Here is a 53,865-nt window from a genome sequence, read left to right on the forward strand (position 1 = left end):
GAAGCGGACAGCCTGGCCATGGGGATTGCCCTGCAGGACGTGCCGGAAGGGCTGGTAATTGCCCTGGTGCTGGCGGGGGCGGGGATGTCGCGGGTCAAGGCGTTCCTGATCGGTGCGGCTTCAGGCTTGGTAGAGCCGGTCTTTGCCTTGCTCTGCGCCTGGCTGGTCAGTTTGGCAGAGGTGCTTTTGCCTTTGGGGCTGGCCCTGGCGGCTGGTGCCATGCTGTTGGTGGTGACTCATGAAGTGATCCCCGAGTCCCGGCGCAATGGTCACGAAAAGCTCGCCAGCCTCGGCTTGTGTATCGGCTTTTGTCTGATGATGGTGATGGACACGGCGCTCGCCTGAGTGCCGCATGCGAGTGGCCCAGCGAGGGCTACTCGCCTTCGTCGAAGTAGTTGTTGATCAGTTTCACCAGAGCATCCAGTGCCTCTTGCTCTTGCTCACCCTCGGTTTTCAGGTGGATTTTGGTGCCCTTACCGGCAGCGAGCATCATCATGGCCATGATGCTCTTGCCATCAACCATGGTTTCCGGGGTTCTGCCGGCGCGAATCTGACAGGGAAACTGCCCGGCCACACCGACAAATTTGGCAGAGGCACGGGCATGCAGGCCCAGCTTGTTGATGATCTCAATTTCCAGAGCTGGCATCGCGGGGTAGATCCTTTCAGCTAAGGTCGCGGTGGCGAACCTGGACGTTCTTCAGGGATTTTTGCAGGACCTGGCCGAGACGCTCAGTCAGGTACACGGAGCGGTGGTGCCCGCCAGTGCAGCCAATGGCAATGGTTACATAGGCGCGGTTGCTGGCGGCAAAGCGCGGCAACCACTTGAGCAGGTAGCTGGAGATGTCCTGGAACATCTCTTCGACATCAGGCTGGGCGGCCAGGTACTCGGCCACGGGAGCGTCCAATCCGGATTGGGCGCGCAGTTCAGGCTTCCAGTACGGGTTGGGCAGGCAGCGCACATCGAACACTAGATCGGCGTCTACCGGCATGCCGCGTTTGAAACCGAAGGACTCCACCAGGAATGCGGTGCCAGGCTCGGGCTGATTCAGCAACCGCAGCTTGATGGTATCCCGCAGTTGGTAGAGGTTCAGATTGGTGGTGTTGACCTTGAGGTCCGCCAGATCGACGATCGGTCCCAGTAACTGGGTTTCGTCGTGGATGGCTTCCGCCAGTGAGCGATTGGCGCTGCTCAGGGGATGCCGGCGGCGGGTTTCCGAGAAGCGCTTGAGCAAGGTTTCTTCATCGGCGTCCAGATAGAGCACATCGCACTGGATATGCCGACTGCGCACTTCTTCCAACAGCTCGGGGAAGCGCGACAGGTGGCTGGGCAGATTGCGTGCGTCAATGGATACCGCCACCAGCGGTTGGGCCAGTTCAGTGTGAATCAACGCACGTTCGGCCAGCTCGGGCAGCAAGCCGGCTGGAAGGTTGTCGATGCAGTAGTAGCCGTGATCCTCAAGAACGTCGAGGGCGGTGCTTTTACCTGAGCCGGAACGGCCGCTGACGATGATCAAGCGCATGATTACTGACCGTTTTGCTCGTCCAGAACAACCTGATACAAGGCTTCGTTGCTGGTGGCACTGCGCAGCCGGTCACGGACTTCCTTGCGATCGAGCATGCTGGCGATCTGCCGGAGCAGTTCCAGGTGTGCGTCGGTGGCGGCTTCCGGGACTAGCAGGACGAACAGCAGATCGACCGGGGCGCCGTCGATGGCGTCGAAATCGATCGGTGCGTCCAGGTGCATCAGGGCACTGATGGGGGACTCGCAGCCTTTGAGGCGGCAGTGGGGAATCGCGATGCCGTTGCCAAAACCGGTAGAACCGAGTTTTTCACGGGCGATCAGGCTCTCGTAGACATCCTGCATCTCCAGATCGGGCACTTCACGGCTGATCAGGTTGGCAATTTGTTCGAGTGCGCGTTTTTTACTGCCGCCCGGCACGTTCACCAAGGAACGGCCGGGGGTCAGGATACTTTCAAGTCGGATCATGGGGGGAGAGTGTTAGCGACCCGTGCCTTGGAGAAGGTGGAGGTGCTTTTCCTTATGCTTTTTCAGTTGACGGTCAAGCTTGTCCGTGAGCAGGTCGATTGCGGCATACATATCGTCATGTTCTGCATTGGCGACGACCTCCCCACCGTGGATGTGCAAGGTGGCTTCGATTTTCTGCTTCAACTTCTCGACAGCCATGGTGACCTGCACATTGGTTATCTTGTCGAAATGCCGCTCCAGCCGGTCGAGTTTTTCGCCGATGTAAGCGCGCAGAGGTTCAGTCACTTCGAGTTGGTGTCCACTGATGTTGACTTGCATACAGCTTCTCCTTCGTTGCCAGTGCATAAAGCGGCAGGCTGGGTTGCCTGCCCCTGAAACGCTGTGGCCAGCCCTGCGGTCAAATCAACCGCTTCCGTTCGCTGGAAGGCGCAATCCCAAGGGATTCGCGATACTTGGCTACGGTACGGCGGGCTACCTGAATGCCTTGTGCCTCCAGTAAACCAGCGATCTTGCTGTCACTCAACGGCTTTTTCTGATTTTCCGCAGCCACCAGTTTTTTGATGATCGCGCGGATCGCGGTGGACGAGCATTCACCGCCTTCCGAGGTGCTGACGTGGCTGGAGAAAAAGTATTTCAGCTCATATATGCCCCGTGGGGTATGCATGAATTTTTGCGTGGTTACCCGGGAAATCGTCGATTCGTGCATACCCACCGCTTCGGCGATGTCATGCAGCACCAACGGCTTCATTGCCTCGTCACCGTACTCGAGAAAGCCGCGCTGGTGCTCGACGATCTGGGTGGCCACTTTCATCAGGGTTTCGTTGCGGCTCTGCAGGCTCTTGATGAACCAGCGGGCTTCCTGCAGCTGGTTGCGCATGAAGGTGTTGTCGGCGCTGGTGTCGGCCCGACGCACAAAACCGGCGTACTGGGCATTGACTCGCAGGCGTGGCACGGACTCCTGATTCAGCTCCACCAACCAGCGCTCGTTGTCCTTGCGCACGATGACGTCCGGAACTACGTATTCGGCTTCGCTGGATTCGATCTGTGAGCCTGGACGCGGGTTGAGGCTCTGCACCAGCTCGATGACCTGGCGCAGCTCGTCCTCCTTGAGTTTCATGCGGCGCATCAGTTGGCTGTAGTCGCGGCTGCCCAGCAGGTCGATGTAGTCACTGACCAGGCGTTGGGCTTCGCTCAGCCAAGGAGTTTTCGTCGACAGTTGGCGCAATTGCAACAGCAGGCATTCGCCCAGGTTGCGGGCGCCGATACCGGCCGGTTCGAATTGCTGGATGCGGTGCAGGACGGCTTCGATTTCGTCCAGCTCAATGTCCAGTTCGGGATCGAAGGCCTCGAGAATTTCCTCGAGGGTTTCGTCCAGGTAGCCCTGATTGTTGATGCAATCGATCAGGGTTACGGCAATCAGGCGGTCGGTGTCCGACATCGGAGCCAGGTTCAGTTGCCAGAGCAGGTGGCTTTGCAGGCTTTCACCGGCCGACGTGCGGGTAGTGAAGTCCCACTCGTCATCATCGCTGCTAGGCAGGCTGCTGGCGCTGGTCTGGTAGACATCTTCCCAGGCGGTATCCACCGGCAGTTCGTTGGGGATGCGTTCGCTCCACTCACCGTCCTCGAGGTTATCCACCGTAGGGGCGGTTTCCTGGTAGGAGGGTTCCTGGATCTCGGTGTTGGGCTTGGACTCGGTGTTGTCGGCCAAAGGATCGCTGTTGTCGAAGTCGTCGCCTTCTTCCTGGCGTTCGAGCATCGGGTTGGACTCCAGCGCTTCCTGGATTTCCTGTTGCAGGTCCAGGGTCGACAATTGGAGCAGGCGGATGGCCTGTTGCAGCTGCGGTGTCATCGTCAGCTGCTGGCCCATTCTCAGGACTAGCGATGGTTTCATGGCAGGGGCTTAACACCTTATTTGCCGGCGCACATGCGCCATCCACTACAGGGCGCCGGAGCGCCAAACATAAGCAAATTATATGCCTGAAACTGAAGTGTTTGCCTAGAGCGCTGTAACAATAAAGTTTGTAGGGATTTATTGTTCCCGGCGCTCTGGCGTCCAGCCCAACACCTCAGCCCTTACAGGCGGAACTCATGGCCCAGGTAGACTTCCTTGACCAGTTCGTTGGCCAGGATGGTCTCGGCATCGCCTTCGGCGATCAGTTGCCCGTCGTTGACGATGTAGGCGGTCTCACAGATGTCCAGGGTCTCCCGGACGTTGTGGTCGGTGATCAGTACCCCGATGCCCTTGGCCTTCAGGTGGTGGATGATCTGCTTGATGTCGCCAACCGAGATCGGGTCTACACCGGCGAACGGTTCGTCCAGAAGGATGAACTTGGGGGCGGTGGCCAGGGCCCGGGCGATTTCCACTCGGCGGCGTTCACCGCCGGACAGGCTCATGCCGAGGTTGTCGCGGATGTGATTGATGTGGAATTCCTGCAGCAGGCTTTCCAGTTCCTGACGGCGACCGGCCTTGTCGAGTTCCTTGCGGGTCTCGAGGATGGCCATGATGTTGTCGGCCACCGACAGCTTGCGGAAGATCGAGGCTTCCTGGGGCAGATAGCCGATACCCGCGCGGGCACGGCCGTGCATCGGTTGGTGGCTGACATCCAGGTCGTCGATCAGGACGCGGCCCTGATCGGCCTGGACCAGGCCGACGATCATGTAGAAGCAGGTAGTCTTGCCGGCACCGTTGGGGCCGAGCAGGCCGACGATCTGACCGCTGTCGATGGACAGGCTGACATCACGCACGACCTGGCGGCTCTTGTAGCTCTTGGCCAAGTGCTGGGCTTTTAGAGTTGCCATTACTGGGCCTTTTGCTCGTCGGTTTTCTTTTTCGGCTGGATGACCATGTCGATCCGCGGACGCGGCGCGGTGACCGAGGTGCCATTGGCGCGACCGGCGTTAGCCACTTGCTTGACGGTGTCGTAGACGATTTTCTCGCCTTCGGTGGTGTTGCCGTCGTTGATAACCTTGGCCTTGTCGATCAGTACGATGCGGTTCTGCTGGGCATGGTACTGGATGGTCACGGCGTAGGCCTGGACCGGTTTCGGGTCGGTCTGTTTCTGCAGTTGCTCGAAATACGCCAGGTTGCCCACGGAGGTCACCACGTCGATTTCGCCGGTTTTTGACCGGGTGATGGTCACGGTGTTGCCGGTGATCTTCATCGAACCCTGGGTGATGATTACATCGCCCTTGTAGGTGGCCACGCCATTCTTGTCATCGAGCTGGGCGTCGTCGGCCTGGATGCGGATTGGCTGTTGGCTATCGTTCGGCAGAGCCCAGGCGCTCACGCTTCCCAGTGCTGCGCCCAGACTGAGCAAAATCGGGAGGGTTTTAACGAGCCTCATACTGTCCTCTTACGTTCGATAGCAGGTTCATCCTGCCGTCTTTCAAATACGCTTTCATTCCCTTCGCCGTAGTCACGCCGCCGGCGCCGTCAATTCTAACGGCTTGCTCGGTCTGCGCATATTGCTTCTGCGGGAATACTGTCATGCGGGTCGTGGTGATCAGCAGGTTGCGATTTCTTTCGTCGGTGCGGGAAACCCGTACCGAATCGATCAATTCGACTTCAGTGCCGTCCGGGTTGACTTCGCCGCGCTCGCTCTGGACATGCCAGGGGAAGGTAGTGCCGCGGTACATCTGCAGGTCCGGTTTGGTCAGCAGGGTCACTTCGCTGGCCTTGACGTGCTCGACCTTGTCCGAGGTCATTTCATACTGCAGCTTGCCGTCGGGCAAATACTGCACGCTGCGGGCGTTGATCACGTAATAGTCGATGGCGTTTTCGTCGACCTGTACCACGGGCTTGTCGAGGAAACGTTCAGGGCTGATGTTCCAGTAACCGACCGCTGCAAACAGCAGGGCGATAGTCCCGAAGATCAGTATGTTGCGAATCTTTTTACTCAGCATTGGAAGGCTCTATAGGTAAGCGGCGTTGGCTGCTTCAAGGCGATCCTGGGCGCGCAGGATCAGCTCGCAGAACTCTCGGGCAGCTCCTTCGCCGCCGCGAGCCACGGTGGTGCCGTGGGCGTGTTCACGAACAAAACCCGCTGCGTTGGCGACCGCCATGCCCAGGCCGACACGGCGGATCACCGGCAGATCGGGCAGGTCGTCGCCCAGATAGGCGACCTGTTCATAGCTTAGGTTGAGTTGGGCAAGAAGTTCGTCCAGTACCACCAGTTTGTCTTCGCGGCCCTGATACAGGTGGGGGATCCCCAGGTTCTTGGCCCGACGCTCCACCACCGGGGTCTTGCGCCCGCTGATGATCGCGGTCTGCACCCCGGCCGCCATGAGCATCTTGATGCCCTGGCCGTCTAGGGTGTTGAAGGTCTTGAACTCGCTGCCGTCTTCGAGGAAGTACAGGCGACCGTCGGTCAGTACGCCGTCGACGTCAAAAATCGCCAGCTTGATGTTTTTACCGCGTTGCAGCAGGTCGGTATTCATTACATGACTCCCGCGCGCAACAGGTCGTGCATGTTCAAGGCGCCGATCGGCCGGTCTTCCTTGTCCACCACCACCAGGGCGCTGATTTTATGGTCTTCCATGATTTTCAGGGCTTCAGCGGCCAGCATATCGGCACGTGCAGTCTTGCCATGAGGGGTCATGACCGAGTCGATGGTGGCGTGATGAATATCAATGGCGCGATCCAGGGTGCGACGCAGATCGCCGTCGGTGAAAATCCCGGCCAGGCGGCCATCGTTTTCCAGAATGACGGTCATGCCCAAGCCCTTGCGGGTCATCTCCATGAGTGCGTCCTTGAGCAGGGTGCCCCGCTGCACGTGTGGCAGGTCGGAACCTTCGTGCATGACATTCTCGACCTTGAGCAGCAGGCGGCGGCCCAGGGCTCCGCCTGGGTGGGAGAACGCGAAGTCTTCGGCGGTGAAGCCGCGGGCTTCCAGCAGGGCCACGGCCAGGGCGTCGCCCATCACCAGGGCGGCAGTGGTCGAAGAGGTTGGCGCCAGGTTCAGCGGGCAGGCTTCGTGCTCGACGTGGACGTTGAGGTTGACATCGGCGGCCTTGGCCAGCGGGGACTCTGGGTTGCCGGTAAGGCTGATCAACTGGATGCCCAGGCGCTTGATCAGCGGCAGCAGGGTGACGATTTCGTTGGTGGAGCCGGAGTTGGAGAGGGCCAGGATCACGTCGTCACGGGTGATCATGCCCATATCGCCGTGGCTGGCCTCGGCTGGATGGACAAAGAAAGCCGTGGTGCCGGTGCTCGCCAGGGTGGCGGCGATCTTGTTGCCGACATGCCCGGATTTGCCCATGCCGACCACTACTACGCGGCCTTTGCTGGCCAGAATCATCTCGCAAGCGCGTACGAAATCTGCGTCGATATGGGGCAGCAAGCCTTCTACTGCCTGAAGTTCGAGGCGGATGGTGCGTTGTGCTGATTGAATCAGGTCGCTGGATTGGCTCATGTCTGAAATCGTATAGCCCGATGAAAAGGCGGCGATTATAGCGGTAATGAGCAAATCCCTCACGCAAGTTCGTCAGCCTTTGTCTACTGCTTGCTAGGAATCCTCCTATTTTGCCTGTCGTCGACCTGAACGGTGGCGGCTTCGGCCTTGGGGGCTCCGTATCAGCAGTGATATAGTTCGCCGCCAGTTCGGCCTGCCCAGAGGCATGTACTCCCGGCAGGGAGCCAAGCGTCCGAGTGATAGGCTGCATCGCAAGGAGTTTAGATGAGTGCCGATAACGCTTACGCGGTCGAGCTGAAGGGACTGTCCTTCAAGCGCGGTACGCGCAGCATTTTCAATAACGTGGATATTCGTATTCCGCGGGGCAAGGTCACCGGGATCATGGGGCCTTCCGGCTGCGGGAAAACCACCCTGTTGCGCTTGATGGGCATGCAACTGCGGCCCAGCGGCGGTGAAGTGTGGGTCAACGGCCAGAACCTGCCGACCCTCTCGCGCAGCGATCTGTTCGACGCGCGCAAGCAAATGGGCGTGTTGTTCCAGAGTGGCGCGCTGTTTACCGACCTCGACGTCTTCGAGAACGTGGCCTTTCCATTGCGGGTGCACACCCAACTGCCGGACGAGATGATTCGTGACATCGTCCTGCTCAAGTTGCAGGCAGTCGGCCTGCGCGGCGCCATCGACCTGATGCCCGACGAGTTGTCAGGCGGCATGAAGCGCCGGGTCGCCCTGGCCCGGGCCATCGCCCTGGATCCGCAGATACTCATGTATGACGAGCCTTTCGTAGGTCAGGATCCGATCGCCATGGGCGTATTGGTGCGCCTGATCCGTCTGCTCAACGATGCCCTGGGTATTACCAGCATTGTGGTTTCCCACGATCTTGCAGAAACCGCGAGCATTGCCGACTACCTCTATGTAGTGGGTGATGGCCAGGTACTGGGCCAGGGAACTCCCGAAGAACTGCTGGACTCCGATAATCCACGTATCCGTCAGTTCATGAAGGGCGATCCCGACGGCCCGGTACCGTTTCACTTTCCAGCGTCGGATTACCGCGCAGATCTTCTGGGGAAGCGCTGATGCGCAAAATATCGCTAATCGAGAGGGTTCGCCTCTTCGGTCGCTCGGGCATCGATGTCCTGGCGGTACTGGGGCGTTCCACGCTGTTCCTGTTTCATGCGCTGCTGGGGCGTGGCGGCATCGGCGGCAGTTTCGGCCTGCTGGTCAAGCAGTTGCACTCGGTGGGGGTGATGTCCCTGGTGATCATTGTCGTGTCCGGGATCTTCATCGGCATGGTGCTGGCGCTGCAGGGCTTCAATATTCTCTCCAGCTACGGTTCGGAGCAGGCGGTTGGGCAGATGGTTGCCTTGACCTTGCTGCGGGAGTTGGGGCCGGTGGTCACTGCGCTGCTGTTCGCCGGGCGTGCCGGTTCGGCGTTGACCGCGGAAATCGGCAACATGAAGTCCACCGAGCAACTCTCCAGCCTGGAGATGATCGGTGTCGATCCGCTCAAGTACATCATTGCGCCACGTCTGTGGGCCGGTTTCATTTCCCTGCCCTTGCTGGCGATTATCTTCAGTGTCGTGGGGATCTGGGGCGGTTCCTGGGTGGCTGTCGACTGGCTGGGGGTCTATGACGGCTCCTACTGGGCGAATATGCAGAACAGCGTGACCTTCACCGGTGATGTGCTCAACGGTGTGATCAAAAGTATTGTTTTTGCCTTTGTAGTGACCTGGATCGCCGTATTCCAAGGCTACGACTGTGAGCCCACCTCAGAGGGGATCAGCCGTGCCACTACCAAGACCGTGGTGTATGCCTCGTTGGCCGTACTCGGCTTGGACTTTATTCTGACCGCCTTGATGTTTGGAGATTTCTGATGCAAAACCGCACCCTGGAAATCGGTGTCGGCCTATTCTTGCTGGCTGGCATCTTGGCTTTGCTGTTGCTTGCCCTGCGGGTCAGTGGCTTGTCTCCGACAGCGAGCACCGATACTTATAAGCTTTATGCCTACTTCGACAATATTGCCGGTTTGACGGTCAGGGCTAAAGTGACCATGGCCGGCGTGACCATCGGCAAGGTCACGGCGATCGATCTGGATCGTGACAGCTTCACTGGCCGGGTAACGATGCAGTTGGAAAAACGTGTGGATAATCTGCCGACTGACTCTACTGCATCTATCCTGACTGCTGGCCTGTTGGGTGAGAAATACATCGGTATCAGCGTGGGCGGGGAAGAAGCCTTGCTCAAGGATGGTGGAACCATCCACGACACCCAGTCGTCGCTGGTACTGGAGGACCTGATCGGTAAATTCCTGCTCAATACCGTTAGCAAAGACGCCAAATGAGGAGTTTTTCGATGATCTCTACCTTGCGACGTGGTCTGTTGGTGCTGCTGGCGGCCTTGCCGCTGTTGGCCAACGCGGCGGGGACGCCTTCCGCGCATGATCTGGTGCAGGACACGACCCACCGTCTGCTCGCCGACCTGGCAGCCAATAAAGAGAAGTACAAGCAAAGCCCTAGCGAGTTCTACAACGCCTTGAACGGCATTGTCGGTCCTGTGGTGGACGCCGATGGCATCTCCCGCAGCATCATGACCGTCAAGTATTCGCGCAAGGCCACGCCGGAGCAGATGGCGCGTTTCCAGGAGAACTTCAAGCGCAGCCTGATGCAGTTCTATGGCAACGCCTTGCTGGAGTACAACAACCAGGGCATCACGGTTTCTCCGGCCAAGGATGAAAGCGGCACCCGTACCAGCGTTGATATGCAGGTCAAGGGCAACAACGGGGCGATCTACCCGGTGTCCTACACCCTGGAAAAGCTCAACGACGAGTGGAAAGTGCGTAACGTGATCATCAACGGCATCAATATCGGCAAGCTGTTCCGTGATCAGTTCGCCGATGCCATGCAGCGCAACGGCAATAATCTGGACAAGACCATCGACGGCTGGGCTGGCGAAGTGGCCAAGGCCAAGGAAGCTACCGAAGGCACTGCACAAAAGGCTGCGCAATGAGTGACTCCGCCGTACGCCTTGGTGATGCTGGAGAGTTGCTGATCAGTGGCGTGCTGGACTACCGCAGCGGCCCGGGCCTGCGCAAGCAGGGCCAGGCGCTGATCAAGTCGAGCCCGGCGTCGGCGCTGGTACTGGATTGCTCGGCGGTGGAAAAGTCCAGCAGCGTCGGTCTTGCCCTGTTGCTGGCGTTCATCCGTGATGCCCAGGGTCTCGGCAAGGCGGTGAGTATTCGTGCTCTGCCCGAGGACATGCGCGAGATCGCCGAGGTTTCCGGGGTGACCGAGATCTTCGCCCATCCCTAGCTTCAGAACCGTGTAACCCACATCTATATAGAAGCCCCCCGTCAGAGTCCTGCTATGCGGGGTTCGCAGGCGCGGGGCTTTTTTGTATGATGTCCGACCCGCGCGCACAGGGCGCCGATTGAGGTTGAGCATGCAGGCCAACGAAGTGAAGAGCTTTCTTGAAGGAAAGCTGCCCGAAGCTCAGGTAGAAGTTGAGGGCGAAGGCTGCAACTTTCAGCTGAACGTGATTAGCGACGAACTGTCGGCCTTGAGCCCGGTGAAGCGTCAGCAAAGCATCTATGCCCATTTGAATCCATGGATTGCCGATGGCAGCATCCACGCGATCACTATGAAATTTTTCAGCCGCGCGGCCTGGGCCGAGCGCACCTGAGCCCAAGGGCGTCGAGACTGTTATGGATAAATTGATTATTACCGGCGGCGTTCGCCTTGATGGCGAGATCCGTATTTCCGGGGCCAAGAACTCCGCGCTGCCGATTCTGGCGGCAACCCTGCTGTGCGATGGCCCGGTCACTGTGGCCAACCTGCCGCACCTGCACGACATCACCACCATGATCGAGCTGTTCGGTCGCATGGGCATCGAGCCGGTGATCGACGAGAAACTCAGCGTCGAAATCGACCCGCGCACCATCAAGACCCTGGTGGCCCCGTACGAGCTGGTGAAAACCATGCGCGCCTCGATCCTGGTACTGGGACCGATGGTTGCCCGTTTCGGCGAAGCTGAAGTGGCCCTGCCTGGCGGTTGCGCCATCGGCTCGCGTCCGGTGGACCTGCACATCCGCGGCCTGGAAGCCATGGGTGCGGTAATCGACGTCGAAGGCGGCTACATCAAGGCCAAGGCGCCTGAGGGTGGCCTGCGCGGCGCGAACTTCTTCTTCGATACCGTGAGTGTGACCGGTACCGAGAACATCATGATGGCCGCTGCCTTGGCCAAGGGCCGCAGCGTGTTGCAGAACGCCGCTCGCGAACCTGAAGTCGTGGACCTGGCGAACTTCCTGATTGCCATGGGTGCGAAGATTTCTGGTGCCGGTACCGACACCATCACCATCGATGGTGTCGAGCGCCTGCATCCGGCGATCTACAAAGTCATGCCTGACCGTATCGAAACCGGCACCTACCTGGTGGCCGCAGCGGTCACCGGCGGTCGGGTCAAGGTCAAGGACACTGATCCGACCATCCTTGAAGCAGTGCTGGAAAAACTCAAGGAAGCGGGTGCTGAAGTCACCACCGGCAGCGACTGGATCGAGCTCAACATGCACGGCAAGCGCCCCAAGGCGGTCAACGTGCGTACTGCGCCATACCCGGCGTTCCCGACTGACATGCAGGCGCAGTTCATCTCCCTGAATGCGATTGCCGAAGGCACTGGCGCAGTCATCGAGACCATCTTCGAAAACCGTTTCATGCACGTGTACGAACTGCACCGCATGGGCGCCAAGATCCAGGTTGAAGGCAACACCGCGATCGTCACCGGTACCGAAATCCTCAAGGGCGCGCCAGTCATGGCCACCGACCTGCGGGCTTCGGCCAGCCTGGTGATCTCGGCCCTGATGGCCGAAGGCGATACCCTGATCGACCGCATCTACCACATCGACCGTGGTTACGAGTGCATCGAAGAGAAGCTGCAGATGCTCGGCGCGAAGATCCGCCGCGTACCGGGTTAATTGCTTCAGGGGCACAGGGAGGTGCCCACAGCCGAATCAGTTCCACGTCGAGCCTGTCTTCAGGCTCGACGCATGTCTGGCGCCGTTTGCGTCCGGGCATCAGTCGCCGCATAAGGACTTACGTTACTCATGTTGACCATCGCACTGTCCAAGGGCCGTATCCTCGACGACACGTTGCCGCTTCTGGCTGAAGCGGGCATCGTGCCAACCGAGAATCCGGACAAGAGCCGCAAACTGATCATCCCCACGACCCAGGACGATGTTCGCCTGTTGATCGTGCGCGCCACCGATGTGCCGACCTATGTCGAGCATGGCGCCGCCGACCTCGGGGTGGCCGGCAAGGACGTCCTGATGGAGTACACCGGCCAGGGCCTGTACGAGCCGTTGGACCTGCAGATTGCCCAGTGCAAGCTGATGACTGCTGGCGCCATTGGTGCAGTCGAGCCCAAGGGCCGTCTGCGGGTCGCCACCAAGTTCGTCAATGTAGCCAAGCGCTACTATGCCGAGCAGGGCCGTCAGGTGGATATCATCAAGCTCTACGGCTCGATGGAGCTGGCGCCGCTGATCGGTCTGGCAGACAAGATCATCGACGTGGTCGATACCGGCAACACCCTGCGGGCCAACGGTCTGGAGCCCCAGGAACTGATTGCCACCATCAGCTCTCGCCTGGTGGTCAACAAGGCATCGATGAAGATGCAGCACGCCCGTATCCAGGCGTTGATCGACACCCTGCGCAAGGCAGTGGAATCGCGACACCGCGGCTGACTCACATGCGCGGCCTTGAGTCGCGCCCATCTATCCGCGTCATAGCCAGAATGCTCAGGTGCCCACGCGGATGGCTTGGTAGTCTTGCGGCGCCTGAGTTTTGCAAAACCAAGCTTGCCCTTTTGTGCATTCGCCAATCAATGAGGCCTTCGCTATGACCGCTCCCACTGCAATTCGCCGACTCAACGCTGCCGACCCGGATTTCGCCCAGCATCTGGATCATTTGCTGAGCTGGGAAAGTGTCTCTGATGACTCGGTTAATCAGCGGGTGCTGGACATCATCAAGGCGGTGCGCGAGCGCGGTGACGCGGCGCTGGTGGAGTTCACCCAGCGTTTTGATGGCCTGGAGGTGGCCTCCATGGCGGACCTGATCCTGCCTCGTGAGCGCTTGGAACTGGCCCTGACGCGGATCACCGTGGTTCAGCGCGAAGCCCTGGAAAAGGCTGCCGCCCGGGTGCGCAGCTACCACGAAAAGCAGAAGCAGGATTCCTGGACCTACACCGAGGCCGACGGCACCGTGCTGGGGCAGAAGGTTACGCCGCTGGACCGTGCCGGCCTGTACGTACCGGGAGGCAAGGCCTCCTATCCGTCGTCGGTGCTGATGAACGCAATCCCGGCCAAGGTGGCAGGTGTCACCGAAGTGGTGATGGTGGTGCCGACCCCGCGCGGTGAGATCAACGAGTTGGTGCTGGCTGCGGCCTGCATCGCCGGGGTCGACCGAGTGTTCACCATCGGCGGCGCCCAGGCCGTGGCCGCGCTGGCCTACGGCACTGAAAGCGTGCCGCAAGTGGACAAGGTGGTAGGCCCGGGCAACATCTATGTGGCGACTGCCAAGCGCCACGTGTTCGGCCAGGTGGGAATCGACATGATCGCCGGTCCTTCGGAGATCCTCGTGGTCTGCGACGGCCAGACCGATCCGGACTGGATTGCCATGGACCTGTTCTCCCAGGCCGAGCACGACGAAGACGCCCAGGCGATCCTGGTCAGCCCGGATGCCGAGTTTCTCGACAAGGTGGCAGCCAGCATCGCCAAGCTACTGCCGACCATGGAACGTGCGGCAATCATCAACACCTCGATCAACGGCCGCGGCGCGCTGATCAAGGTCTGCGACATGCAGCAGGCGATTGAAGTGGCCAACCGTATTGCCCCCGAGCACCTGGAGTTGTCCGTTGCCGATCCGCAAGCCTGGCTGCCGCAGATTCGTCACGCCGGAGCGATCTTCATGGGTCGCCACACCTCCGAGGCGCTTGGGGATTACTGCGCCGGTCCGAACCACGTGCTGCCGACCTCCGGCACTGCGCGTTTCTCTTCACCGCTGGGGGTGTACGACTTCCAGAAGCGCTCGTCGATCATCTTCTGCTCCGAGCAGGGTGCGTCCGAGCTAGGCCGGACGGCTTCGGTGCTGGCCCGTGGCGAGTCGCTGACTGCCCACGCCCGCAGCGCCGAATACCGCATCGTCGACGATCAAGATCAGGGGCAATGAGCATGAGCAAATTCTGGAGTCCATTCGTCAAGAACCTGGTGCCTTACGTGCCGGGCGAACAGCCGAAGCTGACCAAGCTGGTCAAGCTCAACACCAACGAAAACCCCTACGGTCCTTCGCCCAAAGCCCTGGCGGCGATGCAGGCGGAGCTCAACGACAACCTGCGTCTCTATCCCGACCCCAACAGCGACCTGCTCAAGCAGGCGGTGGCCAGCTACTACGGAGTACAGGGCAACCAGGTGTTCCTCGGCAACGGTTCCGATGAAGTCCTGGCGCACATCTTCCATGGCTTGCTGCAACAGGATCAGCCGCTGCTGTTCCCGGATATCAGCTATAGCTTCTACCCGGTGTATTGCGGCCTGTACGGCATCGATTTCGAAGCGGTGCCGCTGGATGAGCAATTCCAGATTCGTGTAGCCGACTACGCCAAGCCCAATGGCGGGATCATCTTCCCCAACCCGAACGCGCCGACGGGCTGCCTGCTGGCCCTGGACGCCGTGGAGCAGATCCTCAAGGCCAGTCCGGATTCGGTGGTGGTGGTCGACGAGGCCTATATCGATTTCGGCGGCGAGACGGCTATCAGCCTGGTGGATCGCTATCCGAACCTGCTGGTGACCCAGACCCTGTCCAAATCCCGCTCCCTGGCCGGGCTGCGAGTAGGCCTTGCGGTGGGCCACCCGGACCTGATCGAAGCCCTGGAGCGGATCAAGAACAGCTTCAACTCCTATCCGCTGGATCGCCTGGCGATTGTCGGCGCGGCGGCAGCCTTCGAGGATCGCGAGTACTTCACCAAGACCTGCCAGCAGGTGATAGCCAGCCGTGAGTGGGTCGTGGCGCAGTTGCAAGCCAAGGGTTTCGAGGTGCTGCCATCGGCGGCCAACTTCATCTTTGCCCGGCATCCACAGCACGACGCGGCGGGTCTTGCCGCCAAGCTGCGGGAGCAGGGGGTGATCGTGCGTCACTTCAAGCAGGAGCGGATCGCCCAGTTCCTGCGGATCAGCATCGGTACGCCGGAGCAGAACCAGGCGCTGATCGACGGGCTGGGCGACCTGTAGTCCAGGTGCCTGGAGCCTGATGCGGCCGCATCACTCTTCGTGGTGCGGCTCGCCGAGGAAGGTCAGGGAACTGAACAGACCGCGTGATGCCACATCCGGGTTGTCCTTGAGCGGAACCTCCAGCTCTGTGGCAATCACGTTCAAACCTTCATTCCTCACCAGCACTTGAGCGCGTCCCTGGGCATCGGTTTCGGTGCTCAGGGTGCTTGGCGCATTACGGTAATCACCGATCAACTTCACCCCGGCCACGGGCTGTCCGTCCAGCAGCACCCGCACTGGCAGGTTCTTGCCCGGGCCTACGGTCAGTGGGTCGACTTCGGGCAGGATCACCAGCTTGAGCTGTTCCAGTTTGGGAAGCTTCGCTCCCGGTTGATAGATCGCCAGGCTGTACTTGAAGGTGTGGGTCGAGGCGATGGCCCCCGGGACTTTGCTGCGCCCCTGGTTAACCCAGCGTTTGTCCGCTGTCTGCGACCACGGACCGTTGTCCAGTGCCACCGCCAGCACCGCCGGGGGCTTGAGTGGCTGCAGGCGTGCGTGGTCGGCCAGGCGTTGCACGCTCACCGGAATCATTCTGGCGGCGCCGTCATAGGCCCAGGCACCGCTGACCTTCTTGGCCTTGAAGGCGTCGTCTTCGGCGCCGTGGCCGTAGATCACTTCGATATTGCCCCGTCGCTGTTCGGTCCACAGGCCGTGGGCCGAGGCCTGGGTGGTGCACAGTGCGGCGAGCAGGCCGAGCAGGAAGATTGATTTGCGCTGTTGCATGGTGATTCCCTTTTACAGGTTGAGTGTCAGGCTGACGGTGAAGTTGCGCGGCTCGCCGGGGTTGACCCAGTAGTTGCTGTAGGAGCGCTCGTAGTACTTCTCGTCGAAGAGGTTGTTCAGGTTCAGGCCCAGGGTGAGCTTGTCGCTGGCTTTGTAGTGGGCCAGCAGATCCAGGGTGCGATAGGCCGGCAGTTCGAAGCTGCCGCCGGACTCGCCCGAGCGATCGCCGACATAGGTCAGGGCGGCGCCGATGTCCGAGCCTTTGAGGTGGCCGTCCTGGAACTCATACACCCCCAGCAGGCTGCCGCTGTGCCTGGCCACGCCGAGCATGCGGCTGCCGGCGGGGATCGCCCGATCGCCCTTGGTGACCTTGGCATCGATCAAGGCATAGGCGCCGATGACCCTGAGCGCATCGGTCAGTTGGCCGCTGACCTGCACGTCGAAGCCTTGGCTGCGGGCCTTGCCCGCGGCGCGGCTGGAGTCGGTGCCGGGGTCCAGGGCCAGGACGTTTTCCTTGTCGATATGGAAGGCGGCGAGGGTGGCGCTCAGGCGCTCGTCGAGCAGCTCGCTCTTGATCCCCACTTCATAACCGACGCCTTCCTCAGGTTTGAAGGTCTTGCCAGCTGCATCCAGCCCGTTGTTGGGCTTGAACGAGGTGGAGGCGTTGGCGAACACCCCCACTTGCGGGGTCAGTTGGTAGAGCAGGCCGGCGCGTTGGGTCAGGGCGTCGTGGCGCTGGCGGCTGCGCTTGCTGGTGGTGTGGTCGTCGATCTTTTGCTCGAAGTGTTCGACGCGGGCGCCGACCATGCCCCGCAGACGGTCAGTGAAGATGATCTGGTCCTGCAGGTTCAGGGCCTGGCTTTCGACATGCTCGAAAAAATCAGTGCCGGAGCGTTTGCCGTTGGGCTTGGCCTGGCCGTAGATCGGGTCGTAGATATCGATGGCATAGGCGCCGCCGGCGAGGGTGGTGACCCGCTCGTTCTTGCGGTAGTTCTCGTATTCGCTGCCGATCAGCAGCTCGTGCTGCCAGCTGCCGATGTCGAACAGGCCGCGCAGTTCCAGTTGGGTGATGCTGTCGTGCCAGTTGTTGTCGCGCTCACGGTAACGCCGATTGACTGTGTGCTGGTCGGCATTCAACGGGCGGGCTTCCGAGGCGAAGCCCCACAGTTTGCCTTCCTTGTAGTGGCTGGCCAGGCGCAGCTTCCAGCGGTCGTTGAGGTGATGCTCGAGGGTCGCCTGGAGCATGTTGTTGTGGTTGTCGATGTTGCCGTCGTTGGGCTCGCCGAGAAAGGTCGAGCGCGAGACTCCGCTCCAGCGATTGTCGGGGGCGACGATGCCGCGGTCGAAGGTCGAGCTGTGGCGCACGAACTCGCTTTCCAGCAGCAGGCTGGTGTCCGGGTTCAACTGCCAACTGAAGGACGGTGCGACGAATACCCGATGACTGTCCACGTGGTCACGGAAGCTGTGATTGTCCTCCACCGCCAGGTTGACCCGAGACAACAGGTTGCCCTGGGCATCCAGCGGGGTGTTGAGGTCCAGGGCCGTGCGGTAGCGGTCCCAGCTGCCGGCGCTGGTTTGCAGGGTGGCGAACGCTTCAGGCTGGGGTTTCTTGGTGACGATGTTCACCGTGCCACCGGGGTCGCCACGGCCATAGAGGCTGGCGGCCGGCCCCTTGAGCACCTCGATGCGCTCGATGTTGGCGGCGTCCGGAGTACTGGGATAACCGCGGTTGGCGCTGAAACCGTCCTTGTAGAACTCCGAGGTGGTGAAGCCGCGCACGCTGTATTCATACAGAGTCAGGCCGCCGAAGTTGTTCTGCTTGGAGACCCCACCGGCAAACTCCAAGGCGCGCTCGACGTTGCTGCTGCCCAAGTCCTTGAGCACGCTGGCGGGGATCACGCTGATGGACTGTGGGATGTCGCGAATGGCTGTGTCGGTCTTGGTGGCACTGGCTGAGCGAGTGGCCCGATAACCTTTGACCGGGCCGGTGGCAGATTCGTATTCGGTGGTGATGCGGGTGGTTTCCAGCTCCAGCGACTGCGGTTCTTCGGCGAGCAGGGGGTCTGCCAGCAGGCCGAGGGTCAGGCCTGCCAGGGGGAGGATTTTTCGGGGCGTCATCAGGCTGTTCCAATAGCAATATTGAAACAATATAACATGACTAATGAGAATGCATGTTGTTAGCCCGGCATGGCCGGGCGCACATTCACTCTTCTTCTTTGACCGGTGCGGGCGGCGGACGCAGGCCGATTTCTGCCGTCAGCTTGAGCTCCTTGCCGTTGCGCATCACCTGGATCGAGACTTTTTCCATCGGTTTGATCCGTGCCACCTGGTTCATCGAGCGGCGACCATCACCGGCGGGCTCACCGTCGATGCTGAGGATCACATCACCCAGTTGCATGCCGGCTTTCTGCGCCGGGCCGTCGCGGAAGATACCCGCGACCACGATGCCGGGGCGCCCGGCGAGGCCAAAGGACTCCGCCAGTTCCTGGGTCAACGGCTGCACTTCGATCCCCAGCCAGCCACGGATCACCTGGCCGTGCTCGATGATTGACTTCATCACTTCCATGGCCAGTTTGATCGGGATGGCGAAACCAATGCCCTGGGAGCCGCCGGACTTGGAGAAGATCGCGGTGTTGATCCCGGTCAGGTTGCCGTTGGCATCCACCAGTGCGCCACCGGAGTTGCCCGGATTGATTGCCGCGTCGGTCTGGATGAAGTCTTCGTAGTTGTTCAGGCCCAACTGGTTGCGCCCGGTGGCGCTGATGATGCCCATGGTCACGGTCTGGCCGACCCCGAACGGGTTGCCGATGGCCAGAGCAACGTCGCCGACGCGGACGCTTTCCGAGCGGCCGACGGTGATCGAGGGCAGGTTCTTCAGGTCGATCTTGAGCACTGCCAGGTCGGTTTCCGGATCGCTGCCGATCACCCGGGCCAGGGTTTCGCGTCCGTCCTTGAGGGCCACCACGATCTGCTCGGCGCCGGACGTCACGTGGTTGTTGGTCAACAGATAACCTTCGGGACTCATGATCACCCCGGAGCCCAGGCTCGACTCCATGCGCTGCTGCTTGGGCAGGTTGTCACCGAAGAAACGTCGGAACTGTGGGTCTTCAAACAATGGATGTGCAGGTTTGTTGATGACCTTGGTGGTGTACAGATTGACCACTGCAGGCGCGGCAATGACCACCGCATCGGCATAGGACACGGGGCCCTGCTGGGTGCTGGTGGTTTGCGGAGCTTGCTGCAGATTGACGTCCAGGCTGGGCAGGCCGACCCATTGTGGGTAACGCTGAATAATCAACAACGCGATAAGTATGCCGGCCAGCAATGGCCAGCCAAAAAAACGCAGAGCCTTGAGCATTGAGCAAGTCCTGGGTGGTTACGAAGGGCTGCGCACGGCCCATAATGTCGCGCATTATACGAGGCCGTGCGCGCCTCTGAACGGGATATTTAGGAGTCTTTTATGGCCGTTGCCCTGAGTACACTGGTGGAAGAAGCGGACCGCTACCTGGGCAGTTCACGCATCGCCGACTACTGCCCCAATGGCCTGCAGGTCGAAGGGCGTCCGCAAGTCATGCGTATCGTCAGTGGCGTGACGGCCAGCCAGGCGTTACTGGACGCTGCAGTGGAAGCCAAGGCCGACCTGGTGCTGGTGCATCACGGCTACTTCTGGAAAGGCGAGAACCCCTGCATTACCGGTATGAAGCAGCGTAGGTTGAAAACCCTGCTCAAGCACGACATCAGCCTGCTGGCTTATCACCTGCCCCTGGATTTGCACCCGGAGGTGGGCAACAACGTGCAGCTGGCGCGGCAACTGGATATCACCGTGGAAGGTCCGCTGGATCCGCAGGACCCCAAGATTGTCGGACTGGTGGGTTCTCTCAGTGAGCCGATGACCCCACGTGACTTTGCTCGTCGGGTGCAGGAAGTCATGGGTCGTGAGCCACTGCTGATCGAGGGCAGCGAGATGATCCGGCGGGTCGGCTGGTGCACCGGCGGTGGCCAGGGCTACATCGACCAGGCGATCGAGGCCGGTGTCGACCTGTACCTGAGTGGCGAGGCCTCCGAGCAGACCTTCCACAGCGCTCGGGAAAACGACGTCAGTTTTATCGCCGCCGGCCATCACGCCACCGAGCGTTATGGCGTCCAGGCCCTGGGTGATTACCTGGCCCGGCGTTTCGCCCTGGAGCACCTGTTCATCGACTGCCCCAACCCAATCTGACCCCATGTAGGAGCCGGCTTGCCGGCGAAAAGATCTGTAGTCTTGAGGTGCGTCTGAAAGCACCTTCGCTGGCAAGCCAGCTCCTACACCGGCCGCCAGGTCAGGTGTTTTGATGCCTAACCGGGCGGTATATTCATATATCGTTTCGTTCTAGTTGGCGCCCTGATTAGAAGCAGGTCGCTGTGCTAGCATGCCCCGCTCGAACACGGCCCGCTGGCCGTCCATAAGAAAGCTTTCGTGAGTAGCCATGGTCGACAAACTGACGCATCTGAAACAGCTGGAGGCGGAAAGCATCCACATCATCCGCGAGGTGGCCGCCGAGTTCGACAACCCGGTGATGCTGTATTCCATCGGTAAAGACTCCGCCGTGATGTTGCATCTGGCCCGCAAGGCGTTCTTCCCCGGCAAGCTGCCGTTTCCGGTGATGCACGTCGACACCCAGTGGAAATTCCAGGAGATGTACAGCTTCCGCGACAAAATGGTCGAAGAGCTGGGCCTGGAGCTGATCACCCACGTCAACCCGGATGGCGTTGCGCAGGGGATCAACCCCTTCACCCACGGCAGTGCCAAGCACACCGACATCATGAAGACCGAAGGCCTCAAGCAGGCCTTGGACAAGTACGGTTTTGATGCCGCCTTCGGTGGCGCCCGTCGCGATGAAGAGAAGTCCCGCGCCAAGGAGCGCGTCTACTCGTTCCGCGACAGCAAGCACCGTTGGGACCCGAAGAACCAGCGCCCGGAGTTGTGGAACGTCTACAACGGTAAGGTCAACAAGGGTGAATCGATCCGCGTGTTCCCGCTGTCCAACTGGACCGAGCTGGACATCTGGCAGTACATCTACCTGGAAGGCATCCCGATCGTGCCGCTGTACTTCGCCGCCGAGCGCGAAGTGATCGAGAAGAACGGCACCCTGATCATGATCGACGACGAGCGCATCCTCGAGCATCTCTCCGATGAAGAGAAAGCCCGCATCGTCAAAAAGAAAGTGCGTTTCCGTACCCTTGGCTGCTACCCGTTGACGGGCGCGGTGGAGTCCGAGGCGGAAAGCCTGACGGACATCATCCAGGAAATGCTCCTGACGCGAACTTCCGAGCGCCAGGGCCGGGTCATCGACCACGATGGCGCAGGCTCGATGGAAGATAAAAAACGTCAGGGTTATTTCTAAGGGGTTGTCATGTCGCATCAATCTGATTTGATCAGCGAGGACATCCTCGCGTACCTGGGCCAGCACGAACGCAAAGAGCTGCTGCGCTTCCTCACCTGCGGTAACGTCGACGACGGCAAGAGCACCCTGATCGGGCGCCTGCTGCACGACTCGAAGATGATCTACGAAGACCATCTGGAAGCCATCACCCGGGATTCGAAGAAGGTCGGCACCACCGGTGACGACATCGACCTGGCGCTGCTGGTGGATGGCCTGCAGGCCGAGCGCGAGCAGGGCATCACCATCGATGTCGCCTACCGCTACTTCTCCACCGCCAAGCGCAAATTCATCATTGCCGACACCCCCGGCCATGAGCAGTACACCCGCAACATGGCCACCGGTGCGTCCACCTGTGACCTGGCGATCATCCTGGTGGACGCCCGCTACGGCGTGCAGACCCAGACCCGTCGCCACAGCTTCATCGCCTCCCTGCTGGGGATCAAGCACATCGTCGTGGCCATCAACAAGATGGACCTCAAGGACTTCGACCAGGGCGTATTCGAGTCGATCAAGGCTGATTACCTGAAGTTCGCCAAAGGCTTGAAGATGCAGCCTACGAGCATGCACTTCGTGCCGATGTCGGCCCTCAAGGGCGACAACGTGGTGAACAAGAGCGAGCGTTCGCCGTGGTACAGCGGTCAGTCGCTGATGGAGATCCTCGAGACCGTGGAAGTCGCCGGTGACCGCAACTTCACCGACCTGCGTTTCCCGGTGCAGTACGTCAACCGTCCGAACCTGAACTTCCGTGGTTTTGCCGGCACCCTGGCCAGTGGCATCGTGCACAAGGGCGACGAAGTCGTGGTATTGCCCTCGGGCAAGAGCAGCCGGGTCAAATCCATCGTCACTTTCGAAGGTGAGTTGGAGCAGGCCGGTCCGGGCCAGGCCGTGACCCTGACCATGGAAGATGAAATCGACATCTCCCGCGGTGACCTGCTGGTACATGCCGATAACGTACCGCCGGTGACCGACAGCTTTGAAGCCATGCTGGTATGGATGGCCGAAGAGCCGATGCTGCCGGGCAAGAAATACGACATCAAGCGCGCCACCAGCTACGTGCCGGGCTCGGTTGCCAGCATCGTCCACAAGATTGATGTGAATACCCTGGAAGAGGGGGCGGCCAGCGCTCTGCAACTGAACGAGATCGGCAAGGTCAAGATCAGCCTCGACGCGCCTATCGCCCTGGATGGCTATGAAAGCAACCGCACCACCGGTGCATTCATCGTTATCGATCGCCTGACCAATGGCACCGTCGGTGCGGGCATGATCATTGCCCAGCCGGTGGCCCATGGCAGCGCCACGCACCACGGCAAGCTGGCTCATGTAGCCACCGAAGAGCGTGCCCAGCGCTTCGGCCAGCAACCGGCAACCGTGCTGTTCAGCGGCCTGTCGGGCGCGGGCAAGAGCACCCTGGCCTACGCGGTGGAGCGCAAGCTGTTCGACATGGGGCGTGCGGTGTATGTGCTCGATGGCCAGAACCTGCGGCATGACCTGAACAAGGGCTTGCCACAGGACCGTGCCGGGCGTACCGAGAACTGGCGGCGTGCGGCCCACGTGGCCCGTCAGTTCAACGAAGCGGGTCTGCTGACCTTGGCGGCGTTCGTGGCCCCGAGTGCCGAAGGGCGCGAGCAGGCCAAGGACCTGATTGGCAAGGAGCGTCTGCTGACGGTTTATGTCCAGGCATCGCCTGCGGTGTGCGCCGAGCGTGATCCGCAAGGCCTGTACGCTGCTGGCGGGGATAATATCCCGGGCGAATCCTTCCCGTACGACGTGCCGCTGAATGCCGATCTGCTGATCGACACCCAGTCGCTGTCGTTGGAAGAGAGCGTCAAGCAGGTGCTGGACCTGTTGCGTAGCCGCGGCGCGATTTAAGCCGTAGCAAAAAGCCCGCAGTCGAGTGATCGGCTGCGGGCTTTTTTGTGCGTGTCAGAAGCGTTCGCTGGCAAGCCGGCTCCTACGGACCTCTGTGTAGGAGCTGGCTTGCCAGCGAAGAGGCCCTCAGGGTTTGGCCGGATACTCCCGATGCAGCACTTCCAGCAGCGCATCCTTGTCCAACCACTGCTGGTTGATCCAGCCCTGGAATTCCTGGCGGTACTCGGTGTCCTGCTCGTAGTTCTTGCCGATGAACTGCGCCGGAATCCGCACCTCTTCAAAACGCACCACCACATCCTTGACCTTGCCGCACAACAGGTCCCAGTAACCGGGCCGGCCAGCGGGGTAATGGATGGTCACATCAATGATCGATTGCAATTGCTCGCCCATGGCATCCAGGACAAAGGCAATGCCGCCGGCCTTGGGCTTGAGCAGATAGCGGAACGGCGACTGCTGCTGGGCATGCTTGGCTTCGGTGAAGCGCGTGCCCTCGACGAAGTTGAAGATGCCCACCGGATTGTCGCGAAACTTCGCGCAGGTCTTGCGGGTGGTTTCCAGGTCCTTGCCCTTCTTCTCCGGGTGCTTTTCTAGGTAGGCCTTGGAGTAGCGCTTCATGAAGGGAAAGCCCAGGGCCCACCAGGCGAGGCCGATCACTGGAACCCAGATCAGCTCCTGCTTGAGGAAGAACTTCAGCGGGCGAATGCGCCGGTTGAGCACGTACTGCAGGACCATGATGTCGACCCAGCTCTGGTGGTTACTGGTGACCAGATAGGAGTGCTGGTAGTCCAGGCCCTCCAGGCCTTTGAGGTGCCAGCGGGTGCGGCACACCAGGTTCATCCAGGCTTTGTTGTTGCTGATCCAGGCCTCGTGGGTGTGGTTCATCAGCCAGTGGGTGAAGCGCTGGGTGAGGGCGAAGGGCAGGGCCTTGAAGATCGCCACGCAGAACAGGAACGAGCACAGCAGGATGGTGTTCAGTGCCAGGAGGAGCGAGGCGATGAAGCCGCGTACGACAGCAGGTAGAAATTCCAGCATTTAGAGATCCATAGGTCGGTTGGCGGCTTGAATCGCGGTCAGCGCGATGGTGTAGACGATGTCATCCACCTGGGCGCCGCGGGGCAGGTCGTTCACGGGTTTGCGCAGGCCTTGCAGCATCGGCCCCAGGCTCACGCAATCGGCGCTGCGTTGCACCGCCTTGTGGGTGGTGTTGCCGGTGTTCAGGTCGGGGAACACGAAGACCGTGGCCTTGCCCGCTACCAGACTGTTGGGGGCCAGTTGCCGGGCCACATTCTCGTTGGCCGCGGCGTCATATTGCAGCGGGCCGTCGATCAGCAACGAATGTTGGGCTTCATGGGCCAGCAGGGTCGCTTCGCGGACCTTTTCCACTTCTTCGCCGCTGGCCGAATCGCCGCTGGAGTAGCTGATCATCGCCACCCGTGGGGTGATGCCGAAGGCCGCTGCCGAGTCGGCGCTCTGCAGGGCGATCTCTGCCAGCTCACTGGCGCTGGGGTGCGGGTTCATCACGCAGTCGCCATAGATCAGCACCTGCTCGGGGAACAGCATGAAGAACACCGAGGACACCAGGGTGCAGCCCGGTGCCGTCTTGATCAACTGCAGGGCCGGGCGGATGGTGTTGGCGGTGGAATGGATGACCCCGGAAACCAGGCCATCGACTTCATCCAGGGCCAGCATCACGGTGCCGATTACCACCGGGTCTTCCAGTTGCTGCTCGGCCATGGGCGCGTTGAGGCTTTTGCTCTTGCGCAGGGCCACCATCGGCTCCACGTAACGCTCGCGGATCAGGTCCGGGTCGAGAATCTCCAGGCCTTCGGGCAGTTCGATGCCCTGGGCCCGCGCCACGGCGTGGACGTCTTCCGGTTTGGCCAGCAGCACGCAACGGGCAATCCCGCGGGCCTGACAAATGGCGGCGGCCTGCACGGTCAAGGGTTCGCTGCCTTCGGGCAGGACGATGCGTTTGTTGGCTTCCTGGGCCCGCTGGATCAACTGGTAGCGGAATACCGCCGGCGACAGGCGCATTTCCCGTGGCGTGCCGCAACGCTGGTGCAGCCAGTTGGCGTCCAGGTGGCTGGCGACGAAGTCGGTGATGATCTCCGCGCGCTCGCGGTCGTCGATAGGGATTTCCTTGTTCAGGCCGTTGAGCTGGTTGGCGGTGTCGTAGGAGCCGCTGCTCACCGAGAGCACCGGCAGGCCGGCATTCAAGGCGCCACGGCAGAGTTCCATGATCCGTGGGTCGGGCAGGGTATCGCTGGTCAGCAGCAGGCCGGCAAGGGGCACGCCATTGATCGCCGCCAGGCTCACCGCGAGGATGATGTCGTCGCGGTCGCCCGGGGTCACCACCAGCACGCCGGGCTTGAGCAGTTCCACGGTGTTGCGCATGGTGCGGGCGCAAATGATGATCTTGGTCATGCGTCGGCTTTCGTAGTCGCCGGCGTTGAGCACCTGGGCGCCCATCAGGTCGGCTACGTCGCGAGTGCGCGGGGCGTTCAGTTCCGGCTGGAAGGGAATGCAGCCCAGCAGACGGAAGTCGCCGCTGCGCAGCAGGGGCGAGTGCTCCTTCAAACGAGCGGAAAACGCCTCCATGCTTTCATCGGTGCGCACCTTGTTGAGGATCACCCCCAGGACTTTGGGGTCCCGTGGGCCGCCGAACAGTTGGGCCTGCAACTCGACCCGCCCGGACAGCTCGGTGAGCACTTCGTTTTCCGGCGCGGAGACCAGGATCACCTCGGCGTCCAGGCTTTTCGCCAGGTGCAGGTTGACCCGGGCGGCGTAGCTGGCGCTGCGGGTCGGCACCATGCCTTCGACGATCAGCACATCCTTGCCGATGGCCGCCTGCTGATAAAGGGTGATGATTTCTTCCAGCAACTCATCCAGCTGGCCGTCGCCGAGCATCCGCTCGACATGGGCCAGGCCCAAGGGTTGTGGCGGTTTCAGACCGTGGGTGCGGGCCACCAGTTCGGTGGAGCGCTCGGGGCCGGTATCGCCTGGGTGAGGCTGGGCAATGGGCTTGAAGAAACCGACCTTGAGGCCGGCCCGTTCCAGGGTACGCACCAGCCCGAGGCTGATGGAGGTCAGACCCACACCAAAATCGGTGGGTGCGATAAAAAAAGTTTGCATGCGAATTCTCAGAAGGTGCATGGCAAAGGCGACGGTCTGCAGCCGTCTGCCTGATAGTCAGACGCTAAGGTTATCGTTTCCCGCGTCTTGAGCACACCAGCCGCAGGCAAAGGGCTGGCCTATTTTTTCCGCCCGCTGTTGCGGGTCCAGGACCCAGGCCCGGGATTGCCAGGGTGGCAGGTGGCGCAGGTGCTGAGTATGGCCACAGGACAGTTCGGCCACCCAATGACCCTCTTCATCCTGATGAAAACCGCGGATTGTCGAGTGTTTTTTCACGTTCCGTTTGTCTGGGTTCTGTTCGCTTTCGAGCGATTGCTTCGCTAAACTTGGACGTTCTTCATTCTTATGCAAAAGGTCCCACCCCATGCTGATCGCCGCCAATAAGGCTGTCTCCATCGACTATACCCTCACCAACGACGCTGGTGAGGTCATCGACAGCTCTGCCGGCGGCGCCCCGCTGGTTTACCTGCAAGGTGCAGGTAACATCATTCCTGGTCTGGAAAAGGCCCTGGAAGGCAAGCAAGTCGGTGACGAGCTGAACGTTTCCGTAGAACCTGAAGATGCCTACGGTGAATACGCTGCCGAACTGGTCAGCACCCTGAGCCGCAGCATGTTCGAAGGCGTTGACGAGCTGGAAGTGGGCATGCAGTTCCACGCCTCCGCTCCGGACGGCCAGATGCAGATCGTGACCATCCGTGATCTGGACGGCGACGACGTAACCGTCGACGGCAACCACCCACTGGCCGGCCAGCGCCTGAATTTCCAGGTCAAGATCGTTGCCATCCGTGACGCCAGCCAGGAAGAAGTCGCTCATGGTCACGTCCATGGCGAAGGTGGTCATCAGCACTGATTTCTACGCTAAGCTCAAGCTTGCAGGAGAGGCGCCCGAGGGCGCCTTTTTAGTCCGCGGCTTTTGGCTGTACTGTCGAGAGGCTGTTTTCTGTAAGAACACAGGAATTTGGAGTTCGTCATGAGTGCTTTTCACGACCTTAAATTGAAAGCCCTGGATGGTCAGGAGCTGCCGCTCGCGCCCTTCAAGGGGCACGTCGTGCTGGTGGTCAACGTCGCCTCCAAATGTGGTCTGACACCACAATATGCGGCGTTGGAAAATCTCTATCAGCAATACAAGGGCCAGGGTTTCAGCGTGCTGGGCCTGCCCTGCAACCAATTCGCCGGGCAGGAGCCGGGGAGCGAGCAGGAGATCCAGGAGTTCTGCAGCCTCAACTACGGAGTGAGCTTTCCATTGAGCAGCAAGCTCGATGTGAACGGTCCCGAGCGTCATCAGTTGTACCGCTTGCTGGCGGGCGAAGGTGCCGAGTTTCCTGGGGACATCACCTGGAATTTCGAAAAATTCCTGCTGGGCAAGGACGGTCGGGTATTGGCGCGTTTCTCGCCACGCACCGCGCCGGATGATCCTTCCGTGGTCCAGGCCATCGAAAAGGCCCTGAGCTGAGCCAGCTAGCCGGGCGCGACGGCCCGGCGTGTTTTTCCGCCTGATTCACGCCGCTCTGATGCGGCGTTTTTGCATCTAAATCACTTAAATCAATAATGCTGTGCAGTCCAATGGGGGGCGAATATTATCCCCATCATCGGCGCGCCGGGACTGATTTGCGGCGCCGTCCCGTGCCTCGATCATCGTTTCAAGCCCTTTCCCTCGGAGTGCAGCATGTCTGTTCAAGCCTTGTTCAAACCTTTTCAACTCGGCGCGCTGGAGCTGCCGAGCCGCGTAGTGATGGCGCCGATGACCCGTTCGTTCTCCCCGGGTGGCGTGCCCAACTCCAAGGTTATCGAGTACTACCGTCGCCGTGCTGCCGCAGGTGTCGGCCTGATCATCACCGAAGGCACCACCGTCGGGCACAAGGCGGCCAATGGTTACCCCAATGTGCCGCAGTTCTTTGGCGAAGCGGCCCTGGCCGGCTGGAAGAAAGTGGTGGATGCGGTACATGCCGAGGGCGGCAAGATCGTTCCGCAGTTATGGCATGTCGGCAACGTACGGCGCCTGGGCACCGAGCCAGATGCCAGCGTGCCAGGCTATGGCCCGAGCGAGAAACTCAAGGACGGGCAAGTGGTGGTGCATGGCATGACCCACCAGGACATCCAGGAGGTGATCGCGGCGTTCGCCCAGGCCGCCAAGGATGCCCAGAGCATCGGTATGGATGGCGTGGAGATTCATGGCGCCCACGGTTATCTGGTGGACCAGTTTTTCTGGGAAGGCAGCAACCAGCGCACTGACGAATATGGCGGCGACCTGGCCCAGCGTTCGCGTTTCGCCATCGAGCTGATCCAGGCCGTACGTGCCGCCGTTGGCCCGGGTTTTCCGATCATCCTGCGTTTTTCCCAGTGGAAGCAGCAGGACTACAGCGCCCGGCTGGTGCAGACCCCGGAGGCGCTGGAGGCATTCCTCAAGCCGCTGGCGGACGCTGGTGTGGACATCTTCCACTGTTCGACCCGACGTTTCTGGGAACCGGAGTTCGAAGGCTCCGACCTTAACCTGGCGGGCTGGACCCGCAAGCTTACCGGCAAGCCCACCATCACCGTGGGCAGCGTCGGCCTGGACGGCGAGTTCCTGCAGTTCATGGTCAACACCGACAAGGTGGCACAGCCGGCCAGCCTGGAAAACCTGTTGCAGCGTCTGAACAATGACGAGTTCGACCTGGTGGCGGTGGGCCGTGCATTGCTGGTTGATCCGGACTGGGCGCAGAAGGTCCGTGAAGGTCGTGAGCAGGACATCCTGCCATTCAGCCGTGAAGCGCTGATGAGCCTGGTTTAACTCCCGGCACCGGGCGGTGACGGGGGCAACCCTCGCGCCGCGCCGTGCGTCTCCACGCGGGTCCGTGGTTCGACCGTCGCTTCGATGAGTCCTTCGTAATCCACTGCGGTCGAGTGCTGGCAAGCGCTGCGTAATTGATCTTCAAACTGCTCGATCACTGCGGCCCAGCCCTGACGGCTGGCGTGTTGCCGAGCGTTGAGGCGTACCCGGCGCAAGGTTTCCGCTTCTTCCAGCAACCAGCTGGCGGCGTCGCAAAAAGCCCGTTCATCTCCAGGCATCGCCAGCACGCCGTTGTAGCCATGGCGGATATGTTGAGCCGCCGCCGCCTGGTCGTAGGCCACCACCGCCAGTCCAGAAGCCAAGGCTTCGAGCACCACGTTGCCGAAGGTTTCAGTCAGGCTGGGAAATACGAATACATCCCCCGCGGCATAGTGGGCCGCTAGGGCTTCGCCCCGCTGACTGCCGCAGAACAAGGCATCGGGCAGGCTTTTTTCCAGGGCTGCACGTTGCGGACCGTCACCCACCACGATCAGCTTCATCCGGCGCTGTGGATAAGTGGCCTGGAGCTGCTCGAAGCAGCGCTTGAGCAGGCCAAGGTTCTTCTCCGGCGCCAGGCGTCCAACATGAATCACCGCCAGGTCCTCATTGCCCAGGCCCCAGCTGGCGCGCAATTCGTTGGGCCGCTTGGCCGGGTGGAACAACTGGCTGTCGACGCCTCGGGACAATAGGGCCAGGCGCTCGAAATGGCGGCGCTCCAGCTCCAGGCGTTGGCTGGCGCTGGGCACCAGGGTCACTTTCGAGCGGTTGTGGAACCAGCGCAGGTAGTGGGTCAGCAAGCGGGTCAGCAAACCCAGGCCGTATTGGCTGGAGTACTGCTGGAAGTTGGTGTGGAAACCACTGACCACCGAGATCCCCAGACGCTTTGCCGCTCGCAGTGCGGACAGCCCCAGCGGCCCCTCGGTGGCGATGTAGAGCACGTCCGGGCGCTGGCGCTTCCAGCGCCGCAACAGTTTGTGCATCGACGACTGGCCCCATTGCAGCCCGGGGTAGCCCGGCAGCGGCCAGCCCCGGCAGAGCAGCAGAGCCTCGTCGCTGATACGGCTCTGATCACAGCCCTGGCGCGGGCGTACCAGCTCTACCTGATGCCCACGGGCGCGCAGGCCATCGCAGAGGCGGCCAAGGGTATTGGCCACGCCATTGATTTCCGGTGGGTAGGTTTCGGTGATCAGGGTGATATGCAGAGCTGTCGTCATGACCTCAGTGTCGACCGAGGCCATGTCGTCATTGTGACGGTCGGGTGATGGATTTATGACGCTCCGGCCTTACTGGCGCGGCAGGTTTTCCACTCCGCGCTCACGCACCCAGAACAGCGTCGCGCCAGCCACGGCCGCCGGCATCATCAGGATGTTGACGAACGGAACCATCAGCGCCAGGTAGACGATGCCGCCAAAGCCCAGGCTCTGCCAGCGCTTCTGCCGCAGCCAGGCGAGCATGTCCTGCCAGCTCATCTTGTGGTTGTCAGCCGGGTAGTCGATGTACTGGATGGCCATCATCCAGACCCCGAACAGCAACCACAGCGGTGCGGCCACCAGGTTGACCATCGGGATCAGCGACAGGATGAACAGGCCAATGGCCCGGGGCAGGAAGTAGCCGAGCTTGCGCATTTCCCGGGCCAGGGTGCGCGGAATCATGGCAATCAGTTCGCCCCAGCTGAAGGGCGGGAAATCATCGGTGCCACGGACCACGGTTTCGACTTTTTCCGATAGAAACCCGTTGAACGGTGCGGCGATGATATTGGCCAGCATGGTGAAGGTGAAAAACACCATCAACCCGACCAGTATCACGAACAGCGGCCAGAGGATGTAGCTGAGGAAACTCAGCCAGTCCGGCAGGGACGGCATCAGGGCGTCGACCCAGAGACTGAACTGGTGGCTGGCGAAATAGATCAATCCGACGAACAGCACCAGGTTGATGACCAGGGGCAAGAGCACGAACAGGCGCAGGCCGGGACTGAGGATCAGCTTCAGGCCTTCACGCAGGTATTGCGGGCCGGATAGGACGGGGGCGGGCATAGAGCGCTCCGAGCAGAAGGAAAACGCGCCGACCTTACCGGCTTTGCTCTGGGGGCGAAAGCACGGCGAACAGGTCGACATCAACGGTAACAAAGACCCTTTCAAATAGGCCTTCTGAGGATAGAGACCGCCTATGAGCTGGATTGTTAAACCGTATTTCCTTAATCTTCGCCCCCTCTATACGCTTCACCCATTATTTTTTGGACGGGCGAGTTCAAGCCTTCCCCAAGGTTTCGCCGTCCTTTTTTATTGCAGCCGGCAATCCGGCGTTCCGCGCCAGGTCACCCGGGCCGGTCGATAGGAGTGAGTCATGTCTGATGTACGTCATTCGCGTGTGATTATTCTCGGTTCCGGCCCTGCCGGTTACAGCGCTGCGGTGTATGCCGCTCGTGCCAACCTGAAGCCGCTGCTGATCACCGGCATGCAGGCCGGCGGCCAGCTGACCACCACCACCGAAGTCGACAACTGGCCCGGTGACGTGCACGGCCTGACCGGTCCGGCGCTGATGGAGCGGATGCGTGAACACGCCGAGCGTTTCGAAACCGAAATCGTCTTCGATCACATCAATGCCGTGGACTTCGCCGCCAAGCCTTACACCCTGACCGGCGACAGCGCGACCTACACCTGTGACGCACTGATCATCGCCACCGGCGCCAGCGCCCGTTACCTGGGCCTGCCTTCGGAAGAAGCATTCATGGGCAAGGGCGTATCGGCCTGTGCGACCTGCGACGGCTTCTTCTATCGCAACAAGCCAGTGGCGGTAGTTGGTGGCGGTAACACTGCTGTTGAAGAGGCCCTGTACCTGGCCAACATCGCCAGCACCGTGACCCTGATTCACCGTCGCGAAACCTTCCGCGCCGAGAAGATCCTGATCGACAAGCTCAATGCCCGCGTGGCCGAAGGCAAGATCATCCTCAAGCTCAATGCCAACCTGGACGAAGTCCTGGGCGACAACATGGGCGTGACCGGTGCCCGCCTGAAGAACAACGACGGCAGCTTCGACGAGCTGAAAGTCGACGGCGTGTTCATAGCCATCGGCCACACCCCGAACACTTCGCTGTTCGAAGGCCAGTTGACCCTCAAGGACGGTTACCTGGTGGTGCAGGGCGGCCGTGACGGCAACGCCACTGCCACCAGCGTCGAGGGCATCTTTGCCGCCGGTGACGTGGCCGACCACATTTACCGTCAGGCCATCACCTCGGCCGGCGCCGGCTGCATGGCGGCACTGGACACCGAGCGTTACCTGGACGGTCTGCAGAACGCTGCACACTGATTCCCAGGCAATAAAAAACCGGCGCAAGCCGGTTTTTTTATGGGTGTTGCACTGTAGGAGCCGGCTTGCCGGCGAAGAGGCCCTCAAGCCTTGCGCCGCCTATGCTGACGCCTTCGCTGGCAAGCCAGCTCCTACAACGTCCAGTCGCGATCAGCGTCGGGTCAGCGGCTGGGCGGCGAATGTCACCCCGGCGAGGCCGTGGGCGATCAGCGCGCGGATGTTGCCGTGGTCAGTGCCTTCAGGGGTGGCCAGCACCGAGCGATAGTGCTCGCCGAAGGCCAGCAGCGCCTCTTCGTCGCTCAGGCCTTCCAGCAGGGCCAGGCCCAGGGTCTGGCACGAACCTTCGTTTTGCCCGGCAGCGTTTTCCACGCCCCCGTTGTTGAACGCCTGGGGCTGGTAATCGTAACCAGCGGCGATAAAGGCCAGGGTATCGGCAAAGACGTGTTCGCCACTTTTCAGGCTGGCGCGCAGGGTGTTCAGATCAGTCATGGGTTACGGGGCCTTCTTAACAGTTACATGTGATATTCACAAAATTATTCAAGCACTTAGAGATAGTAACTTTTTTACCTTTTTTTAAGGGCATTTCGATTCACTGACCGCTCTTGCGAAGCAGGTTTGGTAGGGAGAGATTGACCGTTCTTAATTTTTCGCACGGATTTGAGATTTGATCGGGTCGTGGCTTTTTGCCTTTTATGCGCACTTTCCGCCGGTTCCTGATGAGTAAAATGGCCAAATCCTCGAAGAACAGCCCTGAAAGCCCCACCCCATACAGCTTAAGTCACTCATGGCATGGTTCCTGGGTGCGGTGAGAGCACCCGCCGGGTGATTTTGCCCATTGGCGACCCTCATTTATGTAAGCAAGGAGAGCCTCCAAGGCAACCTCAGCGGCAGCGGCAAATGGCAGTTCGACAACCGCCCGGACAACCGCATCCTGGCCTTCAAAGAGCTGCGTTTCAGTTACGACACCAGGGGCAACCTCAGCGAAAAAAACAGTGCAGCCGGGGGCATGCAACGCTTTCACTACGACAGTGGAACCGTCTGATCAGCGCGCAAACCTGGCAGGGTACAACCCTGAGCAGCGAGGCCCGTTACCACTACGATGTCCTTGGTCGGCGTATTGGCAAACACGTCACGCAAAACGACCAAGCCCAGGAGACTCGATTCCTCTGGCAAGGATTGCGCCTGCTACAGGAACAGCAGCCGCAATTACACAGCTTGTACCTCTACGAACCCGGCAGCTACGCTCCGGTGGCCCGTATTGACAGCAACCCCGAACTGCCCGAGCAGGAAGCCAGTTACTACTACTTCCACACCGACCAGATCGGTACGCCGCAGGAAATGACCAATACCGAGGGGCAAGTGGAATGGCGCGCCTATTACAACAAGGAGTGGGGTGGGCTGGAGGTATTGTCACCGAATGTGGTGGAGCAGAACCTGCGTTTCCAGGGGCAGTACCACGACCGTAAAACGGGACTGTACTACAACACGTTCCGGTACTACGATCCGACGGTGGGGAGGTTTAGCACGCAGGATCCGATTGGGTTGATGGGTGGGGAGAATCTTTATCAATATGGGCTTAATCCGCTGGTATGGGTCGACCCACTAGGCCTCAAGTGCTGGAATTCAGTAAGGCGTAGTTATTGGAAGGCGGAAGCAAAAGCTGCTTCAAAAGGTATGTACTCAACAACCAATATGTTACGAATGCGTTCAGGATTAGCGCCAAGAGCAAGAGTAAAAGAATTTCATTTTAGAATGCAGACAGTGAGAGCGAGAAATGTCTCGCTAGAGTTAAATCATCGTCATTGGCCGCAGCGCACAGGGCGTAACGTAGATATTCCATACAATCTGGGGAAAGTGACCCCATGGAAGCATGCTGAAAATGTCCCGTTTAGATACCCAGGCTCAAAGCTAATAGAGATAGTACAAGGTGTTGGAAACTACAAAGGATACTGACATGGCCTTGCTAAACTTCATGAAGTCCGATTTTTATACGAGCTACATGAATGATCTAGATAAAGAGATGCCTGTAAGCATTGATAGGGAAACGGCCATACACAGTATAATTATCGAAGTCATAACCACCTCGCTAGAGAGATCTTCCGTCTCTTTAGATGACATGGAATGGCTAATGAGCAATCATAGGCGCAAGACCATAAGCTATGCTGTAAACAAGTACAAAGCATATATTGAGCCTGATGGAGGGGGTGAAAATATAGTTAATGAAGCGCCACAAATAAACTTCCCAATCGGCCATTTGATTGAGTACTTCTTGATCCTAAATCATCCGGAAAGGCTTGTTGAATATATAAAATCTTCTAAAATACCAAGCACAAAAAAATACGCTAAAGAAATTAATGGGATTTTTTTAGAAGCCCAAAAAACTATCGGCTAGCGTTTTGAGTATCTTAGCCTAGGGACTAATCGATGATGACGTACTTGGACTTGTACTGACTCCAAGAATCGGGCAGCCATCCAAAGCAAAAAAGTACAGATCGGCACTGAGTGCCGGTTTTTTTATTGAGATGTGTAAGCGCTCACTACAGGACCGACCAGTAAAATCTCGCCCTGAGGCGGGTAAGAAAATGGTGATCATTCAGCTCCCAGCCTCAGGTGTACCTCGGCCAGCTCGAACAATACCAGGACTGCACCGGCAACCGCAGCCAGTACGCTTACGACGAACGCTTGCATCTGGTCAGCATCAAGGATGCCCTGGAACGCACCACCCGCCTGACCCGCAAGCCCGACGGCGAACTGCTGCGCATCGAACACCCCGACGGCAGCCACGACACCTACAACGCCCTCGGCCAGTTGCTCAGACGACCACACCGTCTACCTGTCGCGCACCGCTCGCGGTTTACCGAGCAAGCGCAAGGACGCCCGCGGTCAGCAGGTGCATTGCCAGTACGACAAGACCCAACAGCTGGTGGCGCTGATCAACTAAAACCAGGCGGCCTACCGCTTCAGCTACGACGCCAGCGACCGCCTGCAAGAAGAAGTGCGGGTCGATGGCCTTCGTCGACGCATCGGCAAACAGGTCACCACACCCGCTTCCTCTGGCAAGGCCTGCTCCTGCTCCAGGAACAACACGCCGACCGCCGCAGCCTCTACATTTACCAACCCGGCAGCTACGCCCCACTGGCCCGCGTCGACAACAACCCCGAACACTCGGAACAGGGCGCTCGGTACTACTACTTCCACACCGACCAGATCGGTACCCTCGAAGAAATGACCGACGCGACGACCACGTGGTCTGGCGCGCGTACTACAAGGCCTGGGGCGGTTTGGAGGTATTGTCACCGAATGTGGTGGAGCAGAACCTGCGTTTCCAGGGGCAGTACCACGACCGTAAAACGGGACTGTAGTACAACACGTTCCGGTACTACGATCCGACGGTGGGGAGGTTTACCACTCAGGACCCGATTGGGTTGTATGGTGGGAGCAACCTATATCAATATGCAGTTAACTCAACAACCTGGATCGATCCGCTGGGGTTGTGCAGTGACAACTTCAAGTGGGGAAAACACCTTCGGAAAAATGGAGGTGGAGAACCGCCACTAGGAATGTATAGATCTCATGCCCATCATATTGCCTTCAAAGAAGGCACAGGCCCAGCGATGAAAGGCTACATTGCTAAAAGCAAAGAGATTTTAGAGCACGATGACATTGACTGGTTTAAGGGAAAATAAAATTTCATTCGGGCACCAAACAGAAGCCATACCACACCAAATGCCAGGCGAGTTTATGAGGCATTAGCCAAAGCTGATGCTGGTGGGGCTGGGAGTTCGGCTGACGTTGTATCTGCGCTACGAAAAATGGGTCAACACTTTGCTGATGAGACAGTTAATTTATTACCGTAAGGAGTAGCACCATGCCTGTCTTTGATAAAAATGAATTACGCACCAGAATTGTAAATTCCGCCCACAAGGCAGTAATTAAGATTAAAAAAGAAATACCGGAATCTGAAATTTGCGGTTTTGCATTGTACACGGACTCAGATGCGACTTCCCTGTCTCCATCGTTCAACTGCAAAACTCATCTTGCGAAGATGCGGTCTGAGTATCCTGAGGATCCATTTTGTTTCAAGTGGAATCCCAGTGAGTGGAGTCATGAGTGTTTCGGCGGAGAGTTCTTTGACGACATCTCCAATGACATGATGCGTTTTTCCGAGTCAGCCTCAGATGGGGTTGACTTCAAACAATATCGCAATGCTATTTTTAGCACATGCGTGGACGCCCTTAAGGAATTACGAAAGACAGAGTTAGAAGGAGTGATTTTTGTCTTCTCTGTTACAGACAGTATCGAGCCAGAGACCCAAGCTCATTGGATAATGGAAACCAATTCTCCTTCAGAAGCTGCTGAGTTTGAGAACTGGATTATCCAGCAGTAATTTCAGATATTTTGGGTGGGCAGGCAGATTAATCTGCGATATAGACGATCCAACTGCCCCACAAGCAACTCAGCTAGCTCCAAGAAAAAACCGGACACAAATACCACCCACAGCCCCCTGCACCGTCGCTACCACTACAGTCCGAGCGACGAAGTGCAGCGCGTGACGGGCAAACAGCGCGGGGTGACTAACTTCACGTATGACGCCAGTGGCCAACTGCGCAGTCGTCAACCCGATCACTCGTAGTTGCAGACGGAAGACTTCTCCTACGATCCCGCAGGCAACCTCAGTGGCAGCGGTCGCTGGCAATTTGAGAGCGACAATCGCCTCGTGGCCTTCAAGGACCTGCGCTTCAGCTACGACACCTGGGGCAATCTCAGTGAAAAAATAGTGTTGCCGGGGGCATGCAACGCTTTCACTACGACAGTGAAAACCGCCTGATCAGAGCGCAAACCTGGCAAGGATTGCGCCTGCTACAGGAACAGCAGCCGCGATTACACAGCCTGTACCTCTACGAACCCGGCAGCTACGCTCCGATGGCCCGTATTGACAGCGACCCCAAAACAACCGGAACAGGAAGCCCGCCACTACTACTTCCACACTGACCAGATCGGCCCCCCCCCAAGAAATGACCGACGCCGACGGCCACGTGGTGTCGCGTGCGTACTACAAAGCGTGGGGCGGTTTGGAGGCATTGTCACCGAACGTGGTGGAACAGAACCTGCGGTTCAAGGGGCAATACCACGACCGCGAAACCGGGCTGTACTACAACACGTTCCGGTACTACGACCCTGCGGTGGGGAGGGGTTTCATGGTGATAAAGCATCTAATGGAATATTTTTACCTAGCGCCGAGGAACTGGCCAGCCAGACGCGGCTACCAGCACATTGGACAAGCCATCAACTGCAACGCTGAAGGTACGATATTGCTCGAGGATGAGGTCTATGCGACTGACCATAGAAGCATGGCTCAGGTTAGAAACTTATTTCGGAGGCCCAGCACCTAGAAGAACTGGGGAGCACTTAGAAACTGGTCGGCTAGGTGGCAGTACTGGCTTAATCCACTTAGGTGGAAGTATCAAATATGGCCAGGCTAGAGGTTGTGAATAGATTTCTATGGATAAGTTCAAGGCCAGAGCAGGATCTATTGGCAAGGAAGTGTCGCCAATAAACCGAGGAGATAAGCACGCTTTATTTGATGATGGCGAACTGAGCCAAGAGTCGCTGCGTTTAAAGACGCTTGCGATAGCAAAAAAGGTATTTCAAAAGCAGGGGTAAGAGGATGTTGCTGAGCAATTTTAAACATTGGGGTTGGGATAGTAAGAAACGAACAATGCTTAGATTCATTAAGCCAGGTGATATATTTTGCTTTCAAATATCAAATGATAAATTTGGATTTGGTCGAATCATATCGAAGGTAAGCATCGGTCACTCCGCAGAAATATTTGATTGCTTTTCGCCCAGGCCATGCTTGCACGACATATTTCCATTTATCTCAAGCAAAGCCACTTTTCCTTTAGTGTTGGATTCGTATAGTTTGTTCGACAAAAAAATCTCTGGCGAGTGGAGAATTATTGGTCATCAAATCGATATGCCACCCAATAACTTCGAAGGCATATATTTTGTTTGCGGCACCTCAGGTGGACGAAAAAAAGTTGACATGTTTGGCAATGCTTGCGACGTATCAGACAAGAAGTCTGATGACTACCCGCCATACATGCCTAAAAATCACTATCACGTAATGAATATGCTTTCTCTTTTGAATCAGCATCATTGATATGTTTCAAACTAGGGAAGCTCCGATCAACCCACGGCGAGCGTTCTGTCAGTCGAAACGACAACGACTTTCGACATTACTTAGCGTAGAAAGGCCCGTCCTGCGTCGTCGGGCTTTTCAGCCCAGTACCCAACATGACACGCGCAACTCGCCCCTACTCTGATGAATCGAAAATCCTATCGAAAGGACTCAGAGTCAGAGGCGTAAGCCATAGCGTCTGAGGCTATTTAACTCCTTGTTTGTAAAGCGAGCCTGTAGTTAACACTTAGCAAGCGCCTAATCATGAGGCTTTCCTTTGGCGAACGCCGCTTGCTGCTCGGCGCTGGCTTCTTTCTGGTAGAGATTTTTCCATTCGGCGTAGGGCATGCCGTACACCACTTCACGGGCGTCATCGAGGCTGACTTCGATCTGACGCTCATCGGCCTCGGCCTTGTACCACTTGGACAGGCAGTTACGGCAGAACCCGGCAAGGTTCATCAGGTCGATGTTCTGCACGTCCTTGCGGCTGTCCAGATGTGCCACCAGGCGGCGAAAGGCTGCGGCTTCGAGTTCCAGGCGTTGTTGTTCGGTCATGGGGTCTCTCCGAGACAGCGGCCAGCTGCAAGCCGTAAAAAGATGCGCTTGAAGTGTGTTGCTGGCTGTTTTTTTGGCTGTTCTTTATGCTTTATCCCGGCTGGCCGCTAGGGTGATCGACACCGATTCGGCAAAGCGCAGGGCGTGGGGTTTATCGACTTCGACTTCGGCGTATTGCACCGAAGCGTTGCTCATCACCAGGTCCAGCAGCTCCTGGGTCAGGCGCTCCAGCAGGGCGAAGCGGTTGCCTTCGACGTGGGCGATGATCGCCTTGGTAATGGTGCGGTAGTTCAGCGCGTGATCTATGTCATTGTCGCGCACCGCATCCTGGGCGGCATACAGGATGGTCAGGTTGATCAGCACATCCTGCTTGTTGAGGATCTCTTCCTCGTTGATTCCGATGTAGGTCCGCAGGAGCAGGTCCTTGACTCGGATGCGAGCCATTCCTGGCTGAAGTTGTGGCATTGCTACTTGCTCCGTCCAATCAATTGCAGGAATTCCTGGCGTGTGGTGCTCGACTCGCGAAAGGCGCCGAGCATCACCGAGGTATGCATGGTGGAATTCTGTTTCTCGACGCCGCGCATCATCATGCACATGTGCTTGGCCTCGATCACCACCGCGACGCCTGCGGCCTGGGTTACGGCCTGTACCGCGTCGGCGATTTCCCGGGTGAGATTTTCCTGGATCTGCAGGCGTCTGGCGAACATATCGACAATCCGCGCGATCTTCGACAGCCCGAGCACCTTGCCGGTAGGAATATAAGCCACATGGGCCTTGCCGATGAAGGGCAGCAGGTGATGTTCGCACAGGGAATACAGCTCGATGTCGGCGACGATCACCATTTCATCGCTGTCGGAGGCGAACAGTGCACCGTTGACGATGTCCTCCACCGATTGGCTGTAGCCATGACACAGGTACTGCATGGCCTTGGCCGCGCGCTTGGGCGTGTCGAGCAAACCTTCGCGCTCGGGGTCTTCGCCGAGGCCCTTGAGGATCTCGCGGTAGTGCTGGGGCAGGGAAAGGCTCATGCAGGGTCCTCGCGGGGGGCGGCTTACTTGAGGTGCCGCCCGCCGTTAACGGTCAGGGTGGTGCCGGTGACATAGGGGTTGTCCAGCAGATAGCGCAGGCTCTGGTAGATCACTTCGCTGCCGGGTTCGATGCCCAGCGCGGATTTGGCCAGGGCCTTGGCGCGGTATGCCGCGTCGTCGTCGGGGTTGAACAATAGCAGGGCCGGAGCGATGCCGTTGACCTTGATTGTCGGGGCGTATTTCGCCGCGAAGGACAAGGTCAGGCTGTCCAGCCCGGCTTTGCTGGCGCAGTAGGCGATGTGCTTGCTGCTGCCTTTGCGGGTCACGTCGTCGCTGATGTGGATGATGTCTGCCGGGCTCGAACGTTGCAGCAGTTCGGCGCAGTGCAGGTTGATCAGGTAGGGCGCGAGCATGTGCACGCTGAACATCCGGGTGAAGGCGGCGCTTTCCTGGTCGGGGCTTTCCTCCAGCCACTCCGAGGCGTTGTGGACGATGGCCCGCAAACAGTCGGTGTGGTTTTTCACCTCGTTGATCAGGGCCAGGATTGCACCTTCGCTGGAGAGGTCGGCGAACAGCAGCGTCGCGCCTTTGTCACGCAGGGTTTGCAGGCCGGGGCGTTCGCTGCGGTAGGTGACGATCACCGACTGCCCGTCTTCCAGCAGGCGCAGGGCGCAGTGCAGGCCGACACGCTGGCTGGCACCCGTGATCAGGATCGGGGCGGTAGAGGTGTTCATGGAGTGCTCGCGTCGCGGATAGAGCAAAACTATACCAGTGGGTGAGGCCCTGTGCCTGCTGGTCAGGGCTTCGCTGGCAAGTCAGTTCCTGCACGGGGTGTGCCGGAGCCGGCTTGCCGGAGAATCACCGATTCTGCGTCGAGGGCGCCGCGGGTAGCGGGCGAGCCGGGGTGTTGTTCAGCCAGTTGGCCAGCAGCCGGGTGGACAGTGGAATGAAGAGATAGACCATCAGTGGGGTCAGCGCCAAGGTGCTGACGAACACCCTGGGCAGCAGGCTCAGGTCGCTGAGCAAAGGGCCGAGGACGAAGTTGAATAGCAGCGACACCGGGAAGAATGCCAGCCAGATGGCCACGGCCTGCTTCCAGCGCGGTGGCCGCTGTCCGGCGGCACCGAACCAGCCGTCGATGCCACTGACCCGGTGTTCCGAAGGGTGGGCAAACAGGTCGCTGCCCCGGGCCAGCCAGGCGGTACGCGAGGCGGAGTGTTCCCAGGTGTGCAGGGTGTGTTCGTCGGCGAAGCGGAAGATGATCTGGAATTCGTCATCGTCGGGCGGTGGCGCAAGGACACCAGAACCCAGGTAGCCGGGAAAGTCGGTGGCCAGTTGTTCGCCTTCGCGCAGCCAGGCGATCAGGTCCTGGTAACGGCCGTCGGCAACGCGCCGGGCAACCATCAGGGTGACGGGTGAGGTAGACATTATGTATCTCCGTAAAACCAATGCGCGGCCTGGGTAAGACCGTCGCTTGACGTGGCACCGGGGTAGTGGCGCCGCGTCTGATGCAAGCAAGGATTATTCCTGATTGGCGCGTGCGTACCAATGACAGCGGTCGGTTTTTCTCGCGCTTGAAGCATCGGCACCTGGGGGGAGTAGAATGGTCGCCACTTTGTTTCTCGGTGTTTTCTCCCCAGATGCCCGTCATTACTGAACTTGCCCCTGTCGCTCAGGCCCCTGACCCCGCCCGTCAGGATGAGTTGTTTCCGATCCGTGAGGTGGCGCGCCTGACCGGTATCAACCCAGTGACCCTGCGGGCCTGGGAACGACGCTATGGTCTGATTCAGCCGACACGCACCGAAAGCGGGCATCGCCTGTACTCCATGCACGATGTTGAGGCAGTGCGAGAGATCCTCGGCTGGATCGAACGCGGTGTGGCGGTGAGCAAGGTCGGCAAGATCATGGCCAAGAGCCGGGCCGCCCAGGCTCAGGTCAGGGCCCCGGTGGATGATGGCCTGCAAGGTGAATACGGCCAGTGGCGTGATCAGTTGAAACTGGCGGTGAGCGCTTTCGATGAGCAGCAACTGGAGCGCCTCTACGGGCAGATATTTTCCAGCTATGCCTTGCCTGTGGTGTTCCAGGACATCTTCCTGCCGTTCTGGAGGCAACTGCTGCAGGATCAGAACACCTTTGGCCAGACCAGCGAATGGTTGTTCCTGGACAGTTTTCTAAGGGCGCGGATCACCCAGCGGCTGTTGTTGCAGCGGACCACCCAGAGCCGGCAGTTACTGCTGACGGCGCTCAACCAGCAGTGTCGCGAGCTGGAGTTGCTGGTGACGGCGCTGATGCTCGGGCATGACCAACTCGGTGTGCGCCTGCTGGGGCCGGGAGCGCCGCTGGATGAGCTGACCCTGGTCTGTGAAAAGCTCAAGCCGGTCGCCCTCGTGGTGTTTTCCAATCACGCCCCGACGGCTGAGTTGCCCAAGCGTCTCAAGCGTCTGGCGCTAACCCTGGATTGTCCGTTGATGCTCGCCGGCAGTGCGGCGGATTTGGCTCAGGACAGTCTTGTCGGTTCGCCGGTGGCCTGCCTGGGTAACGAGGGGCGTTTGATGCAGCAACGCCTGCGGCAGTTTCTCAGCGGTGGCCTGGATACTTGAAGCCACTGGAACGTGGCTTCAAGTGTGCAAGGCGGGGTGCGTGTGGCGGTGCTGCTGGAGGATGAACTGGCGCAGGCGCTCGGTTTCCTCCTCATCACTCTGATCCAGGCGATAGGCGTAGAAACCCGCTTCGGTCTGACGTTCGAAGCGCCCATGCAGGGCAATCCGCTCATACCCCGAAGGGCTGAACCAGAGGCCGAACTGCTTCGGTGGCCGGGTACGGTTGCGGATCTCCAGCAACACCCCTTTGAACGATACTTCACGTACCCACAGGCGCCCGGGCTGGCCCTTGACGTTCTCCAGCGCCACTGGTTCCTCCAGCGCCAGGCGCCAGGGCCGGACCATGGGCCCGTCCTCGAAGATGCTCGGCACCCCCAGGCGCAGATGCAGGGCATGGAACTCATCTTCCACCAGCTGCAGCGGGAACGTCATCTGCTGATTGTCGAAATGCGCCTGGAGCGTGACCTTCTCGCTGGCCGCCAGCCGGGTCAACAGATCACGGATCTGCGAGCCGCCATTGACCAGCAGGCTCGATGTGGCATCGCGCACATTGAGCTGCGGGTTGTGCTGCATGGTCTGGATGAAGTCCAGTTCATCCTGAGTGAGGAGGGTGTCACGCTGCATGATGTTGCTCGAGGGGTGGGAAGACAAATCGGCGGGGAGTATCCCTACAGACCATTAAACCTGTGACTTGTTAGAGCCGTTGGTCGCCTTGAGAGCGGCCAGTTCGGCCTGCACGTCGGCCAGCTGTTGTTCGATCTGGAGCAGACGTTGCTGGGCCTTGATCTGGATGCTGACGTCTTTTTGCACACCAATGAAATAGGTCAGTTGATCACTGTCGTTGAACACCGGGGTGATCGACAGCTCGTTCCAGAAGTGGCTGCCATCCTTGCGGTAGTTGCGCAGCACTTCACGGCACGGCTGGCCTTGGCTCAGGGCCAGGCGAATTCTTTCCAGCCCCGGCTGGTCACGGTCCCCGGACTGCAGGAAGCGGCAGTCCTGGTATAGCACGTCGTCGGCGCTGTAGCCGGTCAGTCGCTCGAAAGCCGGGTTGACGTAAATCACGATGTTGTCTTCGCCTTCCTGTTCGGCGACCACAATCCCGTCGTTGGAGGCGTTGATCATCCGTTGCAGCAGATGAGCGTTGATCATCCTGAAGTTCCGCTATCGATCAGCAAGTGCTGGATTCTAAGGCATGTTGGCACGCTGTCCACCGGCGCTTTTCAGGGCCCGCAGCAGCAGAAACGGGATTTTACTCCGTAGCTGTTAATATCCCAGTCTTTTAGTCAGCTTCAGGAACAGATTGATGAAAGTCGCCATCCTTTCCGGCTCGGTATACGGCACGGCTGAAGAAGTCGCCCGGCACGCCGCCAAGCTCCTCAACGCCGCAGGTTTCGAGGCCTGGCACAACCCGCGGGCAACCCTGGTCGACGTCCAGGACTTTGCTCCGCAGGCGCTGCTGGCGGTGACCTCGACCACCGGCATGGGCGAGCTTCCGGATAACCTGCTGCCTTTGTATTCGACCATTCGCGATCAATTGCCGGCCGCCTGGCGCGGTTTGCCGGGGGCGGTGATCGGTCTTGGGGATTCCAGTTACGGCGATACCTTCTGCGGCGGTGGCGAGCAGCTGCGTGAACTGTTCGCCGAGCTGGGGGTGCAGGAAGTGCTGCCGATGCTGCGCCTGGACGCCAGCGAAAGCGTGACCCCGGAAACCGACGCCGAGCCTTGGCTGGCCGAGCTGATCAGCGCCCTGCGGGGCTGACCGGCTGCTCCCGTAGCAGCGCCAGCCAGGCTTGCGCTGCCTTGGACAGATAGGCGCCCTGGCGCCAGATGAAGGCGATGTCCCAGCGCAGGTAATCCGGCGCCTTCAGCGTCAGGCGCACCACCCCCGGCCGCACCAGGCCGCGGGCCACCACACTGGGCAGCAACACCACGCCCTGGCCGGCGGCCACCAGTGCCGCGAGAAAGTCCGCCTGACCGCTGCGTCCGCTTTCCTTGGGGGTAAAGCCCGCCTGCTGGCAGGCCTGGAGCAGACGGTCATTGAGCACAAAACTGCGTTGATACAAGAGGAAGGGCGTATCCGCCAGTTCCTCCAGGCGCACCTGGGCGTTCATCGCCAGGGGATGATCGGCGGGCAGCAAGGCATCCAGCGGTTCATCACAGAAAGGCTGATAGGCAAACGCCGGGTCCTTGGGGGTCAGGCTGCCCCCCAGTTCCAGTTCGCCACTACGTACCGCCTGCTCGATATTCAGGCTACCGCCTTCGAGCAATTGCACCTGGATGTTCGGATAGCGTCGTCGGTATTCGGCAAAGCGGCTGGCGAACAGCGCGTCACTGCCCAGCAGCGGCAGGCCCAGGCGTAGCTCACCCCGGGCCAATTGGCTCAAGTCATCCAGTTCGCTGAGCAGTTCGTTGCGCAGGCGCAGCATGCCCTCGGCCCGTTGCAGCACCACGCTGCCGGTGGCAGTGAGGTGGATGTGCGAGCCCTGGCGTTCCAGCAGGGGCGTGCCGAGGCTCTGTTCCAGCTGGGCGATCTGTTTGCTGACTGCCGACTGGCTGATGTGCAGGGTTTTGGCCGCCTGGGTGAAGCCGCCCTGGCGGATCACCTCGACGAAGCTGCGCAGTTGTTTGAAATCCATGATCGGAATTCCAGATTGGAATGGTTCCAAGTCTAACAATTCGCTTTGGTGATGATGGGGCTTTTCATAAAATAGGTCCCTGAGAGGACTGAATCATCATGAACATTGCCACCTGCAAACGCCTGGGCCGCCTGATCCTTGAACTGGCGGTACTGCTGGCGATCTATTTTCTCGGCTGCCAACTGGCCGCCTGGTTGCCCTGGCCGATTCCCGGTGGGGTAGTCGGCCTGGCGCTGTTGCTGCTGGCCTTTGCCCTGGGCTGGGTCAAGCCGGCGGCGCTGCAACTGGGCGCCGGCCTGCTGATGGCGGAGATGCTGCTGTTCTTCATCCCGGCGTTGATGAGCCTGCTGGACTACGGCGGCTTGTTACGCCAGGAAGGCGGGCGGATTTTGCTGGTGATCGGTATCAGCACCTTGTTGGTGATGCTGGTGACCGCGCTGACCGTGGAGTGGGTGTGCCGCTGGAGGATGCGCCATGAAGCTTGAACTGATGCCGATGTTCTGGCTGGCCCTGACCCTGGCTGCGTACCTGTTCAGCCGCTGGATCTACCGGCGCACCGGACGTTACCTGCTGTCGCCGCTGATCCTGGTGCCGGCCCTGTTGTTGGCGATTGCCGTGCCGTTGCACACCGCCTATGCCGAGTACGCCGCCAATACTCACTGGCTAATGCTGGTTCTGGGGCCGGTAACCGTGGCCTTTGCCATTCCCATCTGGCAGCAGCGGCAGTTGTTGATGCGCCACTGGTCGGCATTGTTGCTGGGCATGCTGGCGGGTAGCGCAGCGTCCATCGGCAGTTCCTTCGGCCTGGCCAAGGCCCTGGCCCTGGACAGCTCGGTGGCCCTGTCGCTGGTGCCGCGCTCCATCACCACGCCTTTCGCCATGCCGCTGGCCCATGACCTGGGGGGTGTCCCCGAGTTGACTGCGGTGTTCGTGATGTTCACCGGGGTGTTCGGCGCGATGCTCGGTGGCGTGCTGCTGCGCTGGCTGCCTTTGCGCAGTGCCCTGGCGCGGGGGGCGTTGTTCGGCGTCGGTGCCCATGGCGCCGGGGTCAGCCGGGCCCATGAAGTGGGCGGTGAAGAAGGCTCGGTGGCGGGCCTGGTGATGGTCCTCACCGGGCTCCTGAATCTGTTTGCCGCGCCTTTGCTGGCGTCGGTACTTTGACGTAAACCCGCGCGCCAGAGCCCGGTTCCGGGCTGACCCGTTCGGTCATCAAGCTGGCTGCCAATGCAACGTCGCCCGGGGCGCAGTCTGTCTAGACTCTGAAGGTCCTCTTAGCCAATAAGAACCATCACCGAGGTCTTTGTCGTGAGCCTAGCCCCCGTTCAATCGACACCGAGTTTAAAAAACCAGGTCAGCGCCACTGAGTGGCAAACCCGCCTGGACCTGGCTGCCTGTTATCGCCTGGTGGCGATGCATGGCTGGGACGATCTGATCTTCACCCATATTTCCGCCAAGGTGCCAGGCACCGAAGATTTCCTGATCAACCCGTTCGGCATGATGTTTCACGAGATCACCGCCTCCAGCCTGGTGAAGGTCGATCAGGCCGGTAACAAGTTGATGGACAGCCCCTACGAGATCAACCCGGCCGGCTACACGATTCACAGTGCCGTGCACGCGGTGCGTCACGATGTGTCCTGTGTGCTGCACACCCACACCGCCGCCGGGGTCGCGGTATCGGCACAGAAGCAAGGCGTGTTACCCATCAGTCAGCAGTCGCTGTTCGTGCTTTCGAGCCTGGGCTATCACCCCTATGAAGGCGTGGCCCTGAACCCCGAGGAAAAGCTGCGGCTACAGGCCGACCTGGGGGCCAACAGCTTTCTGATGTTGCACAACCACGGCTTGCTCACGTGTGGCGCGAGCATCGCCGATACCTTTCTGATGATGTTCATCTTCCAGCGCACCTGTGAGATCCAGGTACTGGCGCAGAACGGCGGTGCCGAGCTGATTGCCATTCCCACGCCGATCCTGGCCGGGGCCAAGGCGATGATTGCCGGAGTCACCCGCAGTGCCCAGGGTATGGGCGGCGTATTGGCTTGGCCGGCCCTGCTGCGCAAACTCGATCAACTCGACCCGGGTTATAAACTCTGATGCCTATCTCCGAGATTCCTCTGAGTGTGTGGCGCAAGCGCGGGCAGGATTTCGTGTTCCACGGCCAGCCCATTCGTTACTGGGTGGCGGGGCAGGGAGAACCGCTGCTGTTGATCCACGGTTTCCCCACGGCCAGTTGGGACTGGCATTACCTGTGGCAACCTCTGGCGCGGCGTTATCAGGTGATTGCCTGCGACATGCTCGGTTTCGGCGACTCGGCCAAGCCCCTGGAGCACGACTACAGCCTGTTGGAGCAGGCAGACTTGCAGCAGGCACTGCTGGCCCACCTGGGCATTGCCGAGCCCGTGCACCTGTTGGCCCATGACTATGGCGACAGTGTCGCCCAGGAACTGCTCGCCCGGCACTACGAGGAGCGGATCGAGATTGCCAGTTGCGTGTTCCTCAATGGTGGCCTGTTTCCGGAAACCCATCGCCCGGTACTGACCCAGAAGCTGTTGCTCAGTCCTCTGGGCTGGATGCTCGGGCGCGCGTTCAGCCGCCAGGGGCTGGCGAAAAGCTTCCGGCAGATCTTCGGTTCCCATACTCGCCCCAGCGAGACGGTCCTGGATGACTTCTGGAGCCTGGTGCAAAGTAATAACGGGCCACGCATCCTGCACAAGTTGATTGCCTATATCCCCGAACGCCGGGTCCAGCGCGAACGCTGGGTCAGTGCCATGCAGCGCGGCGAGGTGCCGCTGCGGGTGATCGATGGTGCCCAGGACCCGATCTCCGGGGCGCACATGGTGGAGCGTTATCGACAGTTGATTGCCCAGCCGGACACGGTGCTGCTGCCGGGAATTGGCCATTACCCGCAGATCGAGGCGCCGTTGCTGGTACTCAAGCATTACCTGGGGTTTCGCGGCAACCTGCTGTTGCCGTCCCGTCAGGCGGTGGGTTCCTGAGCGAACCCCAGGGCCCCGCCGTGGCCCTGTGAGTGCATGCGCCATCGCCACAGGGGGCCGTGCCATGTCCTCGGTTGAGCGGCGGTCTTGAGCGGACGCGCCGATTATCCCGCTGTCTTATTGCGCACCATTCAGGTCCAGGCGTTTTTATTGTGACCACCGGCCGGCTGCCTGACACTCGACCCATTGTCCATTGGCCCTGCTGGAGTTCGGTATGAGTGAGTCTGTGCGCTTGGAAGATAGAGTGGTGATCGTTACCGGAGCCGGCGGTGGCCTGGGGCGGGCCCATGCGCTGCTGTTCGCCCGGCATGGTGCCAAGGTGCTGGTCAATGACCTGGGCGGCTCGACCCAGGGTGAAGGTGCCAGCGCTTCAGCGGCGGATCGTGTGGTGGCACAAATCCGCGAAGCCGGTGGTATCGCCGAGGCCAACCATGATTCGGTCACCGATGGCGAAAAGATCGTGCAGAACGCCCTGGATGTCTTTGGTCGGGTCGACGTGCTGGTCAACAACGCTGGAATCCTGCGGGACAAGACCTTCCACAAGATGGACCACAGCGATTGGGAGCTGGTGTACCGGGTGCATGTCGAAGGTGCCTACAAGGTCACTCGCGCCGCTTGGCCGCACCTGCGGGACCAGGCTTATGGGCGGGTGATCTTCACCGCCTCCACCTCGGGTATCTACGGCAACTTCGGGCAAGCCAACTACGGCATGGCCAAGTTGGGCCTGTACGGCCTGACCCGGACCCTGGCGATCGAGGGGCGCAAGAACAACATCCTGGTCAACGCCATCGCCCCCACCGGCGGCACGCGGATGACCGAGGGCCTGATTCCGCCGCAGGTGTTCGAGCAGCTCAAGCCGGAGTTGGTGAGCCCCCTGGTGGTGTACCTGGGCAGCGAGCAGTGCCAGGAAACCTCCGGTTTGTTCGAAGTGGGCGGTGGTTGGATCGGCAAGGTGCGCTGGGAGCGCAGCCTGGGGGCCGGTTTCGATCCGCGCCAGGGCTTTTCCCCGGAGGACGTGGCAGCCCACTGGCAACAGATCTGTGATTTTGAGGGGGCAGCGCATCCCAAGGACAACATCGAAGCCTTGAAGGAGATGATGCAAAATCTGCAAAAGTACGCGCTCTGAGCGACTCGCCTATTGAGCCCCGGATCTTGTTGTCGGCTTGATCCTAGTGGTAGCTCAATGGCTTTCACCTCGGGCTGGCAAGCCTGGATTCAATGACGCGCCGGACCCTCAAGTCCGGCGGTTTTACTCCTGCGACGTTCGTCACTATGCTCGACGGTTATCGAACGAGAAGGGAGCGCTCTATATGTACGAGTCAAAAGACCAGCCGGTATTGTCGCGACTGCTGTTTATCCGACGACTGTGCATGCACGGTCTGGTGGTTGTGGCGCTGATTATCTTTTCGATTCTGCTGGGTATCAGCGGCTTACTGTACTTCGAACAAGATATTTCCTTTCACGACGCGTTATATGACGCGGCGATGATCCTGGGCGGAATCGGCCCTATCAATATGCCGGAGACCCCCGGCGGCAAGCTGTTTTTCGCCACTTACGGGCTTTACACCAACATGGTTTTTGCCGCCACCCTGGGTTTGATCCTGTCGCCCGTGGCGCATCGTCTGTTGCACAAGTTTCACTATGACGAAAGTGATGAAGACGCTGGTTGAGTGGAACTTTCTTGTTATATCCCAGGCATAAAAAAGGCCGCTGCAAGAGCAGCGGCCAAAGCAAGACGTTAGATCAAGGAGCTACAAAATCAACGTCAGTGAACCTGGGGTAGCGACTTGAACAAAACAACTTCAAGCCTGCTGGAAATCAATTCCTGGAAAATACCCGACTCGATACTTTCAACGGGAGGGCGTCTGGCTGTTTGCCGTGACTGCGAGTGAAGAATAAGCCTTGGTTCGCTGCGGAAAAATAGCGATTCGGGACAAGGACTGTTGCAGTCTCAGTAACAGTCATCGGTGAAGGTCAGCGGACGACACAGGTAGCGCATCGATGTTTCTGATGGGCCTTTATCCAGCCCCTGGATACCCCTCTGAATCGTCCTCATGGCAAGGGCACTAATCCTTTTGGGCGACAACTCGAATACCTCCTTGGTGCGCTTATCGGCCGAGGTGCCCCGGCAGTAGGGTGAGGCTTCCTGTCACTCACCGGGGAAGACGCATGACAAGAATAACAATGCGCGCCATCTTCAAACCGCAGGCGCTGGCTGTCGCGGTGGCGCTGGGCTGCAGCGCCCAGGCGCAGGCGGTGTCGTTCAACATCGGGGAAATCGAAGGGCAGTTCGACTCGTCGTTATCGGTCGGTGCCAGTTGGGGCATGCGTGACGCCGACCGGGCCTTCGTCGGTATGGTCAATGGCGGCACCGCGCAGTCGTCCACCGGCGATGATGGCCGCTTGAATTTCAAGAAGGGCGAGACCTTCTCGAAGATCTTCAAGGGCCTGCACGACCTGGAACTCAAGTACGGCGACACCGGGGTCTTTGTGCGTGGCAAGTACTGGTACGACTTCGAATTGATGGATGACAGTCGTCCGTTCAAGCCCGTCAGCAACCACAATCGCAAGGAAGGCGCCAAGTCCTCGGGGGCGCAGATCCTCGACGCCTTCGTCTATCACAACTATTCCATTGCCAACCTGCCAGGCACCGTGCGTGCCGGCAAGCAGGTGGTCAGCTGGGGCGAGAGCACCTTTATCGGCAACTCGATCAACAGCATCAACCCGGTGGACGTCTCAGCCTTTCGCCGGCCCGGGGCCGAGATCAAGGAAGGCTTGGTGCCCGTCAACATGCTGTTCGCCTCCCAAGGCCTGACCAACCAGTTGACCGTCGAGGGCTTCTATCAGTTGGAGTGGGACCAGACCGTTGTGGACAACTGCGGGACCTTCTTCGGCAACGATGTGGTGGCCGATGGCTGCACCACCGGCTACACCGTTGGCAGCCCGGCGATCGCGCCCTTGCAACCGGTGGCCGCAGCCTTCGGCCAGGGTTTCCAGGTCACCCGTGAAGGGGTGATCCTGCCCCGGGGCGGTGACCGCGACGCCCGTGATTCCGGGCAATGGGGGGCGGCCTTGCGCTGGCTTGGCGACGACACTGAGTACGGCTTGTACTTCATGAACTACCACTCCCGCAGCCCTGTAGTCAGCACCACCACGGCCAACGTGAGTCTGGCGACCCTGGGGGCGATTGGTGCCGCAGGTGCTGCGGCCGCTCCCAGCATTCCCGGTGCGGGCGCCAGCCTGGTACAAAGCGTGATGCTCGGCCGTGGCCAGTACTACCTTGAATACCCGGAAGACATCCGCCTGTACGGCGCCAGTTTCTCCACCACGCTGCCCACGGGCACTGCCTGGACCGGCGAGATCAGCTACCGGCCCAATGCACCGGTGCAGGTCAACACCAACGACCTGACTCTGGCCTTGCTCAACCCCATTGCCGGCGGTGCCGCTTCGCCGATCAAGAGCGCCATGGGCGCCGACAACACCGGCTACCGGCGCAAGGAAATCACCCAGATCCAGAGCTCCATGACCCAGTTCTTCGACCAGGTGCTGGGTGCCGATCGCCTGACCCTGGTGGGCGAGGCGGCGATTGTCCACGTCGGTGGCCTGGAAGACAAAAGCCAGCTGCGCTATGGGCGTGACTCGGTCTATGGCCAGTACGGTTATGGCGGCGACACGGGCGGCTTTGTCACCGCCACCTCCTGGGGCTATCGCGCCCGGGCCATCCTCGACTACAGCAACGTGATCGCCGGGATCAACTTCAAGCCCAACCTGTCCTGGTCCCATGACGTCAACGGCTATGGCCCCAACGGCCTGTTCAACCAGGGCGCCAAGGCCCTCAGCGTCGGTGTCGATGCCGACTATCGCAACACCTACACCGCCAGCCTCAGTTACACCGACTTCTTTGGTGGGCGCTACAACACCCTCACGGACCGTGACTTCCTCGCGTTGAGCTTCGGCGTGAACTTCTGAATCGGCATAAGAAGGACTACTTAAATGCGCAAGATGATTCTGCAATGCAGTGCCCTGGCGTTGGGGTTGTGGGCGGCCAACCTGATGGCGGCGGTGAGCCCGGAAGACGCGGCCAAGCTGGGCACCAGCCTGACGCCCCTGGGGGCGGAAAAGGCCGGCAACGCCGACGGCTCGATTCCGGCCTGGACCGGGGGCATCCCGAAGAATGCTGGTGCGGTGGACAGCAAGGGTTTTCTCGCCGACCCGTTCGCCAATGAAAAACCGTTGTTCATCATCACCGCGGCCACGCTGGACAGGTACAAGGACAAGCTGTCTGAGGGGCAGGTGGCGATGTTCAAGCGCTACCCGGACAGCTATCGGATTCCGGTCTATCCGACCCATCGCAGCGTCGGCCTGCCGCCGGAGATCTACGAGTCGGCCAAGCGCAGCGCGCTGAACGTGACCACCACCAACGACGGCAACGGCCTGGCCAATTTCACCGGCAACCGCTATTACGCCTTTCCGATTCCCAAGAGCGGCATCGAAGTGCTGTGGAACCATCTGACCCGCTATCACGGCGGCAATCAGAAACGCATCGTCACCCAGGTCACGCCCCAGACCAATGGCAGCTACACCTCGATCCGTTTTGAAGAAGAGATCGCCGCGCCGCCGATGATCCCCGATCTGGACCCCGCCAAAGCGGCCAACGTGCTGAACTTCTTCAAACAGTCGGTGACCGCGCCGGCACGGCTGGCGGGCAACGTGCTGCTGGTCCACGAGACCCTGGACCAGGTCAAGGAACCGCGTTCGGCATGGATCTACAACGCTGGGCAGCGCCGCGTGCGCCGCGCTCCGCAGGTCGCCTACGACGGCCCGGGAACCGCTGCCGACGGGCTGCGCACATCGGACAACTTCGACATGTTTTCCGGCGCTCCTGATCGCTACGACTGGAAGCTGGT

Annotated in this window: 64 protein-coding genes and 1 pseudogene (1 of these 65 only partly in view); 37 read left to right on the forward strand and 28 right to left on the reverse strand. The window is 59.9% G+C overall.

Annotated elements, in window-relative coordinates; all coding sequences use genetic code 11:
• On the forward strand, positions 1-345 hold a 345-nt coding region (locus GV818_RS24985; protein ID WP_161777817.1), incomplete at its 5' end, for a ZIP family metal transporter.
• 28 nt (positions 346-373) lie between these two features.
• On the opposite strand, the gene GV818_RS24990 is transcribed toward GV818_RS24985, so the two are convergent.
• The 10 genes from GV818_RS24990 to GV818_RS25035 all read right to left on the reverse strand — a co-directional run bounded on the left by GV818_RS24990 (position 374) and on the right by GV818_RS25035 (position 7,398).
• Positions 374-646: an HPr family phosphocarrier protein gene (locus tag GV818_RS24990; RefSeq protein WP_161755607.1), complete on the reverse strand. Its 273-nt coding sequence runs from the start codon at positions 644-646 to the stop codon at positions 374-376.
• 16 nt (positions 647-662) lie between these two features.
• Positions 663-1,520, reverse strand: a complete 858-nt coding sequence (gene rapZ / locus GV818_RS24995; protein ID WP_011059266.1) for an RNase adapter RapZ — start codon at positions 1,518-1,520, stop codon at positions 663-665.
• 2 nt (positions 1,521-1,522) lie between these two features.
• Entirely contained in the window at positions 1,523-1,987 is a 465-nt protein-coding gene (gene ptsN, locus GV818_RS25000; protein ID WP_161755605.1) for a PTS IIA-like nitrogen regulatory protein PtsN, read from the reverse strand.
• A gap of 12 nt (positions 1,988-1,999) precedes the next feature.
• Entirely contained in the window at positions 2,000-2,305 is a 306-nt protein-coding gene (hpf, locus tag GV818_RS25005) for a ribosome hibernation-promoting factor, HPF/YfiA family (protein WP_161755603.1), read from the reverse strand.
• Positions 2,306-2,384: 79 nt separating this feature from the next.
• Positions 2,385-3,878 (reverse strand): RNA polymerase factor sigma-54, encoded by a 1,494-nt coding sequence (locus tag GV818_RS25010; protein ID WP_161755601.1) that lies wholly within the window; start codon positions 3,876-3,878, stop codon positions 2,385-2,387.
• Between the two features lie 182 nt (positions 3,879-4,060).
• Entirely contained in the window at positions 4,061-4,786 is a 726-nt protein-coding gene (gene lptB, locus GV818_RS25015) for an LPS export ABC transporter ATP-binding protein (RefSeq protein WP_161755599.1), read from the reverse strand.
• Positions 4,786-5,331, reverse strand: coding sequence for a lipopolysaccharide transport periplasmic protein LptA (lptA, locus tag GV818_RS25020; protein ID WP_161755597.1), 546 nt, complete (start codon positions 5,329-5,331; stop codon positions 4,786-4,788). Before lptA ends, lptB begins: the two co-directional genes overlap by 1 nt.
• A complete protein-coding gene (gene lptC / locus GV818_RS25025) occupies positions 5,318-5,890 on the reverse strand; it encodes an LPS export ABC transporter periplasmic protein LptC (protein ID WP_161755595.1) in 573 nt (190 codons plus the stop codon). The genes lptA and lptC overlap by 14 nt, the downstream gene beginning before the upstream one ends.
• A 9-nt stretch (positions 5,891-5,899) precedes the next feature.
• On the reverse strand, positions 5,900-6,424 hold the full coding sequence (locus tag GV818_RS25030) for a KdsC family phosphatase (RefSeq protein WP_161755593.1): 525 nt from the start codon (positions 6,422-6,424) through the stop codon (positions 5,900-5,902).
• Complete coding sequence (locus GV818_RS25035) at positions 6,424-7,398, reverse strand: KpsF/GutQ family sugar-phosphate isomerase (RefSeq protein ID WP_161755591.1); 975 nt, start codon at positions 7,396-7,398, stop codon at positions 6,424-6,426. The genes GV818_RS25030 and GV818_RS25035 overlap by 1 nt, the downstream gene beginning before the upstream one ends.
• 264 nt (positions 7,399-7,662) lie before the next feature.
• Here GV818_RS25035 and GV818_RS25040 point away from each other — a divergent pair, with 264 nt between their 5' ends.
• The 10 genes from GV818_RS25040 (at position 7,663) to hisC (ending at position 15,664) form a co-directional block, all read left to right on the forward strand.
• Positions 7,663-8,472, forward strand: a complete 810-nt coding sequence (locus tag GV818_RS25040) for an ATP-binding cassette domain-containing protein (RefSeq protein ID WP_161755589.1) — start codon at positions 7,663-7,665, stop codon at positions 8,470-8,472.
• Positions 8,472-9,269 (forward strand): lipid asymmetry maintenance ABC transporter permease subunit MlaE, encoded by a 798-nt coding sequence (mlaE, locus tag GV818_RS25045; protein WP_161755587.1) that lies wholly within the window; start codon positions 8,472-8,474, stop codon positions 9,267-9,269. Before GV818_RS25040 ends, mlaE begins: the two co-directional genes overlap by 1 nt.
• Positions 9,269-9,736, forward strand: a complete 468-nt coding sequence (gene mlaD / locus GV818_RS25050) for an outer membrane lipid asymmetry maintenance protein MlaD (RefSeq protein ID WP_011059277.1) — start codon at positions 9,269-9,271, stop codon at positions 9,734-9,736. Before mlaE ends, mlaD begins: the two co-directional genes overlap by 1 nt.
• Before the next feature lie 11 nt (positions 9,737-9,747).
• Complete coding sequence (locus GV818_RS25055; RefSeq protein WP_161755578.1) at positions 9,748-10,401, forward strand: MlaC/ttg2D family ABC transporter substrate-binding protein; 654 nt, start codon at positions 9,748-9,750, stop codon at positions 10,399-10,401.
• On the forward strand, positions 10,398-10,703 hold the full coding sequence (locus GV818_RS25060) for an STAS domain-containing protein (protein WP_161755576.1): 306 nt from the start codon (positions 10,398-10,400) through the stop codon (positions 10,701-10,703). Before GV818_RS25055 ends, GV818_RS25060 begins: the two co-directional genes overlap by 4 nt.
• Positions 10,704-10,833: 130 nt before the next feature.
• The gene (locus tag GV818_RS25065) at positions 10,834-11,073 is read left to right on the forward strand and encodes a BolA family protein (protein ID WP_161755574.1); all 240 of its coding nucleotides are present in this window, start codon (positions 10,834-10,836) and stop codon (positions 11,071-11,073) included.
• 22 nt (positions 11,074-11,095) lie between these two features.
• A complete protein-coding gene (gene murA / locus GV818_RS25070) occupies positions 11,096-12,361 on the forward strand; it encodes a UDP-N-acetylglucosamine 1-carboxyvinyltransferase (protein ID WP_161755572.1) in 1,266 nt (421 codons plus the stop codon).
• 129 nt (positions 12,362-12,490) lie between these two features.
• Positions 12,491-13,126 carry an ATP phosphoribosyltransferase gene (gene hisG, locus GV818_RS25075; RefSeq protein ID WP_159895716.1) on the forward strand — a complete coding sequence of 212 codons (636 nt, stop codon included), beginning with the start codon at positions 12,491-12,493 and terminating at the stop codon, positions 13,124-13,126.
• A gap of 154 nt (positions 13,127-13,280) precedes the next feature.
• Positions 13,281-14,609, forward strand: a complete 1,329-nt coding sequence (gene hisD, locus GV818_RS25080) for a histidinol dehydrogenase (RefSeq protein WP_161777818.1) — start codon at positions 13,281-13,283, stop codon at positions 14,607-14,609.
• A gap of 2 nt (positions 14,610-14,611) precedes the next feature.
• Positions 14,612-15,664: a histidinol-phosphate transaminase gene (gene hisC, locus GV818_RS25085; RefSeq protein ID WP_161755567.1), complete on the forward strand. Its 1,053-nt coding sequence runs from the start codon at positions 14,612-14,614 to the stop codon at positions 15,662-15,664.
• Between the two features lie 30 nt (positions 15,665-15,694).
• Here hisC and GV818_RS25090 read toward each other — a convergent pair whose 3' ends face one another.
• The 3 genes from GV818_RS25090 to algW form a co-directional block, all read right to left on the reverse strand.
• Positions 15,695-16,426, reverse strand: coding sequence for a DUF4198 domain-containing protein (locus tag GV818_RS25090; RefSeq protein ID WP_161755565.1), 732 nt, complete (start codon positions 16,424-16,426; stop codon positions 15,695-15,697).
• A 12-nt stretch (positions 16,427-16,438) separates the two neighbouring features.
• Positions 16,439-18,544 (reverse strand): TonB-dependent siderophore receptor, encoded by a 2,106-nt coding sequence (locus tag GV818_RS25095; RefSeq protein WP_161755563.1) that lies wholly within the window; start codon positions 18,542-18,544, stop codon positions 16,439-16,441.
• 85 nt (positions 18,545-18,629) lie between these two features.
• Positions 18,630-19,784: a Do family serine endopeptidase AlgW gene (gene algW / locus GV818_RS25100; RefSeq protein WP_161755561.1), complete on the reverse strand. Its 1,155-nt coding sequence runs from the start codon at positions 19,782-19,784 to the stop codon at positions 18,630-18,632.
• A gap of 102 nt (positions 19,785-19,886) precedes the next feature.
• On the opposite strand from algW, the gene GV818_RS25105 reads away from it, so the two are divergent.
• From GV818_RS25105 to cysN, 3 genes are all read left to right on the forward strand, one after another.
• Entirely contained in the window at positions 19,887-20,645 is a 759-nt protein-coding gene (locus GV818_RS25105) for a Nif3-like dinuclear metal center hexameric protein (RefSeq protein WP_161755559.1), read from the forward strand.
• 247 nt (positions 20,646-20,892) lie between these two features.
• On the forward strand, positions 20,893-21,810 hold the full coding sequence (cysD, locus tag GV818_RS25110) for a sulfate adenylyltransferase subunit CysD (RefSeq protein ID WP_161755557.1): 918 nt from the start codon (positions 20,893-20,895) through the stop codon (positions 21,808-21,810).
• A 9-nt stretch (positions 21,811-21,819) separates the two neighbouring features.
• The gene (gene cysN, locus GV818_RS25115; RefSeq protein ID WP_161755556.1) at positions 21,820-23,718 is read left to right on the forward strand and encodes a sulfate adenylyltransferase subunit CysN; all 1,899 of its coding nucleotides are present in this window, start codon (positions 21,820-21,822) and stop codon (positions 23,716-23,718) included.
• Positions 23,719-23,844: 126 nt separating this feature from the next.
• On the opposite strand, the gene GV818_RS25120 is transcribed toward cysN, so the two are convergent.
• Genes GV818_RS25120 through GV818_RS25130 form a run of 3 tightly spaced genes read right to left on the reverse strand, consistent with a single transcriptional unit; the run spans position 23,845 to position 27,246 of the window.
• Positions 23,845-24,750 carry an acyltransferase gene (locus GV818_RS25120; protein ID WP_161777819.1) on the reverse strand — a complete coding sequence of 302 codons (906 nt, stop codon included), beginning with the start codon at positions 24,748-24,750 and terminating at the stop codon, positions 23,845-23,847.
• Positions 24,751-26,850 (reverse strand): phosphate acetyltransferase, encoded by a 2,100-nt coding sequence (pta, locus tag GV818_RS25125; RefSeq protein WP_161755551.1) that lies wholly within the window; start codon positions 26,848-26,850, stop codon positions 24,751-24,753.
• A gap of 57 nt (positions 26,851-26,907) precedes the next feature.
• Positions 26,908-27,246 carry a DUF3565 domain-containing protein gene (locus GV818_RS25130; protein ID WP_161755549.1) on the reverse strand — a complete coding sequence of 113 codons (339 nt, stop codon included), beginning with the start codon at positions 27,244-27,246 and terminating at the stop codon, positions 26,908-26,910.
• Between GV818_RS25130 and GV818_RS25135 the strand changes: the two genes are divergently transcribed.
• From GV818_RS25135 to GV818_RS25145, 3 genes are all read left to right on the forward strand, one after another.
• Positions 27,215-27,700: an FKBP-type peptidyl-prolyl cis-trans isomerase gene (locus GV818_RS25135; protein ID WP_161755547.1), complete on the forward strand. Its 486-nt coding sequence runs from the start codon at positions 27,215-27,217 to the stop codon at positions 27,698-27,700. The genes GV818_RS25130 and GV818_RS25135 overlap by 32 nt on opposite strands.
• 120 nt (positions 27,701-27,820) lie before the next feature.
• Complete coding sequence (locus GV818_RS25140; RefSeq protein WP_161755546.1) at positions 27,821-28,303, forward strand: glutathione peroxidase; 483 nt, start codon at positions 27,821-27,823, stop codon at positions 28,301-28,303.
• 213 nt (positions 28,304-28,516) lie between these two features.
• Positions 28,517-29,620: an NADH:flavin oxidoreductase gene (locus tag GV818_RS25145; protein ID WP_161755545.1), complete on the forward strand. Its 1,104-nt coding sequence runs from the start codon at positions 28,517-28,519 to the stop codon at positions 29,618-29,620.
• Here GV818_RS25145 and GV818_RS25150 read toward each other — a convergent pair.
• Positions 29,617-30,897: a glycosyltransferase family 4 protein gene (locus GV818_RS25150; protein ID WP_161755544.1), complete on the reverse strand. Its 1,281-nt coding sequence runs from the start codon at positions 30,895-30,897 to the stop codon at positions 29,617-29,619. The genes GV818_RS25145 and GV818_RS25150 overlap by 4 nt on opposite strands.
• A 45-nt stretch (positions 30,898-30,942) precedes the next feature.
• The gene (gene cysZ / locus GV818_RS25155; RefSeq protein WP_161755542.1) at positions 30,943-31,692 is read right to left on the reverse strand and encodes a sulfate transporter CysZ; all 750 of its coding nucleotides are present in this window, start codon (positions 31,690-31,692) and stop codon (positions 30,943-30,945) included.
• 310 nt (positions 31,693-32,002) lie between these two features.
• Between cysZ and trxB the strand changes: the two genes are divergently transcribed.
• Positions 32,003-32,965 carry a thioredoxin-disulfide reductase gene (gene trxB, locus GV818_RS25160; protein ID WP_161755540.1) on the forward strand — a complete coding sequence of 321 codons (963 nt, stop codon included), beginning with the start codon at positions 32,003-32,005 and terminating at the stop codon, positions 32,963-32,965.
• Between the two features lie 150 nt (positions 32,966-33,115).
• On the opposite strand, the gene GV818_RS25165 is transcribed toward trxB, so the two are convergent.
• Positions 33,116-33,454, reverse strand: a complete 339-nt coding sequence (locus GV818_RS25165; protein WP_161755538.1) for a HopJ type III effector protein — start codon at positions 33,452-33,454, stop codon at positions 33,116-33,118.
• A 346-nt stretch (positions 33,455-33,800) separates the two neighbouring features.
• Between GV818_RS25165 and GV818_RS34570 the strand changes: the two genes are divergently transcribed.
• The 3 genes from GV818_RS34570 to GV818_RS34160 all read left to right on the forward strand — a co-directional run bounded on the left by GV818_RS34570 (position 33,801) and on the right by GV818_RS34160 (position 35,357).
• Positions 33,801-34,007, forward strand: a complete 207-nt coding sequence (locus tag GV818_RS34570) for a hypothetical protein (protein ID WP_256679532.1) — start codon at positions 33,801-33,803, stop codon at positions 34,005-34,007.
• A gap of 173 nt (positions 34,008-34,180) precedes the next feature.
• Positions 34,181-34,918 (forward strand): RHS repeat domain-containing protein, encoded by a 738-nt coding sequence (locus GV818_RS34575; RefSeq protein WP_256679533.1) that lies wholly within the window; start codon positions 34,181-34,183, stop codon positions 34,916-34,918.
• 1 nt (position 34,919) lies between these two features.
• Positions 34,920-35,357 carry a hypothetical protein gene (locus tag GV818_RS34160; RefSeq protein ID WP_178125107.1) on the forward strand — a complete coding sequence of 146 codons (438 nt, stop codon included), beginning with the start codon at positions 34,920-34,922 and terminating at the stop codon, positions 35,355-35,357.
• Positions 35,358-35,554: 197 nt separating this feature from the next.
• Here GV818_RS34160 and GV818_RS35125 read toward each other — a convergent pair whose 3' ends face one another.
• Positions 35,555-35,791, reverse strand: a complete 237-nt coding sequence (locus tag GV818_RS35125; protein ID WP_372242122.1) for a hypothetical protein — start codon at positions 35,789-35,791, stop codon at positions 35,555-35,557.
• A 213-nt stretch (positions 35,792-36,004) separates the two neighbouring features.
• On the opposite strand from GV818_RS35125, the pseudogene GV818_RS35340 reads away from it, so the two are divergent.
• From GV818_RS35340 to GV818_RS25200, 6 genes and pseudogenes are all read left to right on the forward strand, one after another.
• Positions 36,005-36,462 (forward strand): annotated as a pseudogene (locus GV818_RS35340) (RHS repeat-associated core domain-containing protein); the annotation flags it as partial.
• Between the two features lie 371 nt (positions 36,463-36,833).
• Entirely contained in the window at positions 36,834-37,352 is a 519-nt protein-coding gene (locus GV818_RS25185; protein WP_161777821.1) for a DUF4303 domain-containing protein, read from the forward strand.
• A gap of 246 nt (positions 37,353-37,598) precedes the next feature.
• Positions 37,599-37,793, forward strand: coding sequence for a hypothetical protein (locus GV818_RS34165; RefSeq protein WP_178125106.1), 195 nt, complete (start codon positions 37,599-37,601; stop codon positions 37,791-37,793).
• A gap of 187 nt (positions 37,794-37,980) precedes the next feature.
• Entirely contained in the window at positions 37,981-38,358 is a 378-nt protein-coding gene (locus GV818_RS25190) for an RHS repeat domain-containing protein (RefSeq protein ID WP_256679534.1), read from the forward strand.
• A gap of 109 nt (positions 38,359-38,467) precedes the next feature.
• Positions 38,468-38,629 (forward strand): hypothetical protein, encoded by a 162-nt coding sequence (locus tag GV818_RS25195; RefSeq protein ID WP_161720958.1) that lies wholly within the window; start codon positions 38,468-38,470, stop codon positions 38,627-38,629.
• A gap of 4 nt (positions 38,630-38,633) precedes the next feature.
• Positions 38,634-39,128, forward strand: coding sequence for an Imm26 family immunity protein (locus tag GV818_RS25200; RefSeq protein ID WP_178125108.1), 495 nt, complete (start codon positions 38,634-38,636; stop codon positions 39,126-39,128).
• Positions 39,129-39,404: 276 nt separating this feature from the next.
• Here the strand turns inward: GV818_RS25200 and GV818_RS25205 are convergent, their stop codons facing one another.
• From GV818_RS25205 to GV818_RS25225, 5 genes are all read right to left on the reverse strand, one after another.
• Positions 39,405-39,701, reverse strand: coding sequence for a DUF1244 domain-containing protein (locus GV818_RS25205; RefSeq protein WP_007929830.1), 297 nt, complete (start codon positions 39,699-39,701; stop codon positions 39,405-39,407).
• 84 nt (positions 39,702-39,785) lie between these two features.
• The gene (gene folX / locus GV818_RS25210) at positions 39,786-40,166 is read right to left on the reverse strand and encodes a dihydroneopterin triphosphate 2'-epimerase (RefSeq protein ID WP_161755532.1); all 381 of its coding nucleotides are present in this window, start codon (positions 40,164-40,166) and stop codon (positions 39,786-39,788) included.
• A gap of 2 nt (positions 40,167-40,168) precedes the next feature.
• On the reverse strand, positions 40,169-40,729 hold the full coding sequence (folE, locus tag GV818_RS25215) for a GTP cyclohydrolase I FolE (RefSeq protein WP_161777822.1): 561 nt from the start codon (positions 40,727-40,729) through the stop codon (positions 40,169-40,171).
• 23 nt (positions 40,730-40,752) lie between these two features.
• Positions 40,753-41,463 carry a dihydromonapterin reductase gene (gene folM, locus GV818_RS25220; RefSeq protein WP_161777823.1) on the reverse strand — a complete coding sequence of 237 codons (711 nt, stop codon included), beginning with the start codon at positions 41,461-41,463 and terminating at the stop codon, positions 40,753-40,755.
• A gap of 124 nt (positions 41,464-41,587) precedes the next feature.
• Entirely contained in the window at positions 41,588-42,157 is a 570-nt protein-coding gene (locus tag GV818_RS25225; protein WP_161755526.1) for an antibiotic biosynthesis monooxygenase, read from the reverse strand.
• Between the two features lie 212 nt (positions 42,158-42,369).
• On the opposite strand from GV818_RS25225, the gene GV818_RS25230 reads away from it, so the two are divergent.
• Positions 42,370-43,329 (forward strand): MerR family transcriptional regulator, encoded by a 960-nt coding sequence (locus GV818_RS25230; RefSeq protein ID WP_161777824.1) that lies wholly within the window; start codon positions 42,370-42,372, stop codon positions 43,327-43,329.
• 18 nt (positions 43,330-43,347) lie between these two features.
• On the opposite strand, the gene GV818_RS25235 is transcribed toward GV818_RS25230, so the two are convergent.
• Positions 43,348-43,953 carry a hypothetical protein gene (locus GV818_RS25235; protein WP_161777825.1) on the reverse strand — a complete coding sequence of 202 codons (606 nt, stop codon included), beginning with the start codon at positions 43,951-43,953 and terminating at the stop codon, positions 43,348-43,350.
• Between the two features lie 54 nt (positions 43,954-44,007).
• Entirely contained in the window at positions 44,008-44,481 is a 474-nt protein-coding gene (locus tag GV818_RS25240; protein WP_161755520.1) for a PAS domain-containing protein, read from the reverse strand.
• A 154-nt stretch (positions 44,482-44,635) separates the two neighbouring features.
• On the opposite strand from GV818_RS25240, the gene GV818_RS25245 reads away from it, so the two are divergent.
• Complete coding sequence (locus GV818_RS25245) at positions 44,636-45,091, forward strand: flavodoxin (RefSeq protein WP_161777826.1); 456 nt, start codon at positions 44,636-44,638, stop codon at positions 45,089-45,091.
• Here GV818_RS25245 and GV818_RS25250 read toward each other — a convergent pair.
• Complete coding sequence (locus tag GV818_RS25250) at positions 45,072-45,968, reverse strand: LysR family transcriptional regulator (protein ID WP_161777827.1); 897 nt, start codon at positions 45,966-45,968, stop codon at positions 45,072-45,074. The genes GV818_RS25245 and GV818_RS25250 overlap by 20 nt on opposite strands.
• Before the next feature lie 98 nt (positions 45,969-46,066).
• Between GV818_RS25250 and GV818_RS25255 the strand changes: the two genes are divergently transcribed.
• The 8 genes from GV818_RS25255 to GV818_RS25290 all read left to right on the forward strand — a co-directional run.
• Positions 46,067-46,453, forward strand: a complete 387-nt coding sequence (locus GV818_RS25255; RefSeq protein WP_161755514.1) for a CidA/LrgA family protein — start codon at positions 46,067-46,069, stop codon at positions 46,451-46,453.
• A complete protein-coding gene (locus GV818_RS25260; protein WP_161755512.1) occupies positions 46,443-47,129 on the forward strand; it encodes an LrgB family protein in 687 nt (228 codons plus the stop codon). Before GV818_RS25255 ends, GV818_RS25260 begins: the two co-directional genes overlap by 11 nt.
• Positions 47,130-47,273: 144 nt before the next feature.
• The gene (locus tag GV818_RS25265; RefSeq protein WP_161777828.1) at positions 47,274-48,056 is read left to right on the forward strand and encodes a class II aldolase/adducin family protein; all 783 of its coding nucleotides are present in this window, start codon (positions 47,274-47,276) and stop codon (positions 48,054-48,056) included.
• A complete protein-coding gene (locus GV818_RS25270) occupies positions 48,056-48,958 on the forward strand; it encodes an alpha/beta fold hydrolase (RefSeq protein WP_161777829.1) in 903 nt (300 codons plus the stop codon). Before GV818_RS25265 ends, GV818_RS25270 begins: the two co-directional genes overlap by 1 nt.
• Positions 48,959-49,172: 214 nt before the next feature.
• On the forward strand, positions 49,173-50,084 hold the full coding sequence (locus GV818_RS25275; protein WP_161777830.1) for an SDR family oxidoreductase: 912 nt from the start codon (positions 49,173-49,175) through the stop codon (positions 50,082-50,084).
• Between the two features lie 184 nt (positions 50,085-50,268).
• Entirely contained in the window at positions 50,269-50,628 is a 360-nt protein-coding gene (locus tag GV818_RS25280) for a hypothetical protein (RefSeq protein WP_161755504.1), read from the forward strand.
• Positions 50,629-51,127: 499 nt separating this feature from the next.
• Entirely contained in the window at positions 51,128-52,927 is a 1,800-nt protein-coding gene (locus GV818_RS25285) for a DUF1302 domain-containing protein (protein WP_161777831.1), read from the forward strand.
• A 24-nt stretch (positions 52,928-52,951) separates the two neighbouring features.
• Positions 52,952-53,865 carry the 5' portion of a DUF1329 domain-containing protein gene (locus tag GV818_RS25290; RefSeq protein ID WP_161777832.1) on the forward strand. The gene runs 454 nt beyond the window's last position, so the window shows 914 of its 1,368 coding nt (coding positions 1-914); its start codon is at positions 52,952-52,954; its stop codon lies off the right edge, out of view.

Source organism: Pseudomonas sp. Fl4BN1, from assembly GCF_009908285.1.
Classification (GTDB): domain Bacteria; phylum Pseudomonadota; class Gammaproteobacteria; order Pseudomonadales; family Pseudomonadaceae; genus Aquipseudomonas.

Coding starts and splice junctions, on each gene's coding strand:
- GV818_RS25190 (WP_256679534.1), top strand. CDS start 37,981: ATGACCGACGCCGACGGCCACGTGGTGTCGCGTGCGTACTACAAAGCG.
- GV818_RS25235 (WP_161777825.1), bottom strand. CDS start 43,953: ATGCAGCGTGACACCCTCCTCACTCAGGATGAACTGGACTTCATCCAG.
- GV818_RS25195 (WP_161720958.1), top strand. CDS start 38,468: ATGGATAAGTTCAAGGCCAGAGCAGGATCTATTGGCAAGGAAGTGTCG.
- cysZ (WP_161755542.1), bottom strand. CDS start 31,692: ATGCCCGCCCCCGTCCTATCCGGCCCGCAATACCTGCGTGAAGGCCTG.
- GV818_RS25260 (WP_161755512.1), top strand. CDS start 46,443: ATGAAGCTTGAACTGATGCCGATGTTCTGGCTGGCCCTGACCCTGGCT.
- GV818_RS25250 (WP_161777827.1), bottom strand. CDS start 45,968: ATGGATTTCAAACAACTGCGCAGCTTCGTCGAGGTGATCCGCCAGGGC.
- rapZ (WP_011059266.1), bottom strand. CDS start 1,520: ATGCGCTTGATCATCGTCAGCGGCCGTTCCGGCTCAGGTAAAAGCACC.
- folX (WP_161755532.1), bottom strand. CDS start 40,166: ATGCCACAACTTCAGCCAGGAATGGCTCGCATCCGAGTCAAGGACCTG.
- GV818_RS25145 (WP_161755545.1), top strand. CDS start 28,517: ATGTCTGTTCAAGCCTTGTTCAAACCTTTTCAACTCGGCGCGCTGGAG.
- cysN (WP_161755556.1), top strand. CDS start 21,820: ATGTCGCATCAATCTGATTTGATCAGCGAGGACATCCTCGCGTACCTG.
- hpf (WP_161755603.1), bottom strand. CDS start 2,305: ATGCAAGTCAACATCAGTGGACACCAACTCGAAGTGACTGAACCTCTG.
- lptC (WP_161755595.1), bottom strand. CDS start 5,890: ATGCTGAGTAAAAAGATTCGCAACATACTGATCTTCGGGACTATCGCC.
- GV818_RS25150 (WP_161755544.1), bottom strand. CDS start 30,897: ATGGCCTCGGTCGACACTGAGGTCATGACGACAGCTCTGCATATCACC.
- hisC (WP_161755567.1), top strand. CDS start 14,612: ATGAGCAAATTCTGGAGTCCATTCGTCAAGAACCTGGTGCCTTACGTG.
- mlaE (WP_161755587.1), top strand. CDS start 8,472: ATGCGCAAAATATCGCTAATCGAGAGGGTTCGCCTCTTCGGTCGCTCG.
- GV818_RS25165 (WP_161755538.1), bottom strand. CDS start 33,454: ATGACTGATCTGAACACCCTGCGCGCCAGCCTGAAAAGTGGCGAACAC.
- folM (WP_161777823.1), bottom strand. CDS start 41,463: ATGAACACCTCTACCGCCCCGATCCTGATCACGGGTGCCAGCCAGCGT.
- GV818_RS25090 (WP_161755565.1), bottom strand. CDS start 16,426: ATGCAACAGCGCAAATCAATCTTCCTGCTCGGCCTGCTCGCCGCACTG.
- GV818_RS25240 (WP_161755520.1), bottom strand. CDS start 44,481: ATGATCAACGCTCATCTGCTGCAACGGATGATCAACGCCTCCAACGAC.
- pta (WP_161755551.1), bottom strand. CDS start 26,850: ATGCAAACTTTTTTTATCGCACCCACCGATTTTGGTGTGGGTCTGACC.
- GV818_RS25285 (WP_161777831.1), top strand. CDS start 51,128: ATGACAAGAATAACAATGCGCGCCATCTTCAAACCGCAGGCGCTGGCT.
- ptsN (WP_161755605.1), bottom strand. CDS start 1,987: ATGATCCGACTTGAAAGTATCCTGACCCCCGGCCGTTCCTTGGTGAAC.
- GV818_RS25010 (WP_161755601.1), bottom strand. CDS start 3,878: ATGAAACCATCGCTAGTCCTGAGAATGGGCCAGCAGCTGACGATGACA.
- GV818_RS25270 (WP_161777829.1), top strand. CDS start 48,056: ATGCCTATCTCCGAGATTCCTCTGAGTGTGTGGCGCAAGCGCGGGCAG.
- GV818_RS25185 (WP_161777821.1), top strand. CDS start 36,834: ATGCCTGTCTTTGATAAAAATGAATTACGCACCAGAATTGTAAATTCC.
- GV818_RS24990 (WP_161755607.1), bottom strand. CDS start 646: ATGCCAGCTCTGGAAATTGAGATCATCAACAAGCTGGGCCTGCATGCC.
- GV818_RS25225 (WP_161755526.1), bottom strand. CDS start 42,157: ATGTCTACCTCACCCGTCACCCTGATGGTTGCCCGGCGCGTTGCCGAC.
- lptB (WP_161755599.1), bottom strand. CDS start 4,786: ATGGCAACTCTAAAAGCCCAGCACTTGGCCAAGAGCTACAAGAGCCGC.
- GV818_RS25060 (WP_161755576.1), top strand. CDS start 10,398: ATGAGTGACTCCGCCGTACGCCTTGGTGATGCTGGAGAGTTGCTGATC.
- GV818_RS25140 (WP_161755546.1), top strand. CDS start 27,821: ATGAGTGCTTTTCACGACCTTAAATTGAAAGCCCTGGATGGTCAGGAG.
- algW (WP_161755561.1), bottom strand. CDS start 19,784: ATGCTCAAGGCTCTGCGTTTTTTTGGCTGGCCATTGCTGGCCGGCATA.
- GV818_RS25255 (WP_161755514.1), top strand. CDS start 46,067: ATGAACATTGCCACCTGCAAACGCCTGGGCCGCCTGATCCTTGAACTG.
- GV818_RS25095 (WP_161755563.1), bottom strand. CDS start 18,544: ATGACGCCCCGAAAAATCCTCCCCCTGGCAGGCCTGACCCTCGGCCTG.
- GV818_RS25055 (WP_161755578.1), top strand. CDS start 9,748: ATGATCTCTACCTTGCGACGTGGTCTGTTGGTGCTGCTGGCGGCCTTG.
- GV818_RS25275 (WP_161777830.1), top strand. CDS start 49,173: ATGAGTGAGTCTGTGCGCTTGGAAGATAGAGTGGTGATCGTTACCGGA.
- GV818_RS25040 (WP_161755589.1), top strand. CDS start 7,663: ATGAGTGCCGATAACGCTTACGCGGTCGAGCTGAAGGGACTGTCCTTC.
- GV818_RS25130 (WP_161755549.1), bottom strand. CDS start 27,246: ATGGAGACAGCCTTATTGGCGGCGATCAGCATGGGGTGGGACCTTTTG.
- lptA (WP_161755597.1), bottom strand. CDS start 5,331: ATGAGGCTCGTTAAAACCCTCCCGATTTTGCTCAGTCTGGGCGCAGCA.
- murA (WP_161755572.1), top strand. CDS start 11,096: ATGGATAAATTGATTATTACCGGCGGCGTTCGCCTTGATGGCGAGATC.
- mlaD (WP_011059277.1), top strand. CDS start 9,269: ATGCAAAACCGCACCCTGGAAATCGGTGTCGGCCTATTCTTGCTGGCT.
- hisD (WP_161777818.1), top strand. CDS start 13,281: ATGACCGCTCCCACTGCAATTCGCCGACTCAACGCTGCCGACCCGGAT.
- GV818_RS25135 (WP_161755547.1), top strand. CDS start 27,215: ATGCTGATCGCCGCCAATAAGGCTGTCTCCATCGACTATACCCTCACC.
- GV818_RS25065 (WP_161755574.1), top strand. CDS start 10,834: ATGCAGGCCAACGAAGTGAAGAGCTTTCTTGAAGGAAAGCTGCCCGAA.
- folE (WP_161777822.1), bottom strand. CDS start 40,729: ATGAGCCTTTCCCTGCCCCAGCACTACCGCGAGATCCTCAAGGGCCTC.
- GV818_RS25280 (WP_161755504.1), top strand. CDS start 50,269: ATGTACGAGTCAAAAGACCAGCCGGTATTGTCGCGACTGCTGTTTATC.
- cysD (WP_161755557.1), top strand. CDS start 20,893: ATGGTCGACAAACTGACGCATCTGAAACAGCTGGAGGCGGAAAGCATC.
- GV818_RS25030 (WP_161755593.1), bottom strand. CDS start 6,424: ATGAATACCGACCTGCTGCAACGCGGTAAAAACATCAAGCTGGCGATT.
- trxB (WP_161755540.1), top strand. CDS start 32,003: ATGTCTGATGTACGTCATTCGCGTGTGATTATTCTCGGTTCCGGCCCT.
- GV818_RS25120 (WP_161777819.1), bottom strand. CDS start 24,750: ATGCTGGAATTTCTACCTGCTGTCGTACGCGGCTTCATCGCCTCGCTC.
- GV818_RS25205 (WP_007929830.1), bottom strand. CDS start 39,701: ATGACCGAACAACAACGCCTGGAACTCGAAGCCGCAGCCTTTCGCCGC.
- GV818_RS25035 (WP_161755591.1), bottom strand. CDS start 7,398: ATGAGCCAATCCAGCGACCTGATTCAATCAGCACAACGCACCATCCGC.
- GV818_RS25245 (WP_161777826.1), top strand. CDS start 44,636: ATGAAAGTCGCCATCCTTTCCGGCTCGGTATACGGCACGGCTGAAGAA.
- GV818_RS25105 (WP_161755559.1), top strand. CDS start 19,887: ATGGCCGTTGCCCTGAGTACACTGGTGGAAGAAGCGGACCGCTACCTG.
- hisG (WP_159895716.1), top strand. CDS start 12,491: ATGTTGACCATCGCACTGTCCAAGGGCCGTATCCTCGACGACACGTTG.
- GV818_RS34160 (WP_178125107.1), top strand. CDS start 34,920: ATGGCCTTGCTAAACTTCATGAAGTCCGATTTTTATACGAGCTACATG.
- GV818_RS25230 (WP_161777824.1), top strand. CDS start 42,370: ATGCCCGTCATTACTGAACTTGCCCCTGTCGCTCAGGCCCCTGACCCC.
- GV818_RS25200 (WP_178125108.1), top strand. CDS start 38,634: ATGTTGCTGAGCAATTTTAAACATTGGGGTTGGGATAGTAAGAAACGA.